The following is a 55,358-nucleotide window of genomic DNA, read 5'->3' on the forward strand; positions in this document are numbered from 1 at the left end:
CCGCCAGCGCGCCGGAATTGCGCACCGCGAAGCGTTCACCCGCCTGCCCTGCCGCGAACAGCGCGCCGCTGGTCGCGCCATAGAGGCAGGTATTGCCGATGATGGTATTGTCCTTCCACACCAGCGTGGAGGACGGCGCCGGCCGCACCACGATGGTGCCGCCGGACAGGCCCTTGCCGACATAGTCATTGGCATCGCCGAAGACTTCCAGCTTCAGCCCGCGCACCGCGAAGGCACCCAGCGACTGGCCGGCGGAGCCGCGCAGGCGGACGGAGAGATGGCCGCGCTGCAGCCCCTCCATGCCGAAGCGGCGGACGATCTTGCTGCTGATCTTGGTGCCGATGGCGCGGTGCGTGTTGCGGATGTTGTAGGCGAGCTGCATCTTCTCGCCGCGTTCGAACAGCGCCGCCGCATCGCGGATCATGTCCGCATCCAGCGTCTCCGGCACCTCGTTGCGGCCCTCCAGCGTGCAATAGGCGGCATGCGCGCCGGCATCGGCCTTCACCAGAAGCGGGTTCAGGTCGAGGTCGTCCAGATCCTCCGCGCCGCGGCTGACCTGACGCAGCAGGTCGGTGCGGCCGATCACCTCCGTCAGGCGGCGGAAGCCGAGGCCGGCGAGAATTTCCCGCACCTCCTCCGCCACGAAGCTGAACAGGTTGATGACCTTCTCCGGCGTGCCGGCAAACTTCTGCCGCAGCGCATCGTCCTGGGTGCAGACGCCGACCGGGCACGTGTTGCTATGGCACTGGCGCACCATGATGCAGCCCATGGCGACGAGGCTGGCCGTGCCGATGCCGAATTCCTCGGCGCCCAGCATGGCGGCGATCACCACGTCGCGGCCCGTCTTGAGGCCACCATCGGTGCGCAGCTTCACGCGATGGCGCAGGCGGTTGAGCATCAACACCTGATGCGTCTCGGTCAGCCCCATCTCCCAGGGCAGGCCGGCATGCTTGATGGACGACACGGGGGACGCACCCGTGCCGCCGGAATGGCCGGAGACCAGGATCGCATCCGCCTTCGCCTTCGCCACCCCAGCGGCGATGGTGCCGATGCCGCTGCGCGCCACCAGCTTCACGCAGACGGTGGCTTCCGGGTTGATCTGCTTCAGGTCGTAGATGAGCTGCGCCAAGTCTTCGATGGAGTAGATGTCGTGGTGCGGCGGCGGGCTGATCAGCATGACGCCCGGCGTGGAATGCCGCAGCTTGGCGATGAGTTCCGTCACCTTGAAGCCGGGCAGCTGCCCGCCCTCGCCGGGCTTGGCGCCCTGGGCGACCTTGATCTCGATTTCCTTGCAGTTGTTCAGGTATTCGGCGGTAACGCCGAAGCGGCCCGAAGCGATCTGCTTGATGGCGGAATTCGCATTGTCGCCATTGCGCCGCGGCCGCGCGCGCGCCGGATCCTCGCCGCCCTCGCCGCTGTCGCTGCGGGCGCCGATGCGATTCATGGCGATGGACAGCGTCTCATGCGCCTCGGGGCTCAGCGCGCCGAGCGAGATGCCTGGCGCCACCAGGCGTTTGCGGATTTCCGTGATGCTTTCGACTTCCTCGAGCGAGACCGGCACCCGGCCCTCGGCGCGGAAATCCAGCAGGTCGCGCAGCGCCACCGGCGGCAGCTTGCGCACGCCTTCCGAATACCGCTTGAAAGTCTGGTAGCTGTCCGTCTCCACAGCCTTCTGCAGCGTGTGGATCAGGCTGCCGTCGAAGGCATGGTTCTCGCCCCGCTTGCGCAGCTTATACAGACCGCCGACCGGCAGCGTCACCACATCCGCATCCCAGGCCTTCGCATGCAGCGCCAGCACGCGCCGGGCGATGCCGGACAGGCCGATGCCGGAGATGCGGCTGGCGATGCCGGGGAAGAACTCCGCGACCAGGGCCCGGGACAGCCCGATCGCCTCGAAATTCATGCCGCCGCGGTAGGAGGAGATGACGGAGATGCCCATCTTGGACATCACCTTCAGCAGCCCCTTGTCGACCGCCTTCTTGTAGCGTGCCACGCAATCCTTCAGCGACAGCTCGCCGAACAACCCGCGGCGGTGCCGGTCCGCGATGCTTTCCTGCGCGAGGTAGGCGTTCACCGTGGTGGCACCCGCGCCGATCAGCACGGCGATGTAGTGCACATCGATGGATTCGGCGCAGCGCAGGTTCAGGCTGGTGAAGGTCCGCAGCGAGTTCTTAACCAGATGCGTGTGCACGCCGCCGACCGCCAGGATCATCGGTATGGCGGCGCGATCCGGCCCCTGCCCCTCATCGGTCAGGATCACATGCGCGCAGCCGCTGCGCACACCTTCCTCGGCCTCGCGCCGGATGCGCTCGATGGCGTGGCGCAAGCCGGCCTCGCCCTCGGCAACCGCGAAGGTGCAGTCCACCACGCAGGCGGTGTCGCCCATATAGGCGCGCATGGCGGCGAATTCCGCGTTGGACAGAACGGGGCTGTCCAGCATCAGCATGTCGCACTGGGTCGGGTCCTCATCGAGGATATTGCCCAGATTGCCGAGGCGCGTCTTCAGCGACATCACCCGCGTCTCGCGCAGGCTGTCGATCGGCGGGTTGGTGACCTGGCTGAAGGACTGACGGAAATAATGGTGCAGGCCGCGATACTGGGTGGAGAGCACGGCGATGGGCGTGTCGTCGCCCATGCTGCCGATCGCCTCCGCCGCTTCCTCCACCATCGGGTGCAGGATCGTCTCCAGTTCCTCCAGCGTATAGCCCATGGCGAGCTGGCGGCGGCGCAGCGCTTCCCCGGTCAGCTCCGCATGCTCATCCGCGCCGGCCTTGACGATGCCGTCGATGCGCGTGGTGCGGCTGGTCCAGTCACCGAACGGCTTGCGGGAGGATAGCGCATCCTTCAGCTCCGTGTCGCCATAGAAGCGGCCAGTGGCGAGATCGACGCCGACGCATTGGCCGGGGCCGACACGGCCCTTTGCCACCACGCGATCCTCGGCGATCTTCACCATGCCGGTCTCGGAGCCGATGACCAGGATGTTGTCCGTGGTGATGCTGTAGCGCATCGGCCGCAGCCCGTTGCGGTCCAGCCCGCCGATCACCCACTTGCCGTCCGTCGCCGCGATCGCCGCCGGGCCGTCCCAGGGCTCCATCACCGCATTGCAGTAGAGGAACATCTCGCGATGCGCCTCCGGCATGGTGGCGTTGCTGCCCAGGCTTTCCGGGATCAGCATCGACTTCGCCATCGGCGCGTCGCGGCCGCCGCGCACCAGCAGCTCGAACACATTGTCCAGCGTCGCGGTGTCGGACCCGCCCGCCTGCACGATCGGCTTGATGTCGTCCATGTGGGCATCGAGCAAGGGATGCGCCAGCCGCGTCTCATGCGACTTCATCCAGTTGATGTTGCCGTGGACGGTGTTGATCTCGCCGTTATGCGCCAGCATGCGGAAGGGCTGTGCCAGGCGCCAGGTGGGGAAGGTGTTGGTGGAATAACGCTGGTGGTAGATCGCGAAGCGGCTGACGAAGCGCGCATCCAGCAGGTCGGGGTAGAATTCCGTCAGGCTCTCGGCCAGGAACATGCCCTTGTAGACGATGGACCGGCAGGACAGGGAACACAGGTACAGTTCCGGAATCTGCGCCGCGATCGCCTGCTTCTCGATCTTGCGGCGGATCACATACATGTCCCGCTCGTACAGATCCTCATCCACGCCGCGCGGGTTCCACAGCAGGATCTGCTCGATCTCCGGCCGCGTCGCATTGGCCTTCTCGCCGATGCAGGACACGTCGATCGGCACCTGGCGCCAGGAGTAGATGTTGTAGCCGGCGGCGAGGATCTCCGATTCCACGATCTGCCGGCAGCGCTCCTGCGCGCTCAGATCGGTCTTCGGCAGGAACACCATGCCGACCGCGATGCGGCCCGGCCGCAGCCGGTCGCCGCCGCGCTCCACGACTTCCGCGAAGAAATCCTGCGGGATCTCGATATGGATGCCGGCGCCGTCGCCGGTCTTGCCATCCGCATCCACCGCGCCGCGATGCCACACCGCCTTCAGCGCATCGATGCCGGCCTGCACCACCTTGCGATGCGCCTGGCCATCCAGGGACGCCACCAGGCCGACGCCGCAGGCATCGTGTTCCGTCAGGTCGATCTGCGCTTCGGAAGACAGCAGCGCGTGCTGGGACTGATAATCCTCGACGTAGTTCGCCATCGTCGTCACTCCGCCGCCACGGCGAGCGCCGCGGACTTCTGCTCGATGTAGCTGTGCATGGTCTCCGCCGCGTCGCGCCCGTCGCGGATCGCCCAGACGACGAGGCTCGCGCCGCGCACGATGTCACCCGCCGCGAAGACGCCCGGCAGCGCCGTCATCATCGTGCGGTGGTCAACCTTCAGCGTGCCCCACTTCGTCACCGGCAGCGCCGGCTCATTGAAGGCCTTGGGCAAATCCTCCGGGTCGAAGCCCAGCGCCATGATGACGAGGTCCGCCGGCAGGTCGAAGCTGCTGCCCGGGATCGCCTGCACCTGCTGGCGGCCCGTCGCATCCGGCAGGCCGAGATGCATGCGGTGCGCGCGCACGGCGGTGACGGCGGCATCGCCCAGGAAGGCCTCCGGCGCGCCGAGCCATTCGAAGGTCACGCCTTCTTCCTCGGCGTTGTACACTTCCCGCATCGAGCCCGGCATATTCGCCTTGTCGCGGCGATAGAGGCAGGTGACGGAGGTGGCGCCCTGGCGCACCGCGGTGCGGACGCAATCCATCGCCGTGTCGCCGCCACCGATGACGACCACGCGCTTGCCGGCGGCGTTCATCGTGCCGCTCGCCATGCCGGGCACATTCTCACCCAGCCCGGCGCGGTTCGAAGCCGTCAGGTAATCCAGCGCCGGGACGATGCCCGGCAGGCCGATGCCGGGGGCGGCCATGTCGCGCGCCTTGTACACGCCGGTCGCGATCAGCACGGCGTCGTGCTTCACGCGCAGCTCCTCCAGCGTGATGTCGCGCCCGACCGCGACGTTCAGGTGGAATTGGATGCCGCCTTCCTCGAACTGCTTCCAACGCCGCAGCACCACCTCCTTCTCCAGCTTGAAGTTGGGGATGCCGTAGATCATCAGCCCGCCAACGCGGTCGTAGCGGTCATAGACATGCACCTGGTAGCCGCGCATGCGCAGCCGCTCCGCAGCCGCCAGGCCGCCCGGGCCGGCGCCGATGATGCCGACGGACTGCGCCAGTTCACGCCGCGGCTTCGGCGCCTTGACCCAGCCATTCTCCCATGCGGTATCGGTGATGTACTTCTCCACCGATCCGATGGTGACACTACCAAAATCCTTCTCGATGACGCAGTTGCCTTCGCACAGCCGGTCCTGCGGGCAGATGCGGCCGCAGATCTCGGGGAAGGTGTTGGTGGCGGCGGCGACCTCATAGGCCTCCTCCAGCCTTCCTTCCGCGGTCAGCTTCAACCAGTCCGGGATGTTGTTGTTCAGCGGGCAATGCACCTGGCAGAACGGCACGCCGCACTGGCTGCATCGGCTGGACTGCGCCGCCGCGGCCTGGGGCGCGAATTCCTGGTAGATCTCGGCGAAATCCTCGCGGCGCGCCGTGGCCGGGCGCTTGTCCGGCTGGTGCTGGTCGAGGCGCACGAATTGCAGCATCCGATCGGCCATGGCGGCGCAGGCTCCTGACAGCGCGCAACCATCCGGCGGCGGCGCGGGGAGGCCCTCCTACACCAGCGCCGAAACGGACGCGAGTCCGTTTTGCGCTGATCTGACAGCTCAGCTGTCATATTTTCTTCTCCCGCCCCCGACATTCTTAACCGCGCCGGCGCAGGAGGCACTCAAAAGGTCCGATCCGGCCTCACGCCATCGCGAGGTCGCGCCGCCCGCCGCCAGGACGGAACCGGCGCAGATAGGCCGGCACCACCGACTCAACGGATTTCGGGGCGATGCCGAGGGCGGCCAGGCCGGGCATGCCCTCCGCCGCCACATTGTCCTTCGCCAGCAGCAGAAGCTGGTCGCGGGTCAGCGCCGGGTTCGGCAGCTTCTCCATGATGCTGGCCTGCAGGCGCATCAGCCCCATCGGCATCTCGACCAGCCGGCGGCGCCGGCGGGTGGTGTCCAGGATGAAGCGCAGCACGTCCCGCATCGTCATCACGCGCGGGCCGCCCAGCTCATAGGTGGTGCCCTGTGCCTGGTCCTGTTCCAGCGCCGCCATCACCGCATCCGCCACATCGGCTACATAGACCGGCTGGAAGCGTGAATTGCCGGAGACCACCGGCATGAAGGGCAGCATCTGCGACATGCCGGCGAAGCGGTTGAAGAACTGGTCCTCCGGCCCGAACACCACCGAGGGACGCAGGATCGTCGCGGTGGGGAAGGCCGCCAGCACCGCCGCCTCACCCTGCGCCTTGCTCCGCGCGTACAGGCTCTCGCTGTTGGCGTCGGCGCCGATGGCCGAGACATGCACCATGCGGCGCGCGCCAGCCCTGGCGGCGGCCTCGGCGATCAGGCCCGGCGCCTCGCCCTGCACCCGCGCGAAATCGCCGGCGCGGCGCTCATGCAGGATGCCCACCAGGTTGATGACGACATCGGCGCCCGAGACGGCCCGCGCCAGCGCCGCGGCATCGGTGACCGAGACCTGCAGCGGCACGATCTGCCCGACCCGCCCCTGAGTCGTCAGGAAGCGCATGCCGGCGGGGTTCCGCGTCGCCACACGCACCACATAGCCCTGCGCCGCCAGCCGCTGCACCACGTAGCGGCCGATGAAGCCGGCGCCACCGAACACCGTCGCAACCCTGCGATCCCGCCCCACCTGCATCACCCGCACTCCATCCGAAGCTGACCATTCGCTGCCGGACCATATGGGGGCGGAGAGACAACGCCAAGCAGTGACCCGGGCCAAGCAGTGGACCGGACCAGGTAGTGGACCGGGCCAAGGCAATGTCACGCCACGGCAAGAATTCCATCCGACCCCGCTTGACGGAAAACGGAGCCGCCCGTAAATCCCGCCTCACGTCGGAAGACGCCCCTTGCCCAGGTGGCGGAATTGGTAGACGCGCTGGCTTCAGGTGCCAGTGACCGCAAGGTCGTGAAGGTTCGAGTCCTTTCCTGGGCACCACCATAGGTTTGCCGAGACGGGTGTAAGCTTGGTGATATGCGCTGCGGCGCGTCCGCCATGAGCGAGTGCGCGTTGCCAGTGCCATCGCACAGCGAGACTGCCGGGCCGCTTGATCGTTCATAGCGCCGGAACAGGTTCTTACGTCGCTGGTCCATGCGCTCGTGTATCAAACGGATTTCCTCCACCAAGACTGAGGAAGCGCGGTATCACGTGACTGGGGGGCGAATCACGCGTCGTGTTTAGCGACGCCACGGAGGCCACTAGCCGCGCAAGCAGATGTGCACCGCACATATTGAAATTAATAGTTGTCCGATGCTAGGTCAGGTGAGGAAATTTTCACTGAGCCGTCGCCGCTCCTGCTCTTTGTGCTGGACGACGTGCACCAAGCAGAGCCTATGGGCAGCGCGAACGAGGGGCGCCAACTTGGATGTATGCCGAGGAAAATTCCAGCTCTAGAACACCCTTAGCAGCATTACGCGTAGAATGTCCTGCTACGCCAAATTCAGGGTGAGGTGGACTTGGCACTCGGAATCTTGAGGCCCCCGATAGCCCTTGAGGGATGACGCAACAAGACGTTACGAGATGACGATGGCCGATCGGCTTTGATGTCGGACAGACTCCCGTCATGTTCCGAAAGCCAGTAGGCATCATACCCGAGCGGCGTGACAAGACCCGTTACCGAGGCCAAGATCTCGGGTGTCAGAATTTCAGCTAAGATCGTAGGCTTGTGCATGTTGATCGATTTAATCCCTCCGCGGATAACATGAAATTCATGCTCTTCCACGTCAATTTTCATCAGGTCGACGGGCCGGCCCTGAAGAAAATTATCAATGCTAATTTTGTTAATTCGCTTCACGGCGACAGATTTTCCGCGATCAACAACGGACGCACCGGTGGACATCAGCCGGGGACCGCTCCGGATATTCATGTCGATCCAGCCCTCACCATCTGAAACTGCGGCCAAGTGAGGGCGCACCTTGAAGAATCTGTTCGCTTGGGCGTTGACGAACAGACGCGCAAAAATATGATCTATGGCTTCGAAAGCATCAATTTCCGCTTTTGGATTAGACAGCGCCGCAACCAGCGAAAACAACCCAACATGGGCCCCAATATCAAGGATGGCCGAGGATTCTTTGCACAACAATGACCAAGCGCGAAGTGTATGTTCCTCGTAGTCGAAGGCTCCATTCCAGTTTGCGCAGTAGGCGAACACCTCGTCGTTATTGCAAAACATAACGAAAGGCGCCACATACTTGGTTACGACCTCTGCGTAGCCGTAGAAAGGATAGTTCTTTCGGCGCTCCGAAAATTCCTTCGTTTCCATAGGCCCCAACGCCTTTGCATCAGCGCTGATCCTAGCTCCGAATTCTTCGAGCGCCTCTAAGTTCATGGTTTTCGCCTTGGATTGTCGGATTTAGTTACTTCTTCGCACACACCCGATTTAAAGTAAAGTTGGATAGCAGCAGATCATCTTCTGTGCGCTTCAAGGATCGTGCAAGGCCGGAGCCCTCCTCTTCCCATGAGACTATGACGCCTCCCCGTCGGCTTATGTTCGGCACGCGCCGCGTCGCGCCGCAAGATGCGGGCCGGCGTTGAGGAAGGCGATGAAGCGGCACTCACCCGACTCGCTCCGATCGCAGAGACCCGTCAGCCCTGCCCTCGGTTCAACTGGCGTATGCGAAGGTTCGCCCAACAGCAGGCCGGCGGGCTTCGGGGTGCTGCCGACGCGGATGGGCGAGCCCTGCCCGCCGCAACTACATTGCCTGGCCCGGCACCCTGGTTTACTAGGGCCCAGAGAATGGCACGGGCTTGGTGCAATGGCATCCGAACCTGGGTAGTTTTCGCTCCGCCTCTGTAATCGTCGCTCATGGTTTTTCAGATGCTTAAGGCGGTAGCTGTTGCGAAAAGCTGCCTTTCCTGGGCACCACTCCATCGGGGTCACAACGGCGGTGGGTTCCACCCTTTTCACGAAGGCCGCCGTGATCCGACTGCATCGGCATGACTTGCCGGACGACCTGAACTTCGGGTCCTCCGTCGCCATCGATACCGAAACAATGGGCCTCGACCCGCGGCGCGACCGGCTTTGCCTGGTGCAGCTCTCCGCAGGCGACGGAACCGCGCATTGCGTGCAGATCCTGCCCGACCGGCTTGGTGGCCGCGGCGCGGATTGCCCCAACCTGAAGCGCCTGCTGGCCGACCCGGCGGTGCTGAAGATCTTCCACTTTGCCCGCTTCGACGTCGCCGCGCTGTACAATGCGCTGGGCGTGGTGGTGGCGCCCGTGGTCTGCACCAAGATCGCCTCCAAGCTGGTCCGCACCTACACGGACCGTCACGGCCTGAAGGACCTGTGCCGCGACCTGCTGGGCGTCGACCTGTCCAAGCAGCAGCAATCCAGCGACTGGGGCCAGGCCGAGCTGACGCCGGAGCAGCTGACCTATGCGGCGTCCGACGTGCTGCATCTGCATGCGCTCTGGGCGCGGCTGAAGGCGCTGCTGGAGCGCGAGGGGCGGCTGGACATCGCCCAGGCCTGCTACCACTTCCTGCCCATGCGCGGTCGGTTGGACCTGCTGGGCTATGAGGACCCGGACATCTTCGCGCATTGATCCGGCCATTCGCCGCCTGCGCACCGCGCCGGCGGCACGAAATGGCCAGCGCGTTAACATCCGGCGGGCAGGAGCGGTCGCCGTGGCACGTTTCTTGTCCGCAGGGCAGGAGACGCCTGTTCTGCGCGTTGACCCTCCGCTCCGCGAGGCTCATAGAAACCAGGTGAGATTGCCGCCGCCCATTTCCGTCAGGCCCCAGGCCACGTCCGGCACTGCCGCTCGTGCCCCGGCGCGCCGCATGCTGGCGCCCTCGCGGGAACGCCGCGCGCCGAGCGCGGGGCAATTGGCGCGGCGGCGCATCCTGGTCAGCGTCGCCAAGCGGCTGCTGCCCCTGGCGGCGGTGGCGCTGCTGGCCACCGTGGCGCTGTGGCCGGAGCTGGACAGCGCGGCGGATCGTGGCCGCGTCGCCTTTCGCCGCGTTCTGCAGGCGGCACCGGATGCGCTGCGAATCGTTGATCCGCGGTATCAGGGGGTGGATGAGCAGAACCGCCCCTACACGGTCACGGCCAGCCTCGCGACGCAGGGCGGCAACGAGGATGTTGTGGTGCTGAACGAACCGCGGGCCGACCTGCTGCTGGGCGACAGCGCCTGGGTCTACCTCGAATCGCAACAGGGCCGCTTCGACCGCCCGACCAACCGGCTGGACCTCGCCGGGCAGGTCACCGTGCACCATGATGACGGCACCCAGTTCGTGACGCAGCGCGCAGCCATCGACCTGAACGCCGGTGCCGCCACGGGGGATGAGCCGGTGGCGGCGCAGGGCCCCTTCGGCAATCTGACGGCGGAAGGCTTCCGGCTGTTCGACCGTGGCCAGGTGGTGGTGTTCACCGGCCGCGCCCGCGCGGTGCTGGAGGGCGGACGATGAGGCGCACCGGTCTTGCCCTCGCGGCACTGCTGCTGGCGCTTCCTGTACAGGCGCAGAACCTGGACCTGAACCAGGGCGGGCCGGTGGAAATCACCGCCAATGACGGCATCGAGTGGCGCCAGCAGGAACAGGTGGTGATCGCCCGCGGCCAGGCGCGCGCGGTGCGGGACGGCGTGACGGTGGATGCGGACCGGCTGATCGCACGCTATCGCCCGCGCGGCGGCGCCAACGCCCCGGCGCCCGAGCCCGGCGGCAGCCCGCTATCCGGCGGCGAGATCTGGCGGCTGGAGGCTGAGGGCAGTGTCCGCGTCACCTCCACCACCGAACGCGCGGAAGGTGAGCGTGCGGTCTATGACATGGACCAGGCGGTGATGGTGCTGTCCGGCCGCGGTCTGTCGCTGACCACGCCGGACCAGCGCATCACCGCGCGCGACAGCCTGGAATACTGGCCGCAGCGCCGCATGGCGGTGGCCCGGGGTGGCGCCGTCGTGGTCAGTTCGGATGGCAGGCAGATCGCCGCCGATACGCTTGTCGCCTATTTCCTCGACGCGCCGGCGGAAGGCGCGCCCACGGCCGCACCCGCACCGGCACCCGCACGCCCCGCATCGCCGCCGGTGGCCGGCCTGCCGGCTGCGAATGAAAGCAGCCGCATCGAACGCGTCGAAGCCTATGGCGGCGTCGAGATCCGCTCCGCCGAGGAAGTCGTGCGTGGCGAACGTGGCATGTACAGCCCGCAGACCGGCCTCGCGCGGCTGGTCGGCGGCGTCCGCATCACCCGTGGGGAGAACCAGTTGAACGGCCAGGAAGCCATCGTGAATCTGCGAACCGGCGTGTCCCGGCTGATCTCCGCCCCCGGCACGCGCGTGCAGGGGCTGGTGGTGCCGGGGCAGCAGCAGCCGGGCCAGGCCACGGTGCCCCCGGCCCAGCGGCCCGCGCCGCGCACCCCCGCCCCGCCGCCGGCACGGCGCCCGAGCGCAACACCATGAGCGCGCCAGGGCGCGACACCATGAGCTCGCCAGGGCGCGACACCATGAGCTCGCCAGGGCGCGACACCATGAGCGGCACCGGCGACCCGCGCCAGCCGCCGATCCGGCTGGCCGCGCAGAATGCCGGGCTGGTCGCGACCGGCCTCGGCAAGCGCTACAAGAAGCGTCCGGTGGTGCGGAACGTCTCGCTGAACCTGCGGCGTGGCGAGGCGGTGGGGCTGCTCGGCCCGAATGGCGCCGGCAAGACCACCACCTTCTACATGATCACCGGCCTGGTGCAGCCCGATGAGGGCACCGTCACCATGGACGGCCACGACGTGACCTACCTGCCGATGTACCGCCGCGCCCGCCTCGGCCTCGGCTACCTGCCGCAGGAGGCCTCGATCTTCCGCGGCCTGTCAGTGGAGGACAATATCCGCGCGGCGCTGGAGGTGGTGGAGCCGGTGCGCGACCGGCGGGAGCAGATGCTGGACAGCCTGCTGGCCGAGTTCGGCATCGCGCATCTGCGCCGCGCGCCCGCACTGGCCCTTTCGGGCGGCGAACGCCGGCGTTGCGAGATCGCCCGCGCGCTGGCCACCCAGCCCAGCTACATCCTGCTGGACGAGCCGCTGGCCGGCATCGACCCGATCGCGGTGGGAGAGATCCGCGATTTGGTGAAGCACCTGAAGGATCGCGGCCTCGGCGTGCTGATCACCGACCACAATGTGCGTGAGACGCTGGAGATCATCGACCGCGCCTACATCCTGCACGACGGCCAGGTGCTGATGGAGGGCAACCCGCGCGACATCGTCGCGCATGAGGGTGTGCGGCGTGTCTATCTCGGCGAAAGATTCTCGCTCTAGACTGGCCGGATGATCAGGGCCGCGCATCGCCGGGTTGGGGGCTGAGGATCGTGGCGCTCGGACCACGCCTCGACCTGCGGCAGTCGCAGTCCCTGGTGATGACGCCGCAATTGCGGCAGGCCATCAAGCTGCTGCAATCCAGCAACGTGGAAGTCACCGCCTTCGTCGAGGAGGAGCTGGAGCGCAACCCGCTGCTGGAGCGCGACGACCGGCCGGAACCCGCGACGCGGGCCGATGAACGCGCGCCCGAAGCGCCCGCGCCGGAGCCCACCGATGCGCATGCCGCAGCCACCTCCGGCGAGATGCCGGCGGAGAGTGCGGCGCCGCTCGATGCCGACTACGGCAATGTCTATGACAGCGACGGGCCTGGCGGCGGCTTCGCCGAATCAGGCGGCCGTGGTGGCCGCGCCGATTTCGACGACAGCCTGTCCGACATCGAGGATCTCGCCGATGGCCGGAAGTCGCTGCGCGAGCATCTGGGCGAACAGGTCCGCCTGACCTTCGGCAATGCGCAGGAAAGGCTGATCGCGGCGCAGATGCTGGCGCTGGTCGATCCCGCCGGGCGCATGACCATCGAGGACTGGCAGATCGCCAACGCCATGGGCTGCGACGTGGCGCAGGTGGCGGGCGTGCGGGCGCGGCTGCAGCGGCTCGATCCCGTCGGCATGTTCTGCCGCGACCTGCGCGAATGCCTGGCGGTGCAGCTGGCCGAGCTGAACCGGCTCGACCCCTGCATGGACCGCCTGCTGGACAATCTGGACATGCTGGCGCGGCGCGACCTGCGTGGGCTGATGAAGGTGTGCGAGGTCGATTCGGAAGACCTGGCGGACATGATCGCGGAGCTGAAGCGCCTGGACCCGAAGCCGGGCGCCAGCTTCGACGCGCCGCCGGCCATGGCGGTGGTACCGGATGTGCTGATGAAGCGCCTGCCGGATGATGGCTGGGCGGTGGAGCTGAACCCGGAGACCCTGCCCCGCGTGCTGGTCAACCGCGGCTTTCATGCCCGCGCCGTGGTCGGCGCCAAGTCGCGTGACGACAAGGCCTTCATCGCGGACCGGTTGCAATCGGCCACCTGGCTGGTGAAGTCGCTGGAACAGCGCGCCAACACCATCCTGAAGGTCGCCGCCGAGATCGTCCGCCGGCAGGATGGCTTCTTCCGCCACGGCGTGGCGCATCTGCGGCCGCTGATCCTGCGCGACGTTGCCGAATATGTCGCCATGCATGAAAGCACCGTGAGCCGCGTCACCGCCAACAAGTACATTGCGACGCCGCGCGGAACCTTCGAGCTTAAGTATTTCTTCACCACTGCCATCGCCGGAACACTTGGCGGCGAAAGCCACTCCGCCGAGGCCGTCCGGTTCCGCATCCGGGAGATGATCAGCGCCGAGACGATGGAGGATGTCCTTTCCGACGACGCAATCGTCGAGCGTTTACGCAAGGAGGGAGTGGACATCGCCCGTCGAACGGTGGCCAAATACCGTGAGGCGTTGCGCATCCCATCATCGGTGCAACGCAAGCGGGAGAAGGCCGTCCCGGCCTGATCCGCGGCCTGATCTCATGCCGCATCCGCGGCGGGGTACTATGCCGCCTATCCCACCGGGCGCGGCCTTCCCCCATAGCGGAGGAAGGAGCGAGGCTCGCATGCATATCACCGTCGCAGGCAAGCAGGTCGAAACCGGAGAGGCGCTGAAGACGCATGTGCGGGATGGTCTCACCACCATATCCCGCAAGTATTTCGACCACGCCGTCGAAGCAAACGTGACCTTCAGCCGAGACGCCAAGGGCCACGCCTTCCTCTGCGACATCAACCTGAAGGCTGGCCGCAACCTGTTCCTGCGCGGCGAGGGCGAGGGTGCCGACGCGCACCGCGCCTTCACCGTGGCGGCGGAGCACGTCGCCAAGCGCCTGCGCCGCTACCGCCGCCGCATGAACGACCACGCCCGCAGCCTGGCCGCCGAGCGCGAACCCGAAGTGGCCGAAGTCGCGCGCCAGGTGGTGCTGCGGCAGGAGGAGGATGAGGAGACACCCGACCCCGCGCTGGAGGAGGCCGGCGACAACCCCGCCGTGGTGGCGGAGACGCCAGCCGAGATCCATCGGCTGACGGTGGGCGAGGCGGTGATGCGGATGGATCTGGCGCATGTGCCGGTGCTGATGTTCCGCAACCGGGCGACGAACGGCCTGAACGTCGTCTATCGCCGCGGCGACGGAAATATCGGCTGGATCGACCCGAAGACGGCCTGAGGCACCCTCACCCCGCCGCCACCTCCGCAACCAGCGCCTCGCGCGCCTGCCGGGTGGCGGCGGTCTTCGCCCGCACGGCGGCGAGAATGTCGGGCGGTGCGGTCTCGGGGCTGCCGGAGTCGAAGGGCGGCGCCGGGGCGTATTCCAGGCCGAGCTGGATCGCCTGCGCCGCGGCCGGCCCGGCGATTTCCGCCACCAGGGCCAGGGCGAAGTCGATGCCGGCGGTGACGCCGCCGCCGGTGAACAGGTTGCCGTCCTGCACCACCCGCGCCTGCACCGGAATCGCACCGAGCGGAGACAGCAGGTGGTGGGCATTCCAATGGGTCGTGGCGCGCTTGCCGCGCAGCAGCCCGGCCGCGCCGAGCACCAGCGCGCCGGTGCAGACCGAGGTGACATAGCGCGCACCGGGCGCCTGGCGGCGCAGGAAATCCAGCACCGCCGGGTCGCGCAGCAGCGCGTTCACCCCGCCCCCACCAGGTACGCAGATGATATCGAGCTGCGGGCAGGTGCCGAAATCGGTGGTGGCCAGCAGGGTGAGGCCGGTCGAGGCCCGCACCGGCCCGGTCTGTGCCGCCACCAGATGCATTCGCGCGCACGGCAGGCCGGCCAGCACCTCATAGGGGCCGGTGAGGTCCAGTTGCTGTACGTCCGGAAACAGCAGCAGGCCGATCTCGATGGTCATGTTCCGTCTCCTGCCCGGGTTGTCCCGGCAGGCTAGACGGGACCGCGGACGGGGGAAAACCCCCGCCCTGATCAATGCACCAGCATCGGCTCCATATCGTGCTGGCGGATCGCCGCGGCGGCGAGATCGGCGTTCGGCGCCGCGCCGATCGGCGTGCCATCGGCGGCATGGATAGCGAAGGCCAGCGCGCCGTTCATCACGACCGGGCGCAGATAGGCCACGGCATCCGCACCGAGGCGGGCGAAATCGAGGTTCGACAGGCTCCGCAGAGCCATCGGGGTCATATTCATGCGGCCCTCACCGGCGCCGCCATCAAAGTCGGACATGGTGTTCTCCTTCCGGCACGGCCGTTCCTGGCCCGTGCCAACGTAACGCAAAACGGGTCTCAGCTTTCCTTGACCCGATTATCAGCCAGTCTCTCACCCGGCTGCCTGTCGCCCTGCAGCTTCTCACCCGGCTGGCCGCCGCCCACCTGCCCCACGACGGGGCGCTGCGGGCCGTTGCCGCGCGTGGCGATCTGGATGGTCTTGACCCGCACCTCCGGCACCGGGCGGCGCAGGTCGACATGCAGCAGGCCGTTATCCAGCCAGGCTCCCTCCACCTCGATCCCCTCGGCCAATACGAAGGCGCGCTGGAATTGCCGCGCGGCGATGCCGCGATGCAGGAATATCCGGCCCTCGCTATCGTCGCGCTGGCGGCCGCGGATCACCAGCTGATTGTCTTCCTGCGTGATCTGCAGGTCATCCATCGAGAAGCCGGCAACCGCCAGCGTGATGCGAAGCCGCGTCTCCGCGGTCTGCTCGATGTTGTAGGGCGGGTAGCCGTCGGCACTTTTCTGCACCCGGTCGAGCATCTGCTCCAGATGATCGAAGCCGAGGAACAGGGGTGAGCCGAACAGCGATGATCGTGACATATCTTAAGGTGCCTCCTCGCTCAGGAGCGAAGCCGTGGTCTCGCGGGGCCCCAAGGCACCCCGCTTGCTCCAATTTTGGCGCCGGGGCCTGCCGTTGCAAGGGGGGCAAGGCGGGGCTACCTCTCCGCCCTTCCCCCGTGATGTCCCGCCATGCGGGCGAGTGATAGACATGACCTCCGCAACAGACCTGCTGCCCATCCTCAATGTTCCGGACCCGCGGCTGCGCGCCAAGGCCAAGCCCGTGCCGGCCGGGGATGCGCGCATCGGCGACCTCTCCGCCCGCATGCTGGCCACCATGTACAAGGCGCCCGGCATCGGGCTGGCGGCACCGCAGGTGGGCGAGCTGCTGCGCCTGGTCGTGCTCGACCTGCATGAGAACGACATCCCGGCGCCGATGGTGCTGGTGAACCCGGAGATCATCGCCGAAAGCGCCGAGATGGCGGTGCGCGAGGAAGGCTGCCTGTCCCTGCCCGGCCAGTATGCGGATGTGACGCGGCCGGCCCGGGTGAAGGTGCGCTACCACGACCTGACCGGCGCGAAGAAGGAAATCGAGGGCGACGGCCTGCTCGCTGCCTGCCTGCAGCATGAAATCGATCATCTCGATGGCGTGCTGTTCGTGGACCATATCTCCGCCTTGAAGCGCAACATGCTGCTGCGGAAGCTGGCCAAGGAACTGAAGCTGAAGGCGCAGGAGTGAGCACGAAGCTCCGCCTCGCCTTCATGGGCAGCCCGGATTTCTCGGTTCCGGCGCTGCGGGCATTGCATGCGGCGGGGCATGAGATCGTCGCGGTCTATGCCCAGCCGCCGAAGCCGGCCGGGCGCGGCCAGCGGGAGACCCCCTGCCCGGTACATCGCGCGGCGCTGGAACTCGGCCTGCCGGTCCGCACCCCGGCCCGGGTGAAGCGGGATGCGGCGGAGCATGCGGCATTCGCGGCGCTGGATCTCGATGTGGCGGTGGTCGCGGCCTATGGGTTGATCCTGCCGAAGCCGATGCTGGAGGCGCCCCGGCGCGGCTGCCTGAACATCCATGCCTCGCTGCTGCCGCGCTGGCGCGGCGCAGGGCCGATCCAGGCGGCGATCCTGGCCGGCGACCGGGAAACCGGCATCACCATTATGCAGATGGAGGAAGGGCTGGATACCGGCCCGATGCTGCTTCGCGAGTCCACGCCGATCGGTCCCCGCACCACCACGCCCGAACTGCACGACGCGCTGTCGGCCATCGGCGCCCGGCTGATCCTGCGCGCGCTGGAAGAAAATCCACCGGCGACGCCGCAGCCGGAGGATGGCGTGACTTATGCGCCGAAGCTGGCCAAGGCGGATGGGCGGCTGGACTGGACCCAGCCCGCCGAAGCGCTGGACCGCCGCATCCGCGCGCTCACCCCCTGGCCCGGCTGTTTCTTCCAGGCCGGCGAGGAGGTGCTGCGGGTGCATGCGGCGGAGCCGCTGCCCGGAAGCGGCGCCCCCGGCACGCTGCTGGCGCCCGATGTCGTGGCCTGCGGCGCGGGCGCGCTGCGGCTGCTGCGCCTGCAACGCCCCGGCCGCGCCGCCATGCCCACCGCCGACCTGCTGCGCGGCTACAGCCTGCCCGCGCAGCTGACCTGAATGCCTCGCTACGCGCTGCTGCTGGAATATGACGGCACGAATTTCTGCGGCTGGCAGCGCCAGCACGACCTGCCCAGCGTGCAGAAGCTGCTGGAGGAAGCGGCCGCGCCGCTGAACCACGGCGTGCCGCCCACCGTCACCGCCTCCGGCCGCACCGATGCGGGCGTGCATGCGGAAGGCGCGGTGGCCGATCTGGAACTGGCGCTGGACCTGCCGCCGCAGCGTGTGCGGGACGCCATCAATTTCCGCACCCTGCCCCACCCCGTGGTGGTCCGCGCCGCCGCGCGGGTGGCGGATGGCTGGTCGGCGCGCTTCGATTGCCTCGGCCGTGGCTATCGCTACCGCATCCTCAACCGTCCGGCGCGGCCAGCGCTGGAGGCCAGCAAGCTTTGGCATGTGAAGCGCCCGCTGGATGCGGCGGCGATGCATGAGGCGGCGCAGATGCTGCTCGGCCGGCATGATTTCTCCGCCTATCGCGCCGCCGCCTGCCAGGCGAAATCCGCCATCCGCACGCTGGACCGGCTGGATGTGGCGCGGGTCGGGGAGGAGGTGCAGGTGACCGCGGAAGCCCGCAGCTTCCTGCACCATCAGGTCCGCAACCTGGTCGGCACGCTGTACGAGGTCGGCCACGGCCGCCGCCCCGTGACCTGGCCGCGCGAGGTGCTGGAGGGGCTGGACCGCGGCAAGGCGGGCCAGACGGCGCCGCCGGATGGGCTGGTCTTCCGGTTCGCGCGGTACGAGCCGGCGCCGGAGTGGGTGTAGTCATCCCCCAGATCAAGTGACCTGCACCGGATTAGGCTTAAGGCCCTGGCCATCGTAGCCCACGCTTCTTGGGCACCCATGCCACCGCGACTGGTGCTCGGCATGAGCTTCTTGCTTGCCGTCAGCCGAGGTGCCGTGGAGCCTGACCGGCCCCTTGCAGTCGACGCAGCGGATCATCTGACGCCTATTGCCGAGTGCCAGCGCGACGCTCAGTCTGCGCCATTCGCCATCTGTGCCCTTGATCTCGATATCCGTTGCGAGCGGCACTACACCGCCTCCGGCAGCGCCAAATCGAACCGCTGTGCCAGCTTGGCCAGCGCCGGCAGGATCGCCGGGTGCAGCGCCACCCCTTCCGCCATCGCCTGCGCCCGGCGCGCCATGGCGCGTTCGCCCGGCAGGCGGGGCGCCTCGCCGCCCGGCTTCGGCGGATTGCCGTGCACCGCATCCGCCATCCAGCCGGTTTCCCGCAGGAAGGCCTGGGTACCGCCGAAGCGGGCCGGGTCGATCACCATGACCAGGACGGAGGCGCCCCAGCCGGTCGGCGCATCGGCGCGGCCATGGCCGGCGAGCGCGCTGGTCAGCACCTCGATCAGCAGGCCGAGCGCGAAGCCCTTGTGCCCAGCCTCCACCCCGCCGAGCGGCATCAGCGTGCCATCCGCCCAGAACACGTTGGGGTCCCGCGTCGGCGCGCCATTCGCGTCCAGCAGCACCTCATGGTCGAACAGCTTGCCCTCGGCGCGCTTGCGGCCGGTCATGCCGTTGGTGGTGACGGACATCGACACATCGATCAGCACCGGGCCATCCGGCGTCGGCCAGGCGGCGGCCAGCGGGTTCGGCGTGTAGATCCGCCGCGTGCCGCCCCAGGGCGCGACCGACCCGGTGGCGGGGTCGGAGCAGGTCAGCAGCAGCATACGCCCGGCGGCGGCCACGGGCGGGCCATAGGCGGCAAGGCAGCCGATATGGTGGCAGCGGCCGATGCTGACCACGCCGATCCCGGCCTCGGCCGAGGCTGCCTCCGCCCGCGCGATGGCGCGGCGCACCAGCCAGGGGCCGGGCAGCTTGCGGCCATCCCAGGTCTCGGCGACCGCGGTGGCGGAGACCAGTTCCGGCTCACCCGTCGCGCGCATGTCGCCGGAAACCAGGGAATCCAGGTACGGGGTCAGCAGCGCCAGGCCATGCGTGTCGTGGCCCATCAGGTCGCCCTCGAGCAGCACCTCCGCCACCGCGCGGGCCTTCTCCGATTCGAGCCCCGCGGCGGCGCAGGCCGTGGTGGCGAAGCGCAGCAATCCCGCCACCTCGTAGCGCGCATCCGGCATGGTTCGTCTCCCTGATCCGTTGTTGCGTCAGCCGCCCGAAAGCCGCTGCACGAAGCCCGCGATGAACAGGCCGAGCGCCAGGTCCAGCACCACCAGCCCGGTCGCCCGCCCGCCGGAAATTCCCAGCGCGGCCCGCGCCATGAACCATTCCAGCCACAGCGAATAGCCGACCACCGCCAGCGTCAGCCCCTGCGCCAGGATGGCGGGCGGCCCGGCCAGCAGCACCAGCGCCAGCGCGATCTGCACAAGGTACTGCATCACGCTGATCCAGTTCCACGCCACCACGAAGCGCGGCCACAGCGCGGCGCGGCCCCAGCCGGCGATCACCGGCAGGCAGACCAGGGCGAACAGCACCCAGCCATAGACATAGCCGGTAAGCTCCGCCGCCAGTGGCCGCAGCAGCCCGGCCGGCGGCATCTCCATGGTTGCCCAGGCAAAGACGCGCAGGCCGAGGAAGGCCGGCAGGCAGATCGCCGCCGCGGCGAAGGACCGCAGGGCGCCGGCCGGCGTCGTCTCCATCAGCGCCAGCCCCTCCGCCCGGCCACGGCCGAGCAGCAGGGCGCCGAGCAGGCCGGCGGTGATGGCGAGGCGCAACGGTGGCTCCGGCGGCAGGCCCGGCGGTGGCGGGCCGGGCGGCGGCGCGTTGGGGGTGCCGCTCAGCCGAGCACCTCCTCGATCACCCGGGCATAAAGCCGGGTGAGAGCGCGCAATTCCTCGACCGGCGTCGATTCATCCGCCTTGTGCATGGTGGCGCCGACGGCGCCGAGTTCCGCCACCGGGCAGAACCGCGCGATGAAGCGGGCGTCGGAGGTGCCGCCGCCGGTATCGAGCTTCGCCGCCTGCCCCGTCTCCGCCAGCACGGCGCGTTCCAGCGCGGCGACGAAGGGGCCGGGCTGGGTGAGGAAGGATTCGCCGCTGCACACCACGTCCAGTTCGTGTCGCGGCGCCTCGCGTTCCAGCGCCGCGCGCAGATGCGCGGTCAGGCTGGCCTCGCTGTGCAGGTCGTTGAAGCGGATGTTGAGCCGCGCGGTCGCGCTGGGCGGGATGACGTTGGTCGCCGGGTTGCCGACGTCGAAGCTGGTGACCTGCAGCGTCGTCGGCTCGAAGAATTCGCTGCCCTGGTCGAGCGGCGTGCCGGTGAGCGCGGCCAGCACGCGGACCAGGCGGTGGATCGGGTTGTCGGCGCGCTGCGGATAGGCGCTGTGGCCCTGCGTGCCATGCACCGTCAGCGTCGCATTCAGGCTGCCGCGGCGGCCGACCTTGATGGTGTCGCCCAGCACCGCCTTGCTGGTGGGCTCCCCCACCACGCAGCAATCCGGAACTTTTCCCGAGTTGGCCAGCCAGTCCAGCACCTTGGCGGTACCGTCGATGGCTGGGCCTTCCTCGTCTCCCGTGATGAGGAGCGAGAGGGTGCCTGGCATGTCGGGGCGCCGCGCCAGCACATCCGCCACGGCGGCGACCCAGGCGGCGACGCCGCCCTTCATGTCCGTGGCGCCGCGGCCGAACAGCAGGCCGTCCCGCACCTCCCCACCGAAGGGATCAACGCTCCAGCCGGTTGTACCGGGCGGCACCACATCGGTGTGCCCGGCGAACATCAGATGCGGGCCAGCCTCGCCGCGGATGGCGAACAGGTTCTCCACCTCGCCGAAGCGCAGCCGGTGGCAGGCGAAGCCGAGCGGCGCCAGCGCCGCCTCCAGCACCGCCAGCGCGCCGTCATCGACGGGTGTGACGGATCGGCAGCGGATCAGCGCCTGGGCCAGCGGCACCGGGTCCGGAACGTCATTCCTCACCCGGGGTCTAGTCCCGCAGCAATTCGTTGATCGAGGTCTTCGAGCGGGTCTGCGCATCCACCCGCTTCACGATCACGGCGCAGTACAGCGACGGCCCCGGCGAGCCATCCGGCAGCGGCTTGCCCGGCAGGCTGCCGGGGACCACCACGGAATAGGCCGGCACGCGGCCGATGAAGACCTCACCGGTCGCGCGGTCGATGATCTTGGTGGAGGCGCCGAGGAACACGCCCATGGACAGCACGCTGCCGCGCTCCACGATCACGCCCTCGGCCACTTCGGACCGGGCGCCGATGAAGCACTCATCCTCGATCACCACCGGGTTGGCCTGCAGCGGCTCCAGCACCCCGCCGATGCCGGCGCCGCCGGAGATGTGGCAGTTCTTGCCGATCTGGGCGCAGGACCCGACCGTCGCCCAGGTATCCACCATGGTGCCCGAATCGACATAGGCGCCGAGGTTCACGAAGGACGGCATCAGCACCACGCCCGGCGCGATATAGGCGGAACGCCGCACCACGGCGCCCGGCACGGCGCGGAAGCCGGCTTCCTTGAAGCGGTTGGCACCCCAATCGGCAAACTTCAGCGGCACCTTGTCATAGGCGCCGAGGCCCACATCCATCGGCGCGCTGTCGGTCAGGCGGAAGGACAGCAGCACGGCCTGCTTCAGCCACTGGTTGACGCTCCAGACGCCATTGGCGCCGGGCTGGGCGACGCGCGCCTGGCCGGAATCGAGCAGTTCCAGCGCGGCCTCCACCACCTGCCGGTCCTCGCCCTGGGTCTGGGCATTCAGCGTATCCCGCCGGTCCCACAGCGCCTCGATCTTGGCCTTCAGGGGCGTGGTCGTGTCCATGGTCTGCGGTGTGTCCTGGCTGGCCGTATGGCGGTTCTGCTTCGCGCCGGACCATGCATAGGCTGCCGCCGCGATGTCAACGCGCCCCGGCCGCCTCCGCGGCACACGCCCCGCCCGCTTCCGGGCGCCGCGTGCCCTTTGGCAGGCCGTCGCTAACCGCGCCTTCACCGGCGGCGCCTTAGCCTGCCGACATGGACGGACCGCCCCCGCTCTCGCCCCCACCGCCCAAGCTGCAGCCGCGCAGCGCAGGACCGGAACCGCTGGCCGCCGCGCTGATCGATAGCCGGGCCCGATGGCGCGACTTCGCGCTGCTCTCGGCAGACCTGCTGTTCGAGACGGACGCCGAGGGCCACTTCACCTTCCTGGCGCCCGAGACGGTGCTGGGCCACCCGGCGGAGGCGCTGATCGGCGCGCCGGCCGTGACCCTGTTTGCCGGCCCCGGCCCGGGCGTCTTCGGCATCGGCGCCTTCCGCCGCCAGCGCATGACCAAGGCCTGGCTGGATTGCGCCGATGGCAGCAAGGCCTGCCTGGAATTCACCCTGCTGCGGCATGGCGACGGGCTGCGCGGCTCGGCGCGGGACATCACCGCCGCGGAACGCCGGGGGGAAGTGGTGGCGCGCGCGCTGCGCCGGGCCAATGCGCTCGGCCGCCTGCTTCGGCTGGGCCAGCGACAGGGCAGCGCCGAGGCGGGGCTGACCGCCATGCTGGCGGCGCTGCCGGCCGCGCTGTCCTGCCAGGGCGCGGCGCTGCTGCTGCCGGAGGGCGCTGCCTGGCGGGTGGCGCATTACGTCAAGGACCAGCCGCCGCTGCACCTGCTGCCGCCGCCCCTCATCCAGGCACCCGGCAGCCAGGCCGCGCCGTCCCACCACGCCATGGCCGGCACCGAGGGCGGCCCCTGCCTGCTCGCCTGGCGCGAGCCGCAGGACCCGCCATTCGATTCGGATGACCGCGAATTGCTGGCCGCCCTGGCCCTGCCGATGGCGGCGCTGCGCGGCGAGATGCAGCGCCAGAAGGCGCTGACCGCCGCGGCGGATGGCGACCCGCTGACCGGCCTGCTGAACCGGCGCGGCTTCACCGCGGCGCTGGAGGAGCAGCTTCCGGGCGGCGGCGCGCTGGTGTTCCTCGACCTCGATGGGCTGAAGCCGCTGAACGATCGCCTGGGCCATGAGGCCGGGGATTCCGCGCTGCGCGCCATGGGCGCCCGGCTGCGCGCCGCCGCGGCGCGGGAGGATCTGGCCGCGCGGCTCGGCGGCGACGAATTCTGCCTGTGGCTGCACGGCGCCAGCCAGCTGGAGGCGGAATGCCGCATGGTCGGCATCGGTGCGCCCGGGCCGTTGCCGGACTGGCCGGAAGCCGGCCCCGCCGCCTTGCGGGCCAGCCTGGGCATTGCCATGGCACAGCCCGGCGAGCCGGTGGCCGACCTTCTGGCCCGCGCCGATGCCGCCATGTACGCCGCCAAGCGCGCCTCCGGGGACCGCCGGAAGTGACCGACAGCCCGGATGCCATCCACGCCGCACGGCACGGCGACGCGGCGGCGCGCACCGCGGTCGCGCGTGCGCCGAACGCCTCCCCGGAATTGCTGACCTTCCTGGCGGCGGACCCGGCGGCGCAGGTCCGCCAGGCGGTCGCCGCCCATGCCTCGACTCCGCCCGCGGTGGCGCGGCTGCTGGCGGCCGATGCGGATGCCGAAGTGCGCCGGGTGCTGGCCGGCCGCATCGCCGCCCTGGCACCGGAGCTGGACAGCAAGACGCGCAGCCGCATGGCGCGGCTTTCCGCCGGCACGCTGGCGCTGCTGGTGGAGGATGCGGCGGTGGAGGTGCGTGCCGCCATCGCCGCCGCGGTGCGGGAGATGCCGGACGCACCGCGGGAGCTGATCCTGCGCCTGGCGCGCGACACGGCGATGCCGGTGGCGGAACCGGTGATCCGCCTGTCGCCCCTGCTGACCGAGGCGGACCTGCTGGCACTGATCGCCGCCCCGCCGGTGCCCGCCACCCGCCGCGCCGTCGCCCGCCGCCCGGCGCTGAGCGAGACGGTCTCGGACGCCATCGCGCACACCACGGACACGCCGGCCGTCGCCGCCCTGCTGGCCAACCCCTCCGCCGCGATCCGGGAGGCGACGCTGGACCAGATCGTGGCCGGCGCAGGCAACCGGCCGAGCTGGCAGGCGGCCCTGGTGCGGCGCGCGCAGCTTCCGGCGCCGGCCGCTCGGGCGCTGGGGGAAATCGTGACCGACCACCTGCTGAGCGTGCTGGCGGCCCGCACCGACCTGCCGCAGGGCCTGGCCGCCGCCCTCCGCACCCGGGTCACCGCGCATCTGGCGGTGGAGGACGACGCCCAGGATGCGGAGGCCGAGCTGCTCGCCGCGGCCCAGGCCGGCGACCGGGACCTGCTGCTGTCCCGCCTGGCGGAGGCGGCCGGGGTCAGCCATGCACGGGTGGAGGCCGCACTGGCGCTGCGGAGCGGCCGCGCCATCGCCGGGCTGTGCCACAGCGCCGGCTGGTCCGCGCCCCTGGCGGCGGAAGTGCAGGCGGTGCTGGGCGGCCTCAGCCCGGCCGAGGTGGTTCACCCGACCGTCGAGGGAAGCTGGGCGCTGGGCGAGGCGGAGCTGCTCTGGCAGGCGGAACTGCTGGAAGGCCTGCCGGCCTGATGGCCTTCAGCGGCGGTTAATCCCGTTCTGCGAGGTTGTCCCGGCCGGGATGTGCCCGGTCGCGACAGGGAGTTCCGCAATGGACGGCATGATGGGTACCGTGGCCTTTGGCCGCGAGGACATGGAGAATGTGCTGGCGAAGATGTCCGCCGCACAGATCGAGAAGCTGGCCTTCGGCGCGGTGGAACTGGACCGCGAGGGCAAGATCCTGACCTACAATGCCGCCGAAGGCGCCATCACCGGGCGCGACCCGAAGGCCGCGATCGGCAAGAACTTCTTCACCGACATCGCCCCCTGCACCAACAAGCCCGCCTTCAAGGGCGTGTTCGACAAGGGCGTGGCCTCGGGCAAGCTGAACGCGATGCTCGAATACACCTTCGACTACAACATGAAGCCGACGAAGGTGAAGGTGCACATGAAGAAGGCGATCTCCACCGAAAGCTACTGGGTCTTCGTGAAGCGGCTCTGATACCGGATCCCGCGGAACAGTAGCCGGCGCGCGCCCCAGGGCGCGACAGCCGGCACGCGCCCTGGGGCGCGACGCCAATTCAGGCGCGGATCAAGGTTCCGGCGCCCTGCCCGGTGAACAGTTCCAGCAGCACGGCGTGCGGCACGCGGCCATCCACAATGACCGCACCCTTCACGCCGCGCTCCACCGCATAGATGCAGGTCTCCACCTTCGGGATCATGCCGCCGGAGATCCAGCCGGCGTCGATGCCGGCCTTGACCTCGGCCACCGTCATCTCCGGGATCAACTGCCCGTCCGGGCCGAGCACCCCGCGCACATCGGTCAGCATCAGCAGGCGCTCGGCGCCCAGCGCCCCGGCGATGGCACCCGCCACTGTATCGGCGTTGATGTTGTAGGTCTGGCCATCGGCGCCGACGCCGACGGGCGCCACCACGGGGACTATGTCCGCGCCGATCAGCAGCTTCAGCACGCGCGGGTCCACATGCTCCGGCTCACCCACGAAGCCGAGATCCATCACCTTCTCGATATGGCTGTCCGGGTCGCGGTAGGTGCGGGTCAGCTTGCGCGCCTGGATCAGCCCGCCATCCTTGCCGGAAATGCCCACGGCAATGGCCCCGGCGCGGGTGATGGCGGAGGCGACCTGCTTGTTGACCGGGCCGGCCAGGACCATCTCGACCACGTCGAGCATTTCCTCATCCGTCACCCGCAGGCCCTGGACGAAGTTGGACTTCACGCCGAGGCGCTTGAGCATGGCGTTGATCTGCGGCCCGCCGCCATGCACCACCACTGGGTTCACGCCCACCTGCTCCAGCAGCGCGATGTCGCGGCCGAAGCGGAGCGCCGTCTCCTCCTCCCCCATCGCGTGGCCGCCATACTTCACCACCACGATCTGGTCGTCGTAGCGCTTCAGGAAGGGCAGTGCGCCGGCGAGGATCGCCATCTGGTCGAGCGCGTCGTCGGTCATGGCAGCGTCCCCGGTCCGCTCCGGGCCTTCCGCCGCGGGCGGCGCGGTTTGCAGCCAATGGAAGGCAGGGTCAAGCCCGGCCGGCCACAGCCGGCCGGGGAATGATGTTCTGCGCCGGGTGTTCAGCGCGCCTCGATGCCGCGGCGCGTCGCGATGATCTCGGAAGCTTCACAGATGTTCACCCGCATCACCTCCGCCGTCTCGCCATTCGCCCAGACCACCTTGAAGTCATAGGCGCCGCCGCGGCCGCCGGGGGTGAAGTTCATCTGCCGCCCGGCCGGCAGCACGTTCTCTCCCAGCCGATCGCGGCCCCAGTTGGAATTGGCGGAGGGACCGAAATAGAACTCGTTCACCTGCGTCCCGGAATTGTTGCGCAGGGTGAAGCGGGTGTCGCACTGCGCGGCCGCGGGTGCGGCGGCGGCCGCCATCAGCACGGCAGCGAGAGCCAGGCGTCGAAGCATCGGAGATCCTTGGGTGAGGTGCCGCGTCGCCGCGAGGCGCGGCGACACGTGGCCGAGCTTAGGCCCGGAACCTCACCAAACCCTTGCAGGCGAGGTCAGCCTTTCGGCGCCCCGCTGCCCCCGCGGCCCCCGCCCGTGGCGGGCGCGCCGCTGCAGCTGAGGCGCACCTGAAGCCGGCCGCGCACCACGGTGGGCGTGGCCCGGCGCAGCCGGTAGGCCACGCCACCCAGCCGCGCCGAATTGCGGCCATCACCCTCCCACGTCACCGCGCCATCCAGCGTCTCGGCGTAGTAGTACAGCCGGTGGTTGGACAGATGCTGGATGCGACGGCCGCGGGTGGTGAGCGCCCGGGGCCGCTCCATCGGGTCGAGCCGCCACCAGCCGCGCGACTGCCACCGGCGGGCCTGCTCCGCGTGACGAACCAGCAGGCGGACCGGCCGGTTGCAAGAATTCTGGAACCAGACATCACGCCGGATTTCGGTCTGCGCATGCACAGATCTTGGCACCGCAAGTAGAATTCCGCTCAAACCTGTCGCGGCCAATACAACACCAAGCATGGATGCGCGCCGAAAATCCAATTTTCCGTTCCTCGCCGAGATAGTTGTCTCAGGCTGCATATCCGGAACAGGTTCGTCAACAAAAACGGCCCGGCACTCACGTGCCGAGCCGTCCCTGCATTGTCTTGCTTGGAATCCGTCAACGAGGCGCGACGGCGATTCAGCCCGCCAGCGTTGCCAGTTCCGCACGCAGCTCGGGAATGCCCTGGCCGGTCTCGCTGCTGGTGATCAGCACCAGGGGATGCGCGGCCGTGCGCTTCTTCACGATCGCCTCGATCTCGGTGATGCGCTTCTCGAGCTGCGCCTTCTTCACGTCATCGGCCTTGGTGATGACGATCTGGAAGGCAACCGCCGCATCGGACAGCAGGTCGAGCGCGGCGCGGTCGGCCGGCTTGGTCTCGACCCGCGCATCCATCAGCAGCAGCACCCGGCGCAGCACCGGGCGGCCGCGCAGGAAGTCGAACATCAGACCCTGCCAGTCGGCCTTCAGCGTCTTGGCGGCCTTGGCATAGCCATAGCCGGGCATGTCCACCAGGGTCAGCCGGCCCTCGTCGCAGGTGAAGAAGTTGAGCTGCCGCGTACGCCCCGGCGTGACCGAGACCCGCGCCAGGGCCTTCTGCCCGGTCAGCGCGTTCAGCAGCGAGGATTTGCCGACATTCGAGCGGCCACAGAAGGCCACCTCCGGCGCGCCCATCGGCGGTAGCTGGTTGATGGCCTGGGAGGCATAGAAGAAGGTGCAGGGGCGTGCGAACAGCAGGCGCCCGGCCTCGATCAGGCCGGCGCGCTGCTCGTCATTCACCGCCTCCGCCAGGCCGCCGGCGGGAAGCTCCACCGGATGCGGGCCGGGTGATTGAGGGCCGGGGCTCGGCGTGCTCATCCCTTCTTGCCCTTGGCCACGGGCTTGGCGATCGCGGCCGGCTTGGGCGGCGGCGGGGCGGCCGGGCCACGGGACTGGCGCTTCTTGTCCATCTTCATGATCCAGTACTGCTGGGCGATGGAGAGCAGGTTGTTCCAGGTCCAGTAGATCACCAGGCCGGCCGGGAAGCTGGCCAGCATGAAGGTGAAGATCAGCGGCATCCAGGCAAAGATCTTGGCCTGGATCGGGTCCGGCGGCGTCGGGTTCAGCTTGAACTGCAGGAACATCGTGATGCCCATCGCGATGGCCCAGGCCGGCATGTGCAAGAAGCTGGAAAGCTGCGTCGGGTCCCAGGGGATGACCCCGAACAGGTTGAACAGGTTTGTCGGATCCGGCGCCGAAAGGTCCTGGATCCAGCCGAAGAAGGGCGCGTGCCGCATCTCGATGGTGACGAACAGCACCTTGTACAGCGCGAAGAAGACCGGGATCTGCAGCAGGATGGGCAGGCAGCCCGATGCCGGGTTCACCTTTTCCGACCGGTACAGCGCCATCATCTCCGCCTGCGCCTTGGCGGGGTCGTCCTTGTAGCGCTCCCGCACCTCCGTCATCTTCGGCGCCAGCACCTTCATGCGGGCCATGGAGGTGTAGGCCTTGCTGGCGAGCGGGAAGAAGGCCGCCTTCAGCGCCAGCGTGAAGATCAGGATGGCGACGCCGAAATTGCCGAAGATGCCGAACAGCCAGTCGATCGCGTAGAAGAACGGCTTGGTGATCCAGTAGAACCAGCCGAAGTCGATCGCCTTGTCGAAGCCCTCGATGTTCAGGTTGTCGGCATAGCCATCCAGCAGGCGCACTTCCTTGGCGCCGGCGAACAGCCGCGTGGCCAGCCCGGCCTCGGCCCCGGCGGCGACGCTCTGCACGGCCGGCGGCGCCATGTCGATCTGCCAGCGGTCCTGGCCGCCCTCGGCCGAGTGGCGATAGGCGGCGCGGATCTGCGTGCCCTGGTCCATCGGCGTCAGCGCGGTCAGCCAGTACTTGTCGGTGAAGCCGATCCAGCCGCCGGTGCTTTCCTGCTCCATCGCCGGGCCGCGGCGCTTCTCGGCCTCGGATTTCGCGTCGCTGTAGGTCCACTCGGTCAGGCGCTCGCCGAGCACGCCGGTGAAGCCCTCATGCAGGATGAAGAAGCCGGCGGTGCGTGGCGTACGCTCACGCCGCACCCGGGCCCAGGGCAGCACCTGCACCGGCTCGGCGCCGCTGTTGCGGACGCTCTGCTCGGCGGTGAGCATGAAGTCCTCGTCGATGCCGAGGCGGATGGTGAATTCCTGGCCCTGGCCATTGTCCCAGCGCAGCGTCACCGGGGTGGTGGGCGTCAGGTTGGTGCCGTCCGCGGTCCAGTCGGTCTCCGGCCCCGGAACGGGCGTGCGGCCATCGGCGGCGGTCCAGCCCCATTGGGCGAAATACGGGTTGGCATCGCTGCGCGGCGCCAGCAGGCGGACCAGCGGGCTGTCCGGCTGCACCGTCTCCCGGTAGCCGCGCAGGATGGCGTCATCCAGCCGCGCGCCACGCAGGCTGATGCTGCCCTGCAGGCGCGGATTCTCGATGCGGATGCGCTGCTCCGGCGGCAGGCCGGGGGTCGCGGCGGCGACAGTGGCGCCCGGCGTGGCGCCCGGCGTGGCGCCCGGTGTCGTACCCGGGGCAGCCCCCGGCTGGGCCAGCGGCGCTCCGCCAGCGGAGGGCACTGGCACCGGCGCCTGGGCAAGCGGCACGCCCGGGGTGGTGGCGGGAACGCCCGGGGTGGCGGCGGCCGGCACCTGGGCGGCGATTTCCGCCTGGCGGCGCTGTTCCGCTTCCCGCGCCGGGCGGTTCCACAGATCGAACAACAACAGGATGCCGACCGACAGGGCGATGGCGGCGAGGAGACGCTTCTGGTCCATGACGGCCTGATTCAGCCTTTCGTCGGTCGCGGAGCGGCAGAATCAACCGCCCCCGAGACGTTCGGGAAATTGAGGGGCACCGGGTCGTAGCCACCCGGATGCCACGGGTTGCAGCGCAATACACGGCGCGCGGTCAACCAGCCACCTCGCAGCGCGCCGTGCTCGGCCACCGCTTCCATCCCGTATTCGCTGCAATGGGGGTAGAATCGGCAATTGCAGCCGATGATCGGCCGCAGGGTCAGCTGGTAGGTGCGAATCGCACCGCGCAGCAGATGCTGCTGCGGGGTCATGATGGCTCCGTCGGCGGCAGGTCGCCGGCCGGTTGTTCCTTCGGCGCCAAAACGGCGTGCTGTTCCTTCGGCGGCAGAACGCCGCCTTGGCGCAGCGCGCCGCGCAGGTCGCCCAGAAGGGTGGCGAAGTCGCGCCGGGCGGTGGCGTCCCGCCCGATCATCACCAGGTCGAAGCCGGCCGGGGCATCCTGGCCCAGCAGCAGGCGCGCCGCCTCCCGCAACCTGCGTTTGGCGCGGTTGCGGATGACGGCGTTGCCGACCTTCTTGGTAACGGTGAAGCCGACCCGGAGCGGTCCGTCCGTGCCCTTCAGGACCTGGACCACCACCCCCGGCCGCGCCGCGCGCAGGCCGCGGGAAGCCACGAGCTTGAACTCACGGCGCAGCTTCAGACGGGGCGGGCGCGCCGGCATGACACAAGGTTGGCCCGCCGCGATCTCAGGCGGAGAGCTTCTTGCGGCCCTTGGACCGGCGATTCGCCAGCACATTGCGCCCGCCGACCGTCGCCGTGCGAGCACGGAAGCCATGGCGGCGCTTCCGGACGAGCTTCGAGGGCTGATAAGTACGCTTCACGACACACTCCCGCGGGCTCCGGCCCCAGGCGGTCCAGGGGGATCTCCCTGGCCATCCATGCGCCGGCTGGTATCTAGAGGAAATGCCGGCGGCCGCCCCACATAACAAGGGCCACCCCGGCGAGGCCGGACGTATAGGGAAGCGCCACCCCTGCCGTCAACCGCGCGGATCGGGCATGAGGGGCGCCACATGCCTCGAACATGGAGCGATGATGCCCGATTTCGATCCGCCTGACTTCGATGTGGTGGTGATCGGTGCCGGTGCCGCCGGCCTCTCCGTCGCCGCCTTCTCCGCGGGCCTCGGCCTCAAGGTGGCGCTGGTGGAGCGCGGGCGGATGGGTGGCGACTGCCTGAACTACGGCTGCGTGCCGTCGAAGGCCCTGCTGGCCGCCGCCCATGCCGCCGCCGCCGCCCGCCGCGCCCACCGATTCGGCGTGCGCCTGCCGGAACCCGAGATCGACTGGGCCGCGCTGCGCGCACATGTGCAGGGCGCCATTGCCCATATCGCCCCCATCGACTCGGAAGCCCGCTTCCGCGGCATGGGTGTGGAGGTGGTTCGCGCCTCGGCGCATTTCGTGGCGTCGGACATGATCGAGGCCGGCGGCCGCCGCATGACCTTCCGCCGCTGCGTCATCGCCGCCGGCAGCCAAGCGATCGTGCCGGACATCCCGGGACTCGGCCCGGTGCCCTGGCTGACCAATGAGACGATCTTCGACCTGGAGGACCCGCCGGGCCACCTGATCATCCTCGGCGGTGGCCCGATCGGGCTGGAGATGGCGCAGGCGCATGCGCGACTCGGCTGCCTGGTGACCGTCATCGAGGCCGGGCGCATCGCCGGGCGGGACGACCCGGAGCTCGCCGATGGCCTGCGCCGTGCCCTGCTGCGGGATGGCGTGACGCTGCTGGAGGGCGCCAGGCTCGCCCGCGTCACCTCCGACCGCCCGGCGGAGGGCGGGCCGGGGCTGGTGGCGCATCTGGAGGATGGCCGGCAGATCGGCGGCACCCACCTGCTGCTGGCGGTGGGCCGCACGCCGCGGCTGGCCGGGCTCGACCTGGTGGCCGGTGGGGTGGAGGCAACGAAGCGCGGCATCGCGACGGATGCCGGGCTGCGCTCCACGACCAACCGCCGGGTCTGGGCGGTGGGCGACATCGCCGATCCCGCCGGCATCGGCCCGCGCGCCTTCACCCACGTGGCATCCCAGCATGCCGGCATCCTGGCGCGGCGCATGCTGTTCCGTCTGCCGGCCAAGGTGAACTACGCCGCCCTGCCCCGCGTGACCTACACCGACCCGGAACTGGCCCAGATCGGCCTGACGGAGGATGAGGCGCGGGAGGCGGGGCACGAGGTCACCATCCTGCGCTTCCCGGTGGCCGAGACCGACCGCGCGGTGGCGGAGGGGATCGAGGAAGGGCTGGTGAAGCTGGTGGTGACGCCCAAGGGCCGGCTGCTCGGCGCCGGCATCCTGGCGCCGCATGCCGGCGAGATGGCCGGCACCTTCGCCCTGATGATCGGCCGCAAGCTGCCGCTGTCCGCCCTCGCCGGGCTGGTGCTGCCCTACCCGACACTGGCGGAGGCCGCGAAGCGGGCGGCGGGGGATTTCTACGCGCCGAAGCTGATGTCGCCGCTGGTGAAGCGCGTCGTCGGCTGGCTCAAACGGCTTCCCTGACCGGAGGCTATCGGAGCCGGAGGCTCGTCTTTTCGGCCAGATTGCGCAAGGCTCGGCAACAAGATGCTGCAATGCAGAATGAGGGCGCCAACATGACGAAGAAGCTGGAGGGCCGGGTGGCCCTCGTGACGGGTTCCACCTCCGGCATCGGGCTGGCCATCGCGCTGGGTTTCGCCCGCGAAGGCGCGCGGGTGATGCTGAACGGCTTCGGCAGCCCGGACGACATCGCCAAGGCGCGCGCCGCGGTGGGCGAGGCGATGGGCATGGCGGAAGCGCCCTACTCCCCCGCCGACATGTCGAAGCCGGAGGAGATCCGCGGCATGGTCGCGGCCTGCCAGGCCGAACTCGGCGCCTGCGACATCCTGGTGAACAATGCCGGCATCCAGTTCGTCTCGCCGGTGGAGGAATTTCCGGACGACAAGTTCGACCGGATCATCGCCATCAACTTCACCTCCAACTTCCACGCCATCAAGGCGGCGCTGCCGGGGATGAAGGCGCGGGGCTTCGGGCGCATCGTCAATGTCGCCTCCGCGCACGGGCTGGTCGCCAGCCCGTTCAAGACCGCCTATGTGGCCGCAAAGCATGCGGTGGTCGGGCTGACCAAGTCAGTGGCGCTGGAAGTGGCGCGCGGTCCGGTCACCTGCAACGCCATCTGCCCCGGCTTCGTCCGCACCCCGCTTGCCGAGGCCCAGGTGAAGCCGCTGGCGGAGAAGCATGGCGTCTCCGAGGATAAGGCGCTGACCGATTTCCTGCTCGACCGCCAGCCGACCAAGCGGTGGGTGGAGGTGGAGGAGGTTGCGGAGATGGCGCTTTTCCTCTGCGGCCCGAACAGCGGCAGCATCAACGGGACCGCGCTGTCGATCGATGGCGGCTGGACGGCGCAGTAATGTTCAGGCCCTCGGTTGTCGTGCCGGAGGCACGCCTGCGGCGTGACTGGCGCGGCCTCCGGCCGCTTGCCTTCGCGCCCTGCACCGTTTCGCAAGGGCGGCAGGTCATGCTGGGCGCGGGCCGCATCCGCGGCCGCGGCCCGCTGAACTGCGCGGCCCGCCAGCACCCGGTGGGCATTCAACTGATTGAGGCCGCATGATCGAGAACGAGTTCCGCGCCGAGGCGGCCGATACGCTTGGCGCCGCCGGGGCCATACCCGGCCCCACCCCGCGCGCCACCCGCGCCGCGCCGACCTCGCACCGCATCAACCTGGCGCTGCAGGGCGGGGGCACGCATGGCGCCTTCACCTGGGGGGTGCTGGAGCGCCTGCTGGAGGATGAGCGGCTGGAATTCGAGGCGGTCTCCGGCACCTCCGCCGGGGCGATGAACGCCGCGATCTTCGTCCAGGGCCTGTGCGAAGGCGGCCGCGACGGTGCCCGCCGGGCGCTCGACCGCTTCTGGCGCAACGCCGCCGGGCGGATGGCGAACAGCCCGTTGCAGAACACGCCGCTGGAGAAGGCGATCTGGGGCCACGACCTGACCTGGTCCTTCGCCTACCAGGCCTTCGAGACGCTGACCCGCGTCATGTCCCCCTACCAGCTCAACCCGACCTCCTACGAGTTCAACCCGCTGCGCCAGGTGCTGGAGGAGGAGATCAAGCCGGACATCCTGCGCCACGGCAAAGGGCCGAAGCTGTTCATCTCCGCCACCTCCGTCCGCACCGGCAAGCCGCGGGTCTTCGCGCGGGAGGAGGTGACGGTGGACACGCTGCTCGCCTCCGCCTGCCTGCCGCAATTCTTCAAGGCGGTGGAGATCGACGGCGAGCCGTTCTGGGATGGCGGCTACCTCGGCAACCCGGCGCTCTGGCCGCTGTATGAACAGGGCGGGCCGCCGGACATCGTGCTGGTTCAGCTCAACCCCATCGTGCGGGACGAGCTGCCGACGCGGCCGACCGAGATCGTCAACCGGCTGAACGAGATCAGCTTCAACGCGTCCCTGATGGCGGAAATGCGCGCCATCGACTTCGTGCAGCGGCTGCTGGAGGCCGGGCGGCTGGAGCAGCCGCGCTACCGCAAGCTGTTCGTCCACTGCATCGAGGACGAGGCGCGGATGCGGGACTTCAAGCTCAGCACCAAGCTGAACGGGGACTGGGAGTTCCTGATGACGCTGAAGCGCTATGGGCGCGAGGCCGCCGGGCTGTGGCTGGAGACTCATTCCCACAAGTTGGGCCGCGAGAGCAGCGTGGACATCCGCGAGCGCTTTCTCTGAATTCAACCATATGGCGAATATTCTCTGGTAAATTTACCGTTATTTGGTAGATTTCTCTGGCGGGGCAGGCCCGTGCGATCCGCGCGGAACCGCGCAACGGCGCCGGAGAACACCATGAGACCGCTGCCGCTTCCGGAATGCCTCGGCGTTCTGCACGACGCTCCGCCGCCGGCGCCCGCAAACGATACGGCGCCCCCGCCGGGGCCCGAGACCATCATCTGGCGCCAGGGCGATGGCGAGGACACGGTGATCGGCGGCGGCGGCGGCGACACGCTCTGCATTGCCGCCAGCGACCTCACCCTGCCGCTTCTCCTGCTGGCGATCGAGGTGGATGATGGCGGTCCCGCGCCCAGCCTGCATGGCGGCTGGATCGACATCGCCGGCATCAAGGGCCGCCTGGTGCTCGGCTCGGAGTGCCTCTGCTTCCAGGCGATGGAGCGGCTGATCCTGCAGCCGCCCGCGGCCGGATAGGCCGCGGCCCAGGCATCGGCTGCGCCTATCGGCCTGAGAGGGTCTTCGGATTGGAGGCGCGGCGCCCGGACGGGCTTGATCTGTTCAGCGAAACAAAGCTGGAGATCAGGCAGTGAACGATACCGCGCCGGGCCATGGACGCTGGGACCTCGACTACCTCATGCCGGAAATGCCGGCGCAGGGTCGCTGGCGCGGCGGCCCCGTGAACCACCGGCTGCGATCGGGGAACGAGACCCTGATCTGGCATCCGGGCGATGGCAGCCGGGTGATCACGCTGCAGGATGGCGTCCGCACGCTACGGCTGGAGGATACCGACCGGACCCTGGAACAGGTGCTGGCCGCCATCCGGCCGGAGCCGAATTCCGCCGGCAAGCCCCGGCTGCTGCTGGGCGAGATCAGCGTGGCTGGGGTGCGCGGCACGGTGGCACTGGGGGAAGAACAGATCCGCTTCGCCGGGCTGCACCGCATCGTCATCGGCGGCTACAGCGCCTATCCGGCCCGCGGCGGCTGAACCGCCAGGCGCAGCCGGGCCGGCTGGCGGGGCGCGACGGTGACGATGGCCCATTGCCGGAAGCGCCGCGCCAGCACCGCCAGGCGGCGCGGGTCGCCTTCCAGAAGCAGGTGGTGCTCGGCCCAACCTCCGGCCTTGCCGAAGCCCTCCGCCAGCACGAGGCCGCGTGCCGCCTGGCGCAGGGCGTGCTGCATGCGGCGGTTCCAGCCGGGCGGCATGCGGCGGCTGAGCGGGTTCCAGGCTGTGACGAAGCCGGCCTGGCGCACGCCATGCCGCGCCAGCAGCGCATCCACCGCCGGGCTGCGCCGGCCGATCCGCGCCACGGCGCCGGTAGCCCCATGGCCGGTAGCCCCATGGCCGGTAGCCCCATGGCCGGCGGCCTCATAGGCCGTGGCCCGGAAGGCGCGCAGCGGCGGCATCCGGCTCATGCCAGATCCCGGTGATCGTGACCCATCACCGCCTCAACCGCCGGCTTGGCTACGCGCCACTTGGCGCGGCGGCCCTTCGGCCGCTCGTCCGCCTTCGAGGGGCGCAGCTTCCCATCAACGGGATCTGGTATCACGTCAGGTGCAGCAACAGGCCCTTGAGATAGGCGCTCTCCGGCAGGCCGGGATGCACCGGATGGTCCGGCCCGGCGCCGACCGTGGCCAGCAGCCGCGCCTCCCGCCTCGCCTTGTGCACGCCCCAGCCCACCGCATCGGTGAAATCGCCCGGCGAGACGTGGTGGGAGCAGGAGGCGATGAACAGGATGCCGTCCTTCGCCACCAGCCCCGCCGCCAGCCGCGCCAGCTTGCCATAGCCGCGCAAAGCCGCCGGCTGGTCCTTGCGGGTCTTGGCGAAGGCGGGCGGGTCCGCCACCACCACGTCGAACTTCCGGGCGCTGGCGGCCATCTTTTCCAGATGTTCCAGCGCCTCCGCCTTCAGCGGCGTGACGCGGTCGGCGAAGCCGGCGAGGCGCGCGGCCTGCATGGCGTGGTCCAGCGCGTGCTCGCTGCGGTCCAGCAGCGTGACCTTCGCCGCGCCGGCCGCCGCCGCGGCCAGGCCGAAGCCACCGGTGTGGCAGAAGGCGTCCAGCATGGACCGGCCGCGGCAAAGGCGGGCGACCATGGCGCGGTTGGCGCGCTGGTCGAAGAACCAGCCGGTCTTCTGCCCACCCAACAGGTCCACGGGGAAGCTGAGCCCGGATTCCTCGACCGTCGCCGTGCCCTCCCCCTGCAAGGCCGTGACCGATTCGGCCAGGCCTTCCAGCTTGCGGACGGCGCTGTCGTTGCGGGCGACCACCAGGCGCGGGGCGAACAGGGCGTTCAGCGCAGCCAGGATGTGGGGCGTCGCGGCATCCATCCCGGCCGTATTGGCCTGGATCGCCACCGCATCGCCGTAGCGGTCGATCACCAGGCCAGGCAGGCCGTCGGCCTCGGCATGCACCAGCCGGTAGAAGGGCGCGTCGAACAGGCGTTCCCGCAGCGCCAGGCAGGCGGCCAGCCGCCGCTGGTACCAGGCGGCGTCGATGGTGGCGGCCGGGTCGGCATCCAGCCGGCGCGCGGCGATCAGGCTGTGCGGGTTGAAGTGCCACACGCCATGCTTCACCCCGTCATCGCCTTCCAGCCGCACCGGGGTGCCGGGCGGGATGGCGCGCAGCGCGGGGGTCATGGCGATCTCGTTGGAGAAGGCCCAGGGGTGGCCCATCTTCACGCGGCGGTCGCCGCCGGGGGCGAGGCGGATCAGCGGATGCTCGGTCATGCCCGGGCTATGGCCCGATCAGCCGCGGATCGCCAGTACGACTCCACCGATGGTCATGGACAGCGCCACCACCTCCCGCACCCCCAGCGTCTCGCCGAGGAACAGGGCGGCGGCGGCCACGCCGATGACAGGAGTCAGCAGGGTACCGGAAGCGGCGGCCTCCGCCGGCAGGCGACGCAGGGCTGCGAACCAGGCGAGGTAGCACAGGCCGAGCGGCCCGATGCCGCCATACAGCATCACGGCCCAGCTTGAGGCCGACAGCGCCCCGAAGTCCGGCCTTTCGACAGCCAGCGCACCGAACAGCAGCGGCACGCAGCCCAGGGTGAGCTGCCAGGCGGCCGACGCCGTGGGCGGCAGCGCCATCGGCCAACGCTTGGTCACAACGGTGCCGAGCGAGAACAACACGGCGGCCGACAGCGCCACGGCCACACCCGGCAGCTTGGCCAAGCCGAGATCCACCCCGGAGCCCAGCACCAGCACCAGCAGGCCGCCGAGCCCGAGTGCCAGGGCCGCCAGCCGCATCCGGCTAGGCGGGTCGCCCAGGATGATCCAGGCGAAGATCGAGGCCCAGACCGGCATGGTGTAGCAGACGATGGTGGCCTCCCCTGCCGCCAGCCACAGCAGGGAAAAGGCGGCGAGGCCCATCCAGGCCGTGACGTTCAGCAGGCTGGCCAGCACAAGCCGCGGCCACAACACGCGGGGCACCGCCAGCGATTCGCCCTTCCAGCGCGCGATGCCGAACAGCATCGAGATGCCGATGGCGGCGCAGGCCAGGCGCATGGAAAACGGCGGCAGTTCCGCCAGCAGCAGCTTCATGGCCGGCCAGTTCAGGCCCCAGCCGACCACGGTGACCAGCAGCAGCGCCAAGCCACGTGGGTCCAGCGCTGGCTTGCGAGCCAATCCAGCCGCGGCCTGGGTCAATCGAGGTAGTCCGGCTCCTCCTTCGCCAGGCGGCGCTTGATGCTCTCCAGGTGGAGCACCGCGCTCTCGCGGTCGCCGAGGCGCATCTGGTCGTAGGTCCTCTGCGCCATCTCCGGCGGTACCGGCTTCAGCGGGCGGCCGGTGGACAGCGCAAGGCGCTGCGCCTCCGCCGCGCGTTCCAGGTAGTACAGGTCGTCCCAGGCCTCCGCGGCGCTGGCGCCGACCACCATCACGCCGTGGTTCTTCATGAAGACGATGTCGGCATCGCCGATGGAAGCCGCGATGCGGTCACCCTCCCGCTCATCCAGCGCCAGGCCGTTATAGTGCTCGTCCACCACGGTGCGGCCGTAGAATTTCAGCGCGGATTGCCCGGCCCAGGCCAGCGGCGGGCCTTCCAGCATGGCCAGCGCCGTCGCGTTCGGCATGTGGGTGTGGAAGGCGGCCTTGGCACGCGGCAGGTTCTTGTGGACCCGTGCATGGATGTAGAAGGCAGTCGCCTCCGGCACGCCTTCGCCGGCCACCACATTGCCCTCGAAATCGCAGACCAGCAGGCGGGAGGCGGTGATCTCGGCGAAGGCCCAGCCATAGGGGTTCACCAGGAACAGATCGTCCCTGCCCGGCACGACCAGGGAGAAGTGGTTGCAGATGCCCTCATGCATGCCGAGGCGGGCGGCCATGCGGAGGGTGGCGGCGAGATCGACCCGCGCGGCGCGCACCGCATCGGCATCGAGTTCCGAGTTGCGGAGGATGGCGGGGGCAGCGTTCAGCGCATGCGCCATATCGGGGGCCTTTCCACGTGACCCCTGATGATTCGCAGCACCGCCGCCCGGCCGCAAGCCCGCGATCTGGCCAATCACGGCAATCCGGGCCAGATCAGGTGCAATACGAAAGGGCGGCAGGATGAGCGGCACCAACCAGCGGATCGACGGCAGGCGGTTGTGGGACAGCCTGATGGCCATGGCGCGGCACGGCGCAACGCCGAAGGGCGGCGTGCGGCGGCTGACGCTGACCGATATCGACAAGGCGGCGCGGGATGATTTCCGCACCCAATGTGAGGCGCTGGGCCTGACGGTGCGCGTGGATGCCATCGGCAACATGTTCGCAAGGCGGGAGGGCCGTGACCCGTCCCGCCCGCCCGTGCTGTTCGGCAGCCACCTGGACAGCCAGCCCTCGGGCGGGAAGTACGATGGCGCGCTCGGCGTGATGGCGGGGATGGAGGTGATGCGCACGCTGCATGACCTCGGCATCACCACGGAGGCGCCGCTGGAGCTGGTGAACTGGACCGATGAGGAAGGCAGCCGCTTCGGCCTGTCGCTGATGGGCAGCGGCACCTGGGCGGGTATCTATCCGCTGGAGCGCAGCTACGCGCTGGCGGACCAGCAGGGCGTCACGGTGGAGCAGGCGCTGCGCGACATCGGCTACCAGGGGGACCAGCCGGCCGCCCCCTTCCCGGCCGATGCCTATTTCGAGCTGCATATCGAGCAGGGGCCGATCCTGGAGAAGGAGGGAAAGCGCATCGGCATCGTCACCGGCGCGCAGGCGCAGGTCTGGTGGGATGCCCGCATCACCGGCCAGGACGCCCATGCCGGCACCACGCCGCCCTCCACCCGGCGCGACGCGCTGGTGGCGGCGGCGCAGGTGATCTCCCTGGTGGACGGGCTGATGCGCGACCGCGGCGAGGATGGCCGCGGCACGGTGGGCTTCCTGAAGGTGGAGCCCAACAGCCGCAACGTGATCCCCGGCGAGGTGAGTTTCTCCATCGAGTTCCGCCACCCGGACAGCGCCGACATCGCCGCCCTGGCGCGCGACTTCCCGCCGATGGCGAGCGCGGTGGTGAAGGAGACGGGCTGCACGCTCGAACTCACCCAGGTGCTGCACTACGACGCGCAGCCCTTCGATGCCGATTGCGTGGCCCTGGTGGAGCAGGCGGCGCAGCGGCTCGGCCACAAGGCGCGGCGCATCGTCTCCGGCGCCGGGCATGATGCGGTCTATGTGGCCCGGCGGATGCCGGCGGCGATGATTTTCACGCCCTGCAAGGATGGCCTCAGCCACAACGAGGCGGAAAGCATCGAGCCCGAGGAGGCCGAGGCCGGCTGCCAGGTGCTGTTCGAGGCGGTGGTGGCGCGGGCCAACCGGGCATTGCGGTAGGGGCGCGGGCGGGCGGCGCGGCGAGGCAAGCGAGCACGCCGCGACCTTCTTTCCGATGCGAATGCGGCGCATGCGCATCTTGCGCAACGGCTCACGATGCTCATGCTGACGCCCCGTAGTTCACCCCATGCCTCGCAACTTTCACGTGATTGGGACGCTTCGCGCGGGGCATGTCCCGAGCCTCAACCTCATTTGACGGAGCAGCAGCGCATCATGAACCCGACAACCTGGCCACGCCCGGCCCAGATCACCGCCGGACTCCTGCTGCTGTTCGGCGTGATCGGCTGGATCACCGTCATCACTGTCAGCGGTGACGCACGGGAGGCGCAGGAACTGGCCGCGCGGACCGAGACGCAGCGCGCCGGGCTTGAATCCACCCTCGCCACGGAACGCGCCGCCAGCGGCGCCCTGCCCGCCATCGAGGCGCGGGCGCAGGCCGCCGAGCAGGCGCGCCAGGCGGCGGAGCAGCGTGCGCGACAACTGACGACCGAGGCCGATGCGGCGCAACAGCGCCTGGCGCAGCTTCGCACACAGGCCGAGGCAGGCCAGCAGGCCCAGCAGCAGGCCGAGCAGGCCGCCCAGGCCGCCCGGCAGGCGCGCGACGCCGCGGCGCAGGAAGCCGAGACGCTCCGCACCCGCACATCCGAGGCGCAGGAGCAGCTCCGGCAGGCCGAAACGCGTCTGACCGAGCTTCGCAGCGGCATCGAGACGGCCCAGACAGAGCAGGCACGCGCCGCCGAAAGCCGCGATTCCACGGCGGAAGCGCTGCGCAGCCTGGAAGGCCGCTCGGCTGAGCTGAACGCCGGCGTGCGGAGCGCCGAGCAGCGCCTGGCAGAACTGACCAGCGAGGCCGGCCGGGCGCAGGAGGAACTGACCGGCCGCCGTGCCGAGATCGCCGGCACCGAGCAGCGGCTGCGCGCCCTGCGGGACCAGGCGGCGCTGCTGGAGAACGACCTGACCGCCCGCCGATCCGCCCTGGCGGAAGTGCAGACGCAATTGGAACAGGCCACCCAGGGCGCCGAGCAGGCGGCCAGCCGGCTGTCCTCGACCCAGGAGGGTATTGCGCAGGCAACCCGGCAGGTCGGCGAATTGCAGCAGCGCATCGCCACGCTGCGGAACGAGGCGACCGCGGCCGAGGCAGAGCGTGACCAGCGCCGGCAGGCGTCCCAGCGCGCCGAGGCGGAGGTTGAGCGGCTGAACCAGGCGCGCCAGACGGCGGAGCGCGAGGCGCAGCAGGCGCAGACGCGGCTTTCCGAAGTCACCGCGGAACTGCGCGCCACCGAACAGCGCCTGTCCGGCCTGACCGCGAATGTCGAGGCGCAGACCAACCGCCTGGCGGAGCTGCGGCAGTCCTCGGAGCAGGCTGGTACGGCCCTGGCGGAGCGGCAGCGCGCCGCGGCGGAAGCGGCGCGGCAGGCGACCGAGCTGACCGAGCAGTCGCGCCAGGCCCAGGCGACGCTGACCCGCCTGCGCGAAACCATCGCCCAGCAGCAGCAGCAGCAGCAGCAGCAGCAGCAGCAGCAGCAGCAGCAGCAGCAGCAGCAGCAGAACCAGCAGAACCAGCAACAGCCGGTTCAGCAGCAGGGCCAGCAGCCGCAGGCCCAGCCGACCAACTGACAGGCTTTGACAGGCTGTGGAAAAGCCCTCTCCACCCGACGGGGGAGAGGGATTTCAAGGCGAATTTCCGCAGCCTGTTAAGCCAGCGCGGCGGCCAGGCTCCAGGCCGCCGCGGCAGCGGCACCGCCCAGCGCAACGGCCTGGACGGCGCCACGCAGCGGCGGCAGGCCCTCCGACCGCGCCTTCAGCCAGCCGAGCCCGACGAGGGCTGCCGCGGTCAGCGCGGCGGACCAGCCCAGTGCGGCGCCGGGTGCCGCCAGCGCATGGGGCAACACCGGCAGCAGGCCCGCCACCACCTGTGCCACCGCCAGGATCGTGGCGGAGCGGGCGGCGCGGCCGGGATCGGGCTCCGACAGGTCCAGTTCGAAGCGCATCATGAAATCCACCCAGCGCCGGCGATCGCTGGCGATCGCCTCCACCGCCTGGCGCAGCAGCTGCCCGCGCACGCCATAGCGATGCAGGATGGCGGCGACCTCCCACCGTTCCCGGTCCGGGTAGAGGTGGCTTTCCTCCTCCTCCCGCACCCGCTCCGCCTGATAGCGTGCCGCGGCGTCGCGAGCGGCCAGTGCATGGCCGAGTCCGGCCGAGGCGGCGCCGGCGGCGGCGGCGGCGAGTCCGGCAAGAATGGTCTGGGATGGCGCGGCGCCGAGCCCGGCCATCGCCGCGGTTACGGCGAAGGGCAGCACCAGCCCCTGCGCCGCGCCGGCCACGACCTCGCGGACCGGGGCGACGGCGGCGAAGTGCAGCTCCTCATGCGGCGGGCCGGGCGGCATGGGTGGCAGGCCGTCGCGGGTCGGCTCCAGGGTGGGGGCATTTGCGGTCTGCATGGTCGGCACCCTACGCCGCCCAGCCCCCTGAAGTCACGCGCCGAGAAACCTCGGCGCAGCCGCAAGACCTTGTGATTAAACGATAAACTGGGAATGAGACGCATCCTCATCAGGATCGTCCCATCCCCGGTCGAGGCTAGGCCTGGCCGCTCATGATCGCGCGGTTGCGCGCCTGGTCGGCCGGCATGTTGAGGCGCACCTGCTGCCCCTCCACCGCGGCGATCAGGCTGACCGGCAGGAAGTGATGGTGCTTGCGGGTCCCGTCCGGGTCATCCAGCCGGGTGAGCTTGATGCGGTCGCCCTCCAGCGCATCGACGGTGCCGACATGCCCGCCATCGCTGCCGACCACTTCCATATGTTCCTCGACGCGCGCTGCCTGGTCGCTCATCCGGGTTCTCCTGATCATTGTGTCAGGTCTGCATAACGACCGGATGGGCGCCGGGATGCGCCGCGGCGGCGACCGTTCCGCCCGCCGGCTGAAGCCGGCCAGGCGCCCCCGCCGGCTGAAGCCGGCTAAGCGCCCCCCGCCGGCCAAGCCGGCAGAACGCCCCCCCCAACCGGGGCGGGCAACCCAGCCCCGCCACAGGCGCGGTACCGGATCGGGTTGTCGCAGGCGCGGCCGATGTCTATAGGCTGGGCCGTCCGGAGTATCCCCTTGGCCACCACCGAACCTGATACCCAACCTCGCGCAGAGCCCACCCCCGCCCAGGCGGCCCAGGCGCTGTTGCTTGCCCGTCCCGCCAGCGAGGATCGGCGCATGGCCGATGCCATTCGCGCGCTGGCGATCGATGCGGTCGAGCAGGCCAAATCCGGCCACCCCGGCATGCCGATGGGCATGGCCGATGTGGCGACGGTGCTGTTCACGCGCTTCCTGAAATACGATGCCGCCGACCCGCGCTGGCCCGACCGCGACCGCTTCGTGCTGTCCGCCGGCCATGGGTCCATGCTGCTATACGCGCTGCTGCACCTGACCGGGCAGGAGGGGATGTCCATCGAGGACATCAAGCGCTTCCGCCAGTTGCATTCCCCCGCCGCCGGCCATCCGGAATTCGGCGAGCATCCGGGCATCGAGACCACCACCGGCCCGCTCGGCCAGGGCATCGCCACCGCGGTCGGCATGGCGCTGGCGGAACGCATGCTGGCGGCGCGCTTCGGCAAGTCCCTAGTGGACCACCGCACCTGGGTCATCGCCTCCGACGGCGACCTGATGGAGGGCATCAGCCACGAGGCCGCCTCCTTCGCCGGGCACATGAAGCTGGAACGGCTTTGCGTGCTGTATGACGACAACAATATCTCGATCGACGGCGACACCTCGATCTCGCTTTCGGACGACGCGCTGCGCCGGTTCCAGTCCTATGGCTGGGCGACCCGCCGGGTCGACGGGCATGACCATGAGCAGGTCGCCGCGGCGATGGCCTGGGCGATGCGGAACCGCAAGCCCACCCTGATCGCCTGCCGCACCATCATCGGCTTCACCTCACCCAACAAGGCTGGCACCGCCGCCAGCCACGGCGCCCCGCTGGGCAAGGCGGAGGCGGATGCCGCCAAGGCCGCGATGGGCTGGAACCACGGACCCTTCGAGGTGCCGGAAGGCCTGAAGGCGCGTTGGGAGGAAGCCGGCCGTCGCGGCGCCGGCACCCGCCGGTCCTGGCTGAAGCGCCTGGCCAACCACGCGCAGAAGGACGAGTTCGACCGCGCCATCTCCGGCCGCCTGCCGGAATCCTGGCACGAGAAGCTGGCGGAGCTGCGCGCGAAGCACGCCGAGGAACGCCCGAAGATCGCCACCCGCATCGCCAGCCAGCGCGCGCTGGAAGCCCTGGTGCCGGCGGTGCCCGAGATGGTGGGCGGCTCGGCCGACCTGACCGGGTCGAACAACACCAACGTCAAGGGCATCCCCTCCGTCTCGCCCGGCAACTATGCCGGCCGCTACATCCATTACGGCGTGCGCGAGCATGCGATGGCCGCCGCAATGAACGGCATGGCGCTGCATGGCGGGCTGATCCCCTATTCCGGCACCTTCCTGGTCTTCGCCGACTATCTGCGCCCGGCGCTGCGCTTGGCGGCGCTGATGCGCCAGCGCGTCATCCATGTGCTGACGCATGACAGCATCGGCCTGGGCGAGGACGGCCCGACGCACCAGCCGGTGGAGACGCTGGCCTCGCTGCGCGTCATCCCGAACCTGGCGGTGTTCCGCCCGGCGGATGCGATGGAGACGGCGGAGTGCTGGGAACTGGCGGTGAAGCGGGCCGATGGCCCCTCCGTGCTGGCCCTGTCGCGGCAGAACCTGCCGGCACTGCGGTCGGATTCGGGCGAGAATCGCTGCGCCCGCGGCGGCTACGTGCTGGCCGAAAGCTCCGGCCCCCGCCGCGCCACGCTGATCGCGACCGGATCCGAGGTGCACCTCGCCATCGCCGCCCGCACCGCGCTGGAGGCGGAAGGGATCCCGACCGCCGTGGTGTCCCTGCCCTGCTGGGAAATCTTCGCGCTGCAGGATGAGGGCTACCGGAACCAGGTGCTCGGCGACGTGTTGCGGGTGGGGATCGAGGCGGCGCTGTCCTTCGGCTGGGACCGCTGGCTGGGGCCGGACGGCATCTTCATCGGCATGCAGGGCTTCGGCGCCAGCGCGCCGGCCGAGGAACTGTACCGCCATTTCGGAATCACGGCGGAAGCCACCGTCGCGGCGGTAAAGAAGCGCCTCGGCTGAACTGAGATTGCTGACACAAGGGGATAGACGACCATGACGGTGAAGGTTGCCATCAACGGCTTCGGGCGCATCGGCCGCCTCGTGCTGCGCGCCGCATGCGAAGCGGGCCGCCAGGACCTGGAATTCGTCACCATCAACGATCTCGGCAGCGTCGAGGCGAATGCCCACCTGTTCCGCTACGACAGCGTGCATGGCCGCTTCCCCGGCGAGGTGATTGTCGAGGGCGACACCATCACCATCAAGAACGCCGGCAAGACCTGGGGCCCGATCAAGATCACCGCCGAGCGTGATCCGTCCAAGCTGCCGCTCGCCGGCATCGATGTCGCGATGGAATGCACCGGCATCTTCACCAGCAAGGAGAAGGCCTCCATGCTGCTGGCCGCCGGCGCCCGCAAGGTCGTCATCTCGGCGCCGGGCGACAATGCGGATGCGACCATCGTCTATGGCGTGAACCATCAGATCCTGACCAAGGACATGACGGTGATCTCCAACGCGTCCTGCACCACCAACTGCCTGGCGCCGGTGGCCAAGGTGCTGCACGACAATTTCGGCATCGTGCGCGGCTACATGGTGACCATCCACGCCTATACCGGCGACCAGAACACCGTCGACACGCTGCACAAGGACCTGCACCGCGCGCGTGCGGCCGCCGTCTCCGCCATCCCGACCAGCACGGGTGCCGCCAAGGCCGTCGGCCTGGTGATGCCGGAGCTGAAGGGCAAGCTGGACGGCACCGCCATCCGCATCCCGACGCCGAACGTGTCCCTCGTCTCGCTCGACTTCGTGCCGAAGAAGGAAGGCATCACGAAGGAGGAGATCAACGCGGTGATGAAGGCGGCCTCCGAATCCGGGCCGCTGAAGGGCATCCTCGGCTACAACACCGCGCCGCTGGTCTCCATCGACTTCAACCACGACCCGCACAGCTCCACCTTCGATGCGACGCAGACGCAGGTGGTGGACGGCGCGCTGGTGCGCGTGATGTCCTGGTACGACAATGAGTGGGGCTTCTCGAACCGCATGTCGGACACCGCGGCGCTGTTCGGCAGCCTCTGATACTGCGATCGCCCCCCGGCGCCTTCCGGCGCCGGGGGGCAGGCAGTCTCAGAACATCCCGAGCTGGCGGCGCGACAATTCGAAGCCGCGGCCGTCGGCGTTGATGCATTTCAGGCCGCTGCGCTCGGCGTGGCAGGTAACTCCCACGCCGTCCCACCGATCGCCGTAGTTCAGCCGGCGCGCGCCGCGGTTCACCACCGTGTCGCCGGCACACAGCACGCGTGGGCCGCCCCGCGCGCCGATGCTGTAGGCGTGACCCCAATCCGTATCGCAATCCTTCGGCTTCGGCGGCCTGGCGAAGCTGAACTCGACGAGGTCGCAGCGCAACGCGCCTTCCTCCACCTCGCAAAAGACGTTGCCCGAGGGCAACTGGAAGCCCTGCTGGGCCGATGCTACGACCGGAAAACCGAGCAGGGTGAGAGTGGCGGCAGCGACAAGCAAGCGCATCGTTCGTCCTTCATGAATGCACCCCATTTCACCAACCTCGAGTTGAGGAGAGCCGAAGCGATGCAGTTCCGGAACATTGATGCGATGGACGCCCAAGGCAAGCGGGTACTGCTGCGCGCCGACCTAAACGTGCCTGTCCGGGACGGCGTCATCACCGACCGCACCCGCATCGAGCGCCTGGCGCCGACGATCCGCGAACTGGCCGAGAAGGGCGCGCGCGTCATCATCTGCAGCCACTTCGACCGCCCCAAGGGCAAGCGCGTGCCGGAGATGTCGCTGCAGCCGATGGTGGAGGCGCTGTCCGCCGCGCTTGACCGCCCCGTTGCCTGGGCCGAGGACTGCATCGGGCCGCAGGCCGAGGCCGCGGTGGCCGCGCTGGCGGATGGCGAGGTGCTGCTGCTGGAGAACACCCGCTTCCACGCCGGCGAGGAAAAGAACGACCCGGCGATGGCCGCGGCCCTGGCGAAGCTGGCCGATGTCTATGTGAACGATGCCTTCTCCGCCGCCCATCGCGCGCATGCCAGCACGGAAGGCGTCGCCCATCTGCTGCCCGCCTATCCGGGCCGGCTGATGGAAGCCGAGCTGAAGGCGCTGGATGCGGCGCTGGGCAATCCGGCGCGGCCGGTGGTCGCCATCGTCGGCGGCGCCAAGATCTCCACCAAGCTGGAGCTGCTGGGCAACCTGACGCGGCGCGTGAATGTGCTGGTGATCGGCGGCGCCATGGCGAATACCTTCCTCGCAGCCCAGGGCCACCCGATGGGCCGGTCGCTGCAGGAAGCCGAGATGCATGACACGGCGCGGACCATCATGGCCGAGGCGCAGGCCGCCAATTGCGAGATCCTGCTGCCGGTGGACCTGGTCGTCGCCAGCGAATTCGCCGCGCAGGCGCCGCACCGCACGGTCGCCGTCGACCGCGTGCCGCAGGACATGATGGCGCTCGATGTCGGGCCGGATACGGTGGAGTTGGTGGAGAAGCGGCTGCGCCAGGCCTCCACCCTGGTCTGGAACGGCCCCTTCGGCGCATTCGAGATCCCGCCCTTCGACACGGCGACGGTGGCGGTGGCGCAGTCCGTGGCGGGGCTGACCTCCTCCGCCGGGCTGAAATCCATCGCGGGTGGCGGCGATACCGTCTCCGCACTGCGCCATGCAGGGGTGATGGAACGCCTTACTTATGTCTCCTCCGCCGGCGGGGCCTTCCTGGAATGGCTGGAGGGCAAGACGCTGCCGGGGGTGAAGGTGCTGGAGACGGCCTGAGGGGAAGATTCACAAAATCTCAACCTGAGGCGCCGATTCCACTATAGGTTGCTAGATTCTTAACGGCGCATTTCGGCACTCTGCCGATATGCGCCCCATCCGGCCGACATCGGCGAAATCCGCTTACAGGTTCACGGATCATTCAGACCTTAGCTTCATGGTCGTCCGCATGATCGCCATGAACTCCCTGTCCGCCTTCACGGCGGAAGTCTCGCGGACGCAAGGTGCGGCGCAGGTGCGCGGCACGGGCGCCGGCCCGCAACCGCTGCAGCCGATGCCGGCGCCGCAGCAGCGCACGCTGGATGCGCTGCCGGCGCCGCCCACCGGCCCGATGCCGCGCGGGTCGCTGCTCGACCTGCGGGTCTGAGACCCGCGCCGTAGCCGGCGCGATTGCAGGCGTGGCGAGAACCGCACGATCTGAGGAAGCTGGCCGTGGCGTGATCCTGCGCGCCTTGCGAAGCGGCCCGACCGGCGCCACCCTGTTGGGATGTCCAGCGACCCGGCCCGCTTCATCCGTAGAACGCCCCCCGGGGAAGACCGCGAGCGCCTGACCTGCGGCGAATGCGGCTACATCGCCTACGAAAATCCGAAGATCGTCGTCGGCTCCGTCGTCGGGGTGGATGGCAAGGTGCTGCTCTGCCGCCGCGCCATCGAACCGCGCCGCGGCTTCTGGACCATCCCCGCCGGCTACATGGAGCTCGGCGAGACGGTGGAGGAAGGCGCAAGGCGGGAAGCGCTGGAGGAAGCCTGCGCCGAGCTGCGGCTGGATGGCGTGCTGGCGGTCTATTCCATCGCCCGCATCGGCCAGGTGCAGATCCTGTTCCGCGCCGGCCTGGCCACCCCCGGCTTCGCCGCGGGGCCCGAAAGCCTGGAGGTGCGACTGTTCGCCTGGGAGGAAATCCCCTGGGACGACCTTGCCTTCCCCTCCGTCCACTGGGTGCTGCAGGCGTGGCGGGAGGCCGGGGATGCGCCGCTCGGCGCGCCGCGCGGCAATCCGGCCGGCGATCTACGCGGCACCACCCCCTTGAAGGCGGCGGCGCTATGAACCGGCGCGGCCTGCTCGCGGCCGGACTGGCGCTGCTGGCCCCCGGCACGGCGCTGGCGCAACGGCGCGGGGCGGCACAGGTGCTGCCGTATCCCCCGCCCCCTGCCCCGCCGCTGCCGGGCATGATCCGCCCGCCGTTGGTGGTGGGCGATCTGGCGCCGATGCCCAACCGCAACATCCAGGCGCCGCCCGACATCTATGGTGACCAGGTCGGCCCGCGGCTGGAGCCGATGATCATCGATGAGCGCGAACAGCGCCGCGGCTTCACCTTCGGCCGGGAGCATCTGTCGGACCGGCAGGACGTGCTGCTGAAGGACCTCGCCCCCGGCGCGCGCCTGCGGATTCCGCTGGATTAGCGCCGGCACGCGGCGCGGCGGCTTCAGCGCATCGGGATCGGGTACATCAGCCCGCCGCGGTTCCACAGCGCGTTCAGCCCGCGCTCCAGCTTCAGGCTGGAACCCTGGCCTAGGTTGCGCTCGAAGACCTCGCCGTAATTGCCGACCTGGCGGAGCACCTGGAACGCCCAGTCATCGGACAGGCCGAGCGGCGTGCCGAGGCCCGGTTCCGCGCCCAGGATGCGGCGAACGAGTGGCGACGGGTCGGCGCGGCGGGCGGCGGCATTGGCGGTGCCGATGTCCCGCGCCTCGCCTTCCAGCATCACGTTCACCACCCAGAACACCAGGCTGCGCCAGTGCGGGTCGCCATCGCGCACCAGCGGGCCGAGCGGCTCGCGGCTGATGATATCAGGCAGCAGGAGGTGGGCCGCAGGGTCCGCGGTGCCGGTCTGCCGCAGCACCAGCAGGCTGGACAAGTCGGCGCTGATCGCATCGCAGCGGCCGGCGGCATAATCATCCCGCAGGCCGGCGAAGCCAGGGGATTCGACGGGCGTGGTACGAATGCCGAGGCGGCGCGCCGCATCGGATTGCGCCTGCGCATTCGAGGTGCCGGCGACGACGCAGATGCGCTTGCCGTCCAGCCCCTTCGCCTCAGTGATCCTGGCGGCGGCGGGCACCAGGAAGCCCTGGCCATCATTGAAGTTGATCCCGGCGGGGGACAGGCCAAGATCGGTATCGCGGCCCATGGTCTGCGTCAGGTTGCGGCTGGCGACATCCACCCGTCCCTCGCGCAGCGCCGCGATCGCCTGCGGCGTGGTCATGCCGAGGAAGCGCACCTTGTTCGCATCGCCCAGCGCGGCGGCGGCGATGGCGCGACAGGTATCCGCGTCCAGCCCGCGCACCACGCCCTGGGCATCGGCCTGGGCAAAGCCCGCCAGGCCGGTATTGGTGGCGCACAGCAATTCCCCCCGCGCCCGCACCTGTTCGAGCGTGGATTGCGCGGCGGCCGGCAAGGCGGCCAGGCCGGCGAGAAGGCTGGCGGTCAGGCCGAGGATCAGCATCGGTCGCATCGGCATGCTCCTCAGCGCAGCGGCAGGGGGAACATCAGCCCCCCGCGCTGCCAGTTGTCATTTGGTCCGCGGTCCAGGCCGAAGCGGCTGCCGGCGCCCAGGTTGCGGTGGAACACCTCGGCATAGGACCCGACCTGGGCCAGCACGCGCTGCGACCAGTCTCCGTCCAGCCCGATATTCCGGCCCAGCGCGTCCTCCATCCCGATAAGCCGGCGCAGCACCGGGTCGTTCGACTGCACCATCTCCACCAGGTTGGTGCTGGTGACGCCGAACTCATCGGCTTCCAGCATCGCCTGCACTACCCAGAACACGGCCTGGCGCAGCGGCTCCTCGCCCTCCCGCACCAGCAGGCCGAGCGGCTCGCGGCTCAGGAATTCGCGCAGCAGGGTGAAGTCATCGGGGTTCGGCAGTTCCGTGACGCGACGGATGGCGAGCTGGGAGGCATCGGTGGAGGCCGCCTCGCACCGTCCCGCCGCCAGCGCCTGGAGCAGCGCGGTGCCGCCGCCGGCCTCGATGACGGTGATGGTGATGCCGAGGCGCGCGGCCTCGCTCTCCACCACTTCCCGCCCGGTGGAGCCGGCGATGCCGGTGACGCAGACCCGCTTGCCGTCCAGGTGGCGCAGGCTCGCATAGCCGGAGTCGCGGCCGACCAGCAGGCCCTGGCCGTCGAAGAAGGTGATGCCGGCGAAGGCCACCGGCTGCGCCGTCTCCCGCGAATAGGTGAAGGTGGTGTTGCGCGACAGCAGGTCGATCCGCCGCGCGCCGAGTGCCGCGAAGCCGGCCTCCGGCGTGTCGATCTGGACGAAGCGCACCTTGGCGGCATCGCCCAGCACGGCGGCGGCGACGGCGCGGCAGAAATCCGCATCGAAGCCGCGCATGGCGCCCTGCGCATCCGGCGCGGCGAAGCCGGGCAATGCGCCGTTCACGCCGCAGGAAAGCTCGCCACGGGCACGTATGGCGGCCAGCGCGCCATTCGCCGGCTGCGTCTGGGCTGTCGGCAAGGTCTGGGGTGCCGGCAAAGTCTGGGGTGCCGGCAAGGTCTGGGCCGCACCCGGGATGGCCGGCGACAGCAGGCCGAGCGTGAGAAGCGTGGCCGAGAGGATCTTGTGCATGATCATATCCGCCTAGCAGCCGGAGGCCGCGACGCGGCAGGTGACGCCCGGCAGCGCGCGGCAGGACTGCATGGCTTGCGCCTCCGCCTCCTGCTCCGTTGCGCCGAGGCCGGGGAAGTTGCGGGCCAGCACCACGGTGCTGATGTCGCTGGTCATCGCCATCGCATTCGGATGGCGCATCACCCCCTGCACCAGGGCACCGCAGCGATTGACGAGTTCGCCCTGGAACTTGCAGGGGATCCGCCCCGCCATGGTCTGGCAGGCGCGTACCGCCGCGGTGTTCACCGCCAGCCGGTCCGTCGCGCCATTGCCGAAGCCGAATGCGGCCGTTGGCGCATCCGTGGCATAGACGGCGCCGTAGCGGCTGCCGGACTCGGCCGCCTGCTGGCCCCCGGCGAGCTGCACTCCCATGCCCGTACCCGCCGAGGCCACGGCGCGCGCGCCGCCGACCGGCTGGAAGCACGGGCCGGAGGCGATGCCGCCGCCGAGCGCGCCGCAGACGGCCACCGTCAGCCGCGCGAAGCGCTGCGGCGGAAGCATCATGCGGTACTGCCCCCCGGCGCTGCAGCGCAGGTCCCAATAGGCGGTGCGGTCCTGGTCGAAGCCGGCGAAATAGGTCGTGTTGACCGCCTGGCAGCTTGCGCCGCCGCCGGTGAGGACCCGGAAGACCTCCGTCCGCCGCACAGTCTCCGACATGCTCGAGAGCTGGTCATGCAGGGGGTTGCCCGATTGCGCCTGCGCCACGGCCGGCAGGGCAAGAAGGAAGGCAAAGGCAAGCCAGCTGCGGCGCATCCTGCGTCGTCTCCAAATTCGTACGCGCACGATCCATTGCGCATACGGATATGAACCTAGGCGCAAGCACACATTGTCAGAAGCGTTAACAACATGACAATAAGTTGATAACTCGGTTGGGCAGGTGGCGCAGCCTTCCGCGAAGGCCGCTCCGCCACGCGGCGGTGGCCGAGGTTAGCCCAGGCCCACCAATCCGCGCGCGTAATCCACCGCGGTGAAGGGCCGCAGATCGGCGGCCTTCTCGCCCACGCCGACGAAATGCACCGGTAGCCCGATCTCCTGCGCCAGCGCCACCACCACGCCGCCCTTGGCGCTGCCATCCAGCTTGGTGACCGCGAGGCCCGAAACCGCGACCATGTCCTTGAAGGTCCGCACCTGCTGCAGGGCGTTCTGCCCGGTGGTCGCATCCAGCGTCAGCAGCACCGAATGCGGCGCGGAGGGGTCGAGCTTGCGGATCACGCGGATGATCTTGGCCAGTTCCTCCATCAGCGCCGATTTGTTGTGCAGCCGGCCGGCGGTGTCGATCAGCAGAAGGTCCATCCCCTCCGCCCGCGCGCGGGACAGCGCATCATGCGCCAGGCCCGCGGCGTCGGCGCCCATCTTGGCTGGCGCCACCACCGGGCAGCCGGTGCGGTCGCCCCAGATCTGCAGCTGCTCCACCGCCGCGGCCCGGAAGGTGTCGCCGGCGGCGAACATCACCTTGAGGCCCTGGGCACGGTATTGCTGGCCGAGCTTGGCGATGGTGGTGGTCTTGCCGGTGCCGTTCACGCCGACCACCAGCACCACATGCGGCGCCAGGTCGCGGCGGATCTCCAGCGGCTTCGCCACGGGGGCCAGGATCTCCGCGATCGCCTCCGCCAGCGCGGCCTTCACTTCCTCGTCCGAGACCTCCCGGCCGAAGCGGGTCTTCCGGAAACCCTCGACGATGCGGCGCGCGGCGGCGACGCCGAGATCGGCCGCGATCAACGTATCCTCCAGCTCCTCCAGCGCCGCGTCGTCCAGCCGGCGCTTGCGGAAAACGGTGGTGAGCGCATCGGTCAGCCGCGCCGTGGAGCGGGACAGGCCGGTCTTGAGGCGGGAGAACCAGCCGCCGGCCGCCGGGGTGGCCGGCTCCGGCTCGCTGCTGGCCAGCGCCTCATTCAGCGCCGCGTCGTCATCGGCCGGGGCCAGGAGTTGTTCCGGCCCGGGCATGGGCAGCGCTTCAGGTGCCGGCTCCGGCTGCGGCTGTGGCGACAACGTGGTGAAGGGCGCCGGGGTGGCCGGCACCGGCGGCAGCGGCGACACCGGCGGCAGCATGGGCGGCTGCGGTGTCTCGGGCCCCGGCGCGACGGGGATCGGCGGCTGGGCCGGCGGCGGGGTTACCTGTGCCGGCTCGGGGCTCGGCTCAGGGCTCGGCTGGGGGGCAGGTTCGCGGCCGCGCAGGCGGTCCCAAAATCCCTTGAGTGCCATGTGTCAGGCCGCCTCCGCGATCAGGCCCCGGTCATCGGCGGCCAGCACCCGCATCGGGCGCAGGCTGCCGGGGGCGGGCGCGTGGCCCTGCACCCGGACCGGGGCGAATTGTTCGGTATGGCCGCGGCCACCCTGTTCCAGCAGCACAGATTCCACCCGGCCGAGCCGGCTGGCAAACAGCGCCTGGCGCGCTTCGGCCCCGGCCTGGCGCAGCCGCGCCGCGCGTTCCCGCCGCAGCGCTACCGGAAGCTGCGGCATGCGCGCGGCCGGGGTGCCGGGGCGGGCGGAGAAGGGGAAGACGTGCAGGAAGCTCAGCCCGGCTTCCGCCACCAGCGCCAGCATCTGCCGGAAATGCGCCTCCTCCTCCGTCGGGAAGCCGGCGATGAGGTCGGCGCCGAGCGCGATCTCCGGCCGCAGGGCGCGGGCGCGCGCGGCCAGCGCCAAGGCCTCGGCCCGGCTGTGGCGGCGCTTCATGCGCTTCAGCATCAGGTCCGCGCCATGCTGCAGGGACAGGTGCAGATGCGGCATCAGGCGGGGTTCCTCCGCCAGCAGCCGCCAGAGGTCGTCATCCATCCCGGCCGGGTCCAGCGAGGAAAGCCGCAGCCGCGGCAGGTCCGGCACCAGCGCCAGCAGCCGCCGCACCATCTGGCCGAGCCGCGGCTGGCCTGGCAGGTCCGGCCCGTAGCTGGCGATATCGACGCCGGTCAGCACCACCTCCCGGTACCCCTGCGCCACCAGGGCGCGCACCTGCTCCACCACCACGC

The 55,358-nt window shown here is 69.7% G+C and carries 56 protein-coding genes and 1 tRNA gene (2 of these 57 running past the window's edge); 26 read left to right on the forward strand and 31 right to left on the reverse strand.

What is annotated here, in order from left to right; translation table 11 throughout:
- From gltB to HB662_RS25730, 3 genes are all read right to left on the reverse strand, one after another.
- Positions 1-4,147, reverse strand: the 5' portion of a protein-coding gene (gene gltB / locus HB662_RS25720; protein ID WP_168054338.1) for a glutamate synthase large subunit. It extends 377 nt beyond the left edge of the window; only the first 4,147 of its 4,524 coding nucleotides appear in the window; it begins with the start codon at positions 4,145-4,147; the stop codon falls past the left edge of the window.
- 5 nt (positions 4,148-4,152) lie between these two features.
- The gene (locus HB662_RS25725; RefSeq protein ID WP_168054340.1) at positions 4,153-5,592 is read right to left on the reverse strand and encodes an NAD(P)-dependent oxidoreductase; all 1,440 of its coding nucleotides are present in this window, start codon (positions 5,590-5,592) and stop codon (positions 4,153-4,155) included.
- A 190-nt stretch (positions 5,593-5,782) separates the two neighbouring features.
- Positions 5,783-6,742 carry a complex I NDUFA9 subunit family protein gene (locus HB662_RS25730; RefSeq protein ID WP_168054342.1) on the reverse strand — a complete coding sequence of 320 codons (960 nt, stop codon included), beginning with the start codon at positions 6,740-6,742 and terminating at the stop codon, positions 5,783-5,785.
- 213 nt (positions 6,743-6,955) lie between these two features.
- Between HB662_RS25730 and HB662_RS25735 the strand changes: the two genes are divergently transcribed.
- A tRNA-Leu gene (locus tag HB662_RS25735) sits at positions 6,956-7,042 on the forward strand.
- 502 nt (positions 7,043-7,544) lie between these two features.
- Here HB662_RS25735 and HB662_RS25740 read toward each other — a convergent pair.
- Positions 7,545-8,432, reverse strand: coding sequence for an FkbM family methyltransferase (locus HB662_RS25740; protein ID WP_168054344.1), 888 nt, complete (start codon positions 8,430-8,432; stop codon positions 7,545-7,547).
- 559 nt (positions 8,433-8,991) lie between these two features.
- On the opposite strand from HB662_RS25740, the gene HB662_RS25745 reads away from it, so the two are divergent.
- The 6 genes from HB662_RS25745 to hpf all read left to right on the forward strand — a co-directional run bounded on the left by HB662_RS25745 (position 8,992) and on the right by hpf (position 14,579).
- Entirely contained in the window at positions 8,992-9,645 is a 654-nt protein-coding gene (locus tag HB662_RS25745) for a ribonuclease D (protein WP_168054346.1), read from the forward strand.
- 238 nt (positions 9,646-9,883) lie between these two features.
- Entirely contained in the window at positions 9,884-10,510 is a 627-nt protein-coding gene (lptC, locus tag HB662_RS25750) for an LPS export ABC transporter periplasmic protein LptC (protein WP_168054348.1), read from the forward strand.
- Positions 10,507-11,496, forward strand: coding sequence for an LptA/OstA family protein (locus HB662_RS25755; protein WP_168054350.1), 990 nt, complete (start codon positions 10,507-10,509; stop codon positions 11,494-11,496). The genes lptC and HB662_RS25755 overlap by 4 nt, the downstream gene beginning before the upstream one ends.
- 68 nt (positions 11,497-11,564) lie before the next feature.
- Positions 11,565-12,338, forward strand: a complete 774-nt coding sequence (lptB, locus tag HB662_RS25760) for an LPS export ABC transporter ATP-binding protein (RefSeq protein WP_168054352.1) — start codon at positions 11,565-11,567, stop codon at positions 12,336-12,338.
- A gap of 50 nt (positions 12,339-12,388) precedes the next feature.
- On the forward strand, positions 12,389-13,879 hold the full coding sequence (rpoN, locus tag HB662_RS25765) for an RNA polymerase factor sigma-54 (RefSeq protein ID WP_168054354.1): 1,491 nt from the start codon (positions 12,389-12,391) through the stop codon (positions 13,877-13,879).
- 100 nt (positions 13,880-13,979) lie between these two features.
- Positions 13,980-14,579, forward strand: coding sequence for a ribosome hibernation-promoting factor, HPF/YfiA family (gene hpf, locus HB662_RS25770; protein ID WP_168054356.1), 600 nt, complete (start codon positions 13,980-13,982; stop codon positions 14,577-14,579).
- Between the two features lie 7 nt (positions 14,580-14,586).
- Here hpf and HB662_RS25775 read toward each other — a convergent pair whose 3' ends face one another.
- From HB662_RS25775 to HB662_RS25785, 3 genes are all read right to left on the reverse strand, one after another.
- Positions 14,587-15,261 carry a DJ-1/PfpI family protein gene (locus HB662_RS25775; RefSeq protein WP_168054358.1) on the reverse strand — a complete coding sequence of 225 codons (675 nt, stop codon included), beginning with the start codon at positions 15,259-15,261 and terminating at the stop codon, positions 14,587-14,589.
- A gap of 71 nt (positions 15,262-15,332) precedes the next feature.
- Positions 15,333-15,587: a DUF1150 family protein gene (locus HB662_RS25780; RefSeq protein WP_245185912.1), complete on the reverse strand. Its 255-nt coding sequence runs from the start codon at positions 15,585-15,587 to the stop codon at positions 15,333-15,335.
- 59 nt (positions 15,588-15,646) lie between these two features.
- Positions 15,647-16,174, reverse strand: coding sequence for an Hsp20 family protein (locus HB662_RS25785; RefSeq protein ID WP_168054360.1), 528 nt, complete (start codon positions 16,172-16,174; stop codon positions 15,647-15,649).
- Positions 16,175-16,343: 169 nt separating this feature from the next.
- Between HB662_RS25785 and def the strand changes: the two genes are divergently transcribed.
- Genes def through truA form a run of 3 tightly spaced genes read left to right on the forward strand, consistent with a single transcriptional unit; the run spans position 16,344 to position 18,538 of the window.
- Positions 16,344-16,871, forward strand: coding sequence for a peptide deformylase (gene def, locus HB662_RS25790; protein WP_168054362.1), 528 nt, complete (start codon positions 16,344-16,346; stop codon positions 16,869-16,871).
- Between the two features lie 23 nt (positions 16,872-16,894).
- Entirely contained in the window at positions 16,895-17,776 is an 882-nt protein-coding gene (gene fmt / locus HB662_RS25795; RefSeq protein ID WP_168054526.1) for a methionyl-tRNA formyltransferase, read from the forward strand.
- Positions 17,777-18,538 carry a tRNA pseudouridine(38-40) synthase TruA gene (gene truA / locus HB662_RS25800; protein ID WP_168054364.1) on the forward strand — a complete coding sequence of 254 codons (762 nt, stop codon included), beginning with the start codon at positions 17,777-17,779 and terminating at the stop codon, positions 18,536-18,538. It abuts the gene before it with no gap.
- Positions 18,539-18,804: 266 nt separating this feature from the next.
- On the opposite strand, the gene HB662_RS25805 is transcribed toward truA, so the two are convergent.
- The 4 genes from HB662_RS25805 to dapD all read right to left on the reverse strand — a co-directional run bounded on the left by HB662_RS25805 (position 18,805) and on the right by dapD (position 22,491).
- Positions 18,805-19,854 carry an Ldh family oxidoreductase gene (locus HB662_RS25805; protein WP_168054365.1) on the reverse strand — a complete coding sequence of 350 codons (1,050 nt, stop codon included), beginning with the start codon at positions 19,852-19,854 and terminating at the stop codon, positions 18,805-18,807.
- 27 nt (positions 19,855-19,881) lie between these two features.
- A complete protein-coding gene (locus tag HB662_RS25810; RefSeq protein WP_168054367.1) occupies positions 19,882-20,448 on the reverse strand; it encodes a hypothetical protein in 567 nt (188 codons plus the stop codon).
- 62 nt (positions 20,449-20,510) lie between these two features.
- Positions 20,511-21,644 (reverse strand): succinyl-diaminopimelate desuccinylase, encoded by a 1,134-nt coding sequence (gene dapE, locus HB662_RS25815; RefSeq protein WP_342449587.1) that lies wholly within the window; start codon positions 21,642-21,644, stop codon positions 20,511-20,513.
- A gap of 7 nt (positions 21,645-21,651) precedes the next feature.
- A complete protein-coding gene (gene dapD / locus HB662_RS25820; protein WP_168054372.1) occupies positions 21,652-22,491 on the reverse strand; it encodes a 2,3,4,5-tetrahydropyridine-2,6-dicarboxylate N-succinyltransferase in 840 nt (279 codons plus the stop codon).
- Positions 22,492-22,682: 191 nt separating this feature from the next.
- Here dapD and HB662_RS25825 point away from each other — a divergent pair, with 191 nt between their 5' ends.
- The 3 genes from HB662_RS25825 (at position 22,683) to pyp (ending at position 25,607) form a co-directional block, all read left to right on the forward strand.
- A complete protein-coding gene (locus HB662_RS25825) occupies positions 22,683-23,978 on the forward strand; it encodes a diguanylate cyclase domain-containing protein (RefSeq protein WP_168054374.1) in 1,296 nt (431 codons plus the stop codon).
- Complete coding sequence (locus HB662_RS30015; protein ID WP_168054376.1) at positions 23,975-25,138, forward strand: DUF2336 domain-containing protein; 1,164 nt, start codon at positions 23,975-23,977, stop codon at positions 25,136-25,138. Before HB662_RS25825 ends, HB662_RS30015 begins: the two co-directional genes overlap by 4 nt.
- Before the next feature lie 79 nt (positions 25,139-25,217).
- On the forward strand, positions 25,218-25,607 hold the full coding sequence (gene pyp, locus HB662_RS25835) for a photoactive yellow protein (protein ID WP_209443478.1): 390 nt from the start codon (positions 25,218-25,220) through the stop codon (positions 25,605-25,607).
- Between the two features lie 79 nt (positions 25,608-25,686).
- Here pyp and argB read toward each other — a convergent pair whose 3' ends face one another.
- From argB to rpmH, 8 genes are all read right to left on the reverse strand, one after another.
- Positions 25,687-26,571: an acetylglutamate kinase gene (gene argB / locus HB662_RS25840; protein ID WP_168054378.1), complete on the reverse strand. Its 885-nt coding sequence runs from the start codon at positions 26,569-26,571 to the stop codon at positions 25,687-25,689.
- 122 nt (positions 26,572-26,693) lie between these two features.
- Entirely contained in the window at positions 26,694-27,032 is a 339-nt protein-coding gene (locus HB662_RS25845) for a hypothetical protein (protein ID WP_168054380.1), read from the reverse strand.
- 95 nt (positions 27,033-27,127) lie between these two features.
- On the reverse strand, positions 27,128-27,610 hold the full coding sequence (locus tag HB662_RS25850) for a DUF1036 domain-containing protein (protein ID WP_168054382.1): 483 nt from the start codon (positions 27,608-27,610) through the stop codon (positions 27,128-27,130).
- A gap of 139 nt (positions 27,611-27,749) precedes the next feature.
- Positions 27,750-28,466, reverse strand: a complete 717-nt coding sequence (yihA, locus tag HB662_RS25855; RefSeq protein WP_168054384.1) for a ribosome biogenesis GTP-binding protein YihA/YsxC — start codon at positions 28,464-28,466, stop codon at positions 27,750-27,752.
- Positions 28,463-30,376, reverse strand: a complete 1,914-nt coding sequence (gene yidC, locus HB662_RS25860) for a membrane protein insertase YidC (RefSeq protein ID WP_168054386.1) — start codon at positions 30,374-30,376, stop codon at positions 28,463-28,465. Before yidC ends, yihA begins: the two co-directional genes overlap by 4 nt.
- 11 nt (positions 30,377-30,387) lie before the next feature.
- The gene (gene yidD / locus HB662_RS25865) at positions 30,388-30,666 is read right to left on the reverse strand and encodes a membrane protein insertion efficiency factor YidD (RefSeq protein ID WP_168054388.1); all 279 of its coding nucleotides are present in this window, start codon (positions 30,664-30,666) and stop codon (positions 30,388-30,390) included.
- Complete coding sequence (rnpA, locus tag HB662_RS25870; RefSeq protein WP_168054390.1) at positions 30,663-31,076, reverse strand: ribonuclease P protein component; 414 nt, start codon at positions 31,074-31,076, stop codon at positions 30,663-30,665. The genes yidD and rnpA overlap by 4 nt, the downstream gene beginning before the upstream one ends.
- 25 nt (positions 31,077-31,101) lie before the next feature.
- The gene (gene rpmH, locus HB662_RS25875; protein WP_168054392.1) at positions 31,102-31,236 is read right to left on the reverse strand and encodes a 50S ribosomal protein L34; all 135 of its coding nucleotides are present in this window, start codon (positions 31,234-31,236) and stop codon (positions 31,102-31,104) included.
- 211 nt (positions 31,237-31,447) lie between these two features.
- Here rpmH and HB662_RS25880 point away from each other — a divergent pair, with 211 nt between their 5' ends.
- The 5 genes from HB662_RS25880 to HB662_RS25900 all read left to right on the forward strand — a co-directional run bounded on the left by HB662_RS25880 (position 31,448) and on the right by HB662_RS25900 (position 36,080).
- On the forward strand, positions 31,448-32,902 hold the full coding sequence (locus HB662_RS25880; RefSeq protein WP_209443479.1) for a dihydrolipoyl dehydrogenase family protein: 1,455 nt from the start codon (positions 31,448-31,450) through the stop codon (positions 32,900-32,902).
- A 92-nt stretch (positions 32,903-32,994) separates the two neighbouring features.
- Positions 32,995-33,789: a 3-hydroxybutyrate dehydrogenase gene (locus tag HB662_RS25885; RefSeq protein ID WP_168054394.1), complete on the forward strand. Its 795-nt coding sequence runs from the start codon at positions 32,995-32,997 to the stop codon at positions 33,787-33,789.
- Between the two features lie 196 nt (positions 33,790-33,985).
- Positions 33,986-35,098 carry a patatin-like phospholipase family protein gene (locus HB662_RS25890; RefSeq protein ID WP_168054396.1) on the forward strand — a complete coding sequence of 371 codons (1,113 nt, stop codon included), beginning with the start codon at positions 33,986-33,988 and terminating at the stop codon, positions 35,096-35,098.
- Between the two features lie 114 nt (positions 35,099-35,212).
- Positions 35,213-35,569, forward strand: a complete 357-nt coding sequence (locus HB662_RS25895; RefSeq protein WP_168054398.1) for a hypothetical protein — start codon at positions 35,213-35,215, stop codon at positions 35,567-35,569.
- A 112-nt stretch (positions 35,570-35,681) separates the two neighbouring features.
- Complete coding sequence (locus tag HB662_RS25900; RefSeq protein WP_168054400.1) at positions 35,682-36,080, forward strand: hypothetical protein; 399 nt, start codon at positions 35,682-35,684, stop codon at positions 36,078-36,080.
- Here the strand turns inward: HB662_RS25900 and HB662_RS25905 are convergent.
- From HB662_RS25905 to HB662_RS25920, 4 genes are all read right to left on the reverse strand, one after another.
- Complete coding sequence (locus HB662_RS25905; protein ID WP_168054402.1) at positions 36,059-36,508, reverse strand: DUF3293 domain-containing protein; 450 nt, start codon at positions 36,506-36,508, stop codon at positions 36,059-36,061. The genes HB662_RS25900 and HB662_RS25905 overlap by 22 nt on opposite strands.
- 130 nt (positions 36,509-36,638) lie before the next feature.
- Complete coding sequence (locus tag HB662_RS25910; RefSeq protein ID WP_168054404.1) at positions 36,639-37,820, reverse strand: class I SAM-dependent rRNA methyltransferase; 1,182 nt, start codon at positions 37,818-37,820, stop codon at positions 36,639-36,641.
- A gap of 18 nt (positions 37,821-37,838) precedes the next feature.
- Positions 37,839-38,687 carry a DMT family transporter gene (locus HB662_RS25915; protein ID WP_209443480.1) on the reverse strand — a complete coding sequence of 283 codons (849 nt, stop codon included), beginning with the start codon at positions 38,685-38,687 and terminating at the stop codon, positions 37,839-37,841.
- A 50-nt stretch (positions 38,688-38,737) separates the two neighbouring features.
- A complete protein-coding gene (locus tag HB662_RS25920; RefSeq protein WP_168054408.1) occupies positions 38,738-39,520 on the reverse strand; it encodes an aldolase in 783 nt (260 codons plus the stop codon).
- A gap of 121 nt (positions 39,521-39,641) precedes the next feature.
- Here HB662_RS25920 and HB662_RS25925 point away from each other — a divergent pair, with 121 nt between their 5' ends.
- Positions 39,642-40,889: a Zn-dependent hydrolase gene (locus HB662_RS25925; RefSeq protein WP_168054410.1), complete on the forward strand. Its 1,248-nt coding sequence runs from the start codon at positions 39,642-39,644 to the stop codon at positions 40,887-40,889.
- Between the two features lie 213 nt (positions 40,890-41,102).
- Complete coding sequence (locus HB662_RS28910) at positions 41,103-42,506, forward strand: coiled-coil domain-containing protein (protein WP_171970286.1); 1,404 nt, start codon at positions 41,103-41,105, stop codon at positions 42,504-42,506.
- Positions 42,507-42,583: 77 nt separating this feature from the next.
- Here HB662_RS28910 and HB662_RS25935 read toward each other — a convergent pair whose 3' ends face one another.
- Entirely contained in the window at positions 42,584-43,333 is a 750-nt protein-coding gene (locus tag HB662_RS25935; protein WP_168054412.1) for a VIT1/CCC1 transporter family protein, read from the reverse strand.
- 136 nt (positions 43,334-43,469) lie between these two features.
- Entirely contained in the window at positions 43,470-43,721 is a 252-nt protein-coding gene (locus tag HB662_RS25940; RefSeq protein ID WP_168054414.1) for a DUF2171 domain-containing protein, read from the reverse strand.
- 369 nt (positions 43,722-44,090) lie between these two features.
- On the opposite strand from HB662_RS25940, the gene tkt reads away from it, so the two are divergent.
- Positions 44,091-46,037 carry a transketolase gene (tkt, locus tag HB662_RS25945; RefSeq protein WP_216668033.1) on the forward strand — a complete coding sequence of 649 codons (1,947 nt, stop codon included), beginning with the start codon at positions 44,091-44,093 and terminating at the stop codon, positions 46,035-46,037.
- A gap of 33 nt (positions 46,038-46,070) precedes the next feature.
- Positions 46,071-47,090 (forward strand): type I glyceraldehyde-3-phosphate dehydrogenase, encoded by a 1,020-nt coding sequence (gene gap, locus HB662_RS25950; protein ID WP_168054418.1) that lies wholly within the window; start codon positions 46,071-46,073, stop codon positions 47,088-47,090.
- Between the two features lie 48 nt (positions 47,091-47,138).
- Here the strand turns inward: gap and HB662_RS25955 are convergent, their stop codons facing one another.
- Entirely contained in the window at positions 47,139-47,537 is a 399-nt protein-coding gene (locus HB662_RS25955; RefSeq protein ID WP_168054420.1) for a DUF6636 domain-containing protein, read from the reverse strand.
- A 60-nt stretch (positions 47,538-47,597) separates the two neighbouring features.
- Between HB662_RS25955 and HB662_RS25960 the strand changes: the two genes are divergently transcribed.
- From HB662_RS25960 to HB662_RS25975, 4 genes are all read left to right on the forward strand, one after another.
- Entirely contained in the window at positions 47,598-48,791 is a 1,194-nt protein-coding gene (locus HB662_RS25960; RefSeq protein ID WP_168054422.1) for a phosphoglycerate kinase, read from the forward strand.
- 169 nt (positions 48,792-48,960) lie between these two features.
- On the forward strand, positions 48,961-49,158 hold the full coding sequence (locus HB662_RS25965; protein ID WP_168054424.1) for a hypothetical protein: 198 nt from the start codon (positions 48,961-48,963) through the stop codon (positions 49,156-49,158).
- A gap of 120 nt (positions 49,159-49,278) precedes the next feature.
- Positions 49,279-49,836, forward strand: a complete 558-nt coding sequence (locus tag HB662_RS25970) for an NUDIX hydrolase (RefSeq protein ID WP_168054426.1) — start codon at positions 49,279-49,281, stop codon at positions 49,834-49,836.
- Entirely contained in the window at positions 49,833-50,192 is a 360-nt protein-coding gene (locus HB662_RS25975) for a hypothetical protein (RefSeq protein ID WP_168054428.1), read from the forward strand. Before HB662_RS25970 ends, HB662_RS25975 begins: the two co-directional genes overlap by 4 nt.
- A gap of 23 nt (positions 50,193-50,215) precedes the next feature.
- Here the strand turns inward: HB662_RS25975 and HB662_RS25980 are convergent, their stop codons facing one another.
- From HB662_RS25980 to mtaB, 5 genes are all read right to left on the reverse strand, one after another.
- On the reverse strand, positions 50,216-51,241 hold the full coding sequence (locus HB662_RS25980) for a transporter substrate-binding domain-containing protein (RefSeq protein ID WP_168054430.1): 1,026 nt from the start codon (positions 51,239-51,241) through the stop codon (positions 50,216-50,218).
- Positions 51,242-51,252: 11 nt separating this feature from the next.
- On the reverse strand, positions 51,253-52,353 hold the full coding sequence (locus tag HB662_RS25985; RefSeq protein WP_168054432.1) for a transporter substrate-binding domain-containing protein: 1,101 nt from the start codon (positions 52,351-52,353) through the stop codon (positions 51,253-51,255).
- A gap of 12 nt (positions 52,354-52,365) precedes the next feature.
- The gene (locus HB662_RS25990; protein ID WP_168054434.1) at positions 52,366-53,145 is read right to left on the reverse strand and encodes a DUF4189 domain-containing protein; all 780 of its coding nucleotides are present in this window, start codon (positions 53,143-53,145) and stop codon (positions 52,366-52,368) included.
- Positions 53,146-53,319: 174 nt separating this feature from the next.
- Entirely contained in the window at positions 53,320-54,441 is a 1,122-nt protein-coding gene (gene ftsY, locus HB662_RS25995) for a signal recognition particle-docking protein FtsY (RefSeq protein ID WP_342449588.1), read from the reverse strand.
- Between the two features lie 156 nt (positions 54,442-54,597).
- Positions 54,598-55,358, reverse strand: partial view of a tRNA (N(6)-L-threonylcarbamoyladenosine(37)-C(2))-methylthiotransferase MtaB gene (gene mtaB, locus HB662_RS26000; protein WP_168054438.1) — the 3' portion only. The gene runs 484 nt beyond the window's last position; 761 of the gene's 1,245 nt are visible here — the last part of the coding sequence; its start codon lies beyond the right edge, outside the window; its stop codon occupies positions 54,598-54,600.

This window comes from Falsiroseomonas frigidaquae, assembly GCF_012163145.1.
GTDB classification, from domain to species: Bacteria; Pseudomonadota; Alphaproteobacteria; order Acetobacterales; family Acetobacteraceae; genus Falsiroseomonas; species Falsiroseomonas frigidaquae.

What these genes read in the sequence shown, in the direction of transcription:
- HB662_RS25940 (WP_168054414.1), bottom strand. Translation starts at nt 43,721, where the DNA reads ATGAGCGACCAGGCAGCGCGCGTCGAGGAACATATGGAAGTGGTCGGC.
- HB662_RS25970 (WP_168054426.1), top strand. Translation starts at nt 49,279, where the DNA reads ATGTCCAGCGACCCGGCCCGCTTCATCCGTAGAACGCCCCCCGGGGAA.
- HB662_RS25885 (WP_168054394.1), top strand. Translation starts at nt 32,995, where the DNA reads ATGACGAAGAAGCTGGAGGGCCGGGTGGCCCTCGTGACGGGTTCCACC.
- lptB (WP_168054352.1), top strand. Translation starts at nt 11,565, where the DNA reads ATGAGCGGCACCGGCGACCCGCGCCAGCCGCCGATCCGGCTGGCCGCG.
- yihA (WP_168054384.1), bottom strand. Translation starts at nt 28,466, where the DNA reads ATGAGCACGCCGAGCCCCGGCCCTCAATCACCCGGCCCGCATCCGGTG.
- HB662_RS25925 (WP_168054410.1), top strand. Translation starts at nt 39,642, where the DNA reads ATGAGCGGCACCAACCAGCGGATCGACGGCAGGCGGTTGTGGGACAGC.
- HB662_RS25905 (WP_168054402.1), bottom strand. Translation starts at nt 36,508, where the DNA reads ATGAGCCGGATGCCGCCGCTGCGCGCCTTCCGGGCCACGGCCTATGAG.
- HB662_RS25980 (WP_168054430.1), bottom strand. Translation starts at nt 51,241, where the DNA reads ATGCGACCGATGCTGATCCTCGGCCTGACCGCCAGCCTTCTCGCCGGC.
- HB662_RS25920 (WP_168054408.1), bottom strand. Translation starts at nt 39,520, where the DNA reads ATGGCGCATGCGCTGAACGCTGCCCCCGCCATCCTCCGCAACTCGGAA.
- yidD (WP_168054388.1), bottom strand. Translation starts at nt 30,666, where the DNA reads ATGACCCCGCAGCAGCATCTGCTGCGCGGTGCGATTCGCACCTACCAG.
- yidC (WP_168054386.1), bottom strand. Translation starts at nt 30,376, where the DNA reads ATGGACCAGAAGCGTCTCCTCGCCGCCATCGCCCTGTCGGTCGGCATC.
- HB662_RS28910 (WP_171970286.1), top strand. Translation starts at nt 41,103, where the DNA reads ATGAACCCGACAACCTGGCCACGCCCGGCCCAGATCACCGCCGGACTC.
- gap (WP_168054418.1), top strand. Translation starts at nt 46,071, where the DNA reads ATGACGGTGAAGGTTGCCATCAACGGCTTCGGGCGCATCGGCCGCCTC.
- argB (WP_168054378.1), bottom strand. Translation starts at nt 26,571, where the DNA reads ATGACCGACGACGCGCTCGACCAGATGGCGATCCTCGCCGGCGCACTG.
- HB662_RS25895 (WP_168054398.1), top strand. Translation starts at nt 35,213, where the DNA reads ATGAGACCGCTGCCGCTTCCGGAATGCCTCGGCGTTCTGCACGACGCT.
- HB662_RS25880 (WP_209443479.1), top strand. Translation starts at nt 31,448, where the DNA reads ATGCCCGATTTCGATCCGCCTGACTTCGATGTGGTGGTGATCGGTGCC.
- HB662_RS25730 (WP_168054342.1), bottom strand. Translation starts at nt 6,742, where the DNA reads ATGCAGGTGGGGCGGGATCGCAGGGTTGCGACGGTGTTCGGTGGCGCC.
- HB662_RS25805 (WP_168054365.1), bottom strand. Translation starts at nt 19,854, where the DNA reads ATGCCGGATGCGCGCTACGAGGTGGCGGGATTGCTGCGCTTCGCCACC.
- pyp (WP_209443478.1), top strand. Translation starts at nt 25,218, where the DNA reads ATGGACGGCATGATGGGTACCGTGGCCTTTGGCCGCGAGGACATGGAG.
- lptC (WP_168054348.1), top strand. Translation starts at nt 9,884, where the DNA reads ATGCTGGCGCCCTCGCGGGAACGCCGCGCGCCGAGCGCGGGGCAATTG.
- HB662_RS25960 (WP_168054422.1), top strand. Translation starts at nt 47,598, where the DNA reads ATGCAGTTCCGGAACATTGATGCGATGGACGCCCAAGGCAAGCGGGTA.
- rnpA (WP_168054390.1), bottom strand. Translation starts at nt 31,076, where the DNA reads ATGCCGGCGCGCCCGCCCCGTCTGAAGCTGCGCCGTGAGTTCAAGCTC.
- truA (WP_168054364.1), top strand. Translation starts at nt 17,777, where the DNA reads ATGCCTCGCTACGCGCTGCTGCTGGAATATGACGGCACGAATTTCTGC.
- HB662_RS25985 (WP_168054432.1), bottom strand. Translation starts at nt 52,353, where the DNA reads ATGCACAAGATCCTCTCGGCCACGCTTCTCACGCTCGGCCTGCTGTCG.
- def (WP_168054362.1), top strand. Translation starts at nt 16,344, where the DNA reads ATGACCTCCGCAACAGACCTGCTGCCCATCCTCAATGTTCCGGACCCG.
- HB662_RS25990 (WP_168054434.1), bottom strand. Translation starts at nt 53,145, where the DNA reads ATGCGCCGCAGCTGGCTTGCCTTTGCCTTCCTTCTTGCCCTGCCGGCC.
- fmt (WP_168054526.1), top strand. Translation starts at nt 16,895, where the DNA reads ATGGGCAGCCCGGATTTCTCGGTTCCGGCGCTGCGGGCATTGCATGCG.
- HB662_RS25935 (WP_168054412.1), bottom strand. Translation starts at nt 43,333, where the DNA reads ATGCAGACCGCAAATGCCCCCACCCTGGAGCCGACCCGCGACGGCCTG.
- HB662_RS25785 (WP_168054360.1), bottom strand. Translation starts at nt 16,174, where the DNA reads ATGTCACGATCATCGCTGTTCGGCTCACCCCTGTTCCTCGGCTTCGAT.
- HB662_RS25845 (WP_168054380.1), bottom strand. Translation starts at nt 27,032, where the DNA reads ATGCTTCGACGCCTGGCTCTCGCTGCCGTGCTGATGGCGGCCGCCGCC.
- hpf (WP_168054356.1), top strand. Translation starts at nt 13,980, where the DNA reads ATGCATATCACCGTCGCAGGCAAGCAGGTCGAAACCGGAGAGGCGCTG.
- dapD (WP_168054372.1), bottom strand. Translation starts at nt 22,491, where the DNA reads ATGGACACGACCACGCCCCTGAAGGCCAAGATCGAGGCGCTGTGGGAC.
- HB662_RS25965 (WP_168054424.1), top strand. Translation starts at nt 48,961, where the DNA reads ATGATCGCCATGAACTCCCTGTCCGCCTTCACGGCGGAAGTCTCGCGG.
- HB662_RS25825 (WP_168054374.1), top strand. Translation starts at nt 22,683, where the DNA reads ATGGACGGACCGCCCCCGCTCTCGCCCCCACCGCCCAAGCTGCAGCCG.
- tkt (WP_216668033.1), top strand. Translation starts at nt 44,091, where the DNA reads ATGGCCGATGCCATTCGCGCGCTGGCGATCGATGCGGTCGAGCAGGCC.
- ftsY (WP_342449588.1), bottom strand. Translation starts at nt 54,441, where the DNA reads ATGCTGCCGCCGGTGTCGCCGCTGCCGCCGGTGCCGGCCACCCCGGCG.
- HB662_RS25740 (WP_168054344.1), bottom strand. Translation starts at nt 8,432, where the DNA reads ATGAACTTAGAGGCGCTCGAAGAATTCGGAGCTAGGATCAGCGCTGAT.
- HB662_RS25725 (WP_168054340.1), bottom strand. Translation starts at nt 5,592, where the DNA reads ATGGCCGATCGGATGCTGCAATTCGTGCGCCTCGACCAGCACCAGCCG.
- HB662_RS25890 (WP_168054396.1), top strand. Translation starts at nt 33,986, where the DNA reads ATGATCGAGAACGAGTTCCGCGCCGAGGCGGCCGATACGCTTGGCGCC.
- HB662_RS25775 (WP_168054358.1), bottom strand. Translation starts at nt 15,261, where the DNA reads ATGACCATCGAGATCGGCCTGCTGCTGTTTCCGGACGTACAGCAACTG.
- HB662_RS25910 (WP_168054404.1), bottom strand. Translation starts at nt 37,820, where the DNA reads ATGACCGAGCATCCGCTGATCCGCCTCGCCCCCGGCGGCGACCGCCGC.
- HB662_RS25780 (WP_245185912.1), bottom strand. Translation starts at nt 15,587, where the DNA reads ATGTCCGACTTTGATGGCGGCGCCGGTGAGGGCCGCATGAATATGACC.
- HB662_RS25975 (WP_168054428.1), top strand. Translation starts at nt 49,833, where the DNA reads ATGAACCGGCGCGGCCTGCTCGCGGCCGGACTGGCGCTGCTGGCCCCC.
- HB662_RS25755 (WP_168054350.1), top strand. Translation starts at nt 10,507, where the DNA reads ATGAGGCGCACCGGTCTTGCCCTCGCGGCACTGCTGCTGGCGCTTCCT.
- HB662_RS25955 (WP_168054420.1), bottom strand. Translation starts at nt 47,537, where the DNA reads ATGCGCTTGCTTGTCGCTGCCGCCACTCTCACCCTGCTCGGTTTTCCG.